General features: G+C 69.1%; 52 protein-coding genes, 2 tRNA genes and 1 pseudogene (2 of these 55 only partly in view). 26 read left to right on the forward strand and 29 right to left on the reverse strand.

Annotated features, from left to right (window positions below):
• The 6 genes from G6N48_RS27310 to G6N48_RS27335 all read right to left on the reverse strand — a co-directional run.
• Positions 1-184: the start of a 50S ribosomal protein L25/general stress protein Ctc gene (locus G6N48_RS27310; RefSeq protein ID WP_085269770.1), read on the reverse strand. The gene continues 470 nt to the left of window position 1, outside the view; the window shows 184 of its 654 coding nt (coding positions 1-184); the start codon lies at positions 182-184; its stop codon lies beyond the left edge, outside the window.
• A 158-nt stretch (positions 185-342) separates the two neighbouring features.
• Positions 343-1,251: an oxidoreductase gene (locus tag G6N48_RS27315; RefSeq protein ID WP_085269769.1), complete on the reverse strand. Its 909-nt coding sequence runs from the start codon at positions 1,249-1,251 to the stop codon at positions 343-345.
• Positions 1,252-1,346: 95 nt separating this feature from the next.
• Positions 1,347-2,000 carry an LpqN/LpqT family lipoprotein gene (locus G6N48_RS27320; protein WP_139825827.1) on the reverse strand — a complete coding sequence of 218 codons (654 nt, stop codon included), beginning with the start codon at positions 1,998-2,000 and terminating at the stop codon, positions 1,347-1,349.
• Positions 2,001-2,086: 86 nt separating this feature from the next.
• Positions 2,087-3,067: a ribose-phosphate diphosphokinase gene (locus tag G6N48_RS27325; protein WP_085270103.1), complete on the reverse strand. Its 981-nt coding sequence runs from the start codon at positions 3,065-3,067 to the stop codon at positions 2,087-2,089.
• A 91-nt stretch (positions 3,068-3,158) separates the two neighbouring features.
• A complete protein-coding gene (gene glmU, locus G6N48_RS27330; protein WP_085269768.1) occupies positions 3,159-4,646 on the reverse strand; it encodes a bifunctional UDP-N-acetylglucosamine diphosphorylase/glucosamine-1-phosphate N-acetyltransferase GlmU in 1,488 nt (495 codons plus the stop codon).
• A 118-nt stretch (positions 4,647-4,764) separates the two neighbouring features.
• Positions 4,765-4,836: transfer RNA gene (locus tag G6N48_RS27335), tRNA-Gln, on the reverse strand.
• A gap of 160 nt (positions 4,837-4,996) precedes the next feature.
• On the opposite strand from G6N48_RS27335, the gene G6N48_RS27340 reads away from it, so the two are divergent.
• The 8 genes from G6N48_RS27340 (at position 4,997) to G6N48_RS27375 (ending at position 14,631) form a co-directional block, all read left to right on the forward strand.
• Positions 4,997-5,590 (forward strand): TetR/AcrR family transcriptional regulator, encoded by a 594-nt coding sequence (locus tag G6N48_RS27340; RefSeq protein WP_139825850.1) that lies wholly within the window; start codon positions 4,997-4,999, stop codon positions 5,588-5,590.
• Positions 5,591-5,688: 98 nt separating this feature from the next.
• Positions 5,689-9,357, forward strand: a complete 3,669-nt coding sequence (gene mfd, locus G6N48_RS27345; protein ID WP_085269766.1) for a transcription-repair coupling factor — start codon at positions 5,689-5,691, stop codon at positions 9,355-9,357.
• Positions 9,354-10,331, forward strand: a complete 978-nt coding sequence (locus tag G6N48_RS27350; protein ID WP_085269765.1) for a nucleoside triphosphate pyrophosphohydrolase — start codon at positions 9,354-9,356, stop codon at positions 10,329-10,331. Before mfd ends, G6N48_RS27350 begins: the two co-directional genes overlap by 4 nt.
• 127 nt (positions 10,332-10,458) lie before the next feature.
• Positions 10,459-11,193 carry a lytic transglycosylase domain-containing protein gene (locus tag G6N48_RS27355; protein ID WP_085269764.1) on the forward strand — a complete coding sequence of 245 codons (735 nt, stop codon included), beginning with the start codon at positions 10,459-10,461 and terminating at the stop codon, positions 11,191-11,193.
• A 62-nt stretch (positions 11,194-11,255) separates the two neighbouring features.
• Positions 11,256-12,545 (forward strand): phosphopyruvate hydratase, encoded by a 1,290-nt coding sequence (gene eno, locus G6N48_RS27360; RefSeq protein ID WP_085269763.1) that lies wholly within the window; start codon positions 11,256-11,258, stop codon positions 12,543-12,545.
• A gap of 1 nt (position 12,546) precedes the next feature.
• A complete protein-coding gene (locus G6N48_RS27365) occupies positions 12,547-13,212 on the forward strand; it encodes an FtsB family cell division protein (RefSeq protein ID WP_085269762.1) in 666 nt (221 codons plus the stop codon).
• Positions 13,205-13,693, forward strand: a complete 489-nt coding sequence (locus tag G6N48_RS27370; RefSeq protein WP_085269761.1) for a DUF501 domain-containing protein — start codon at positions 13,205-13,207, stop codon at positions 13,691-13,693. Before G6N48_RS27365 ends, G6N48_RS27370 begins: the two co-directional genes overlap by 8 nt.
• Positions 13,687-14,631 (forward strand): Ppx/GppA phosphatase family protein, encoded by a 945-nt coding sequence (locus G6N48_RS27375; protein ID WP_085269760.1) that lies wholly within the window; start codon positions 13,687-13,689, stop codon positions 14,629-14,631. The genes G6N48_RS27370 and G6N48_RS27375 overlap by 7 nt, the downstream gene beginning before the upstream one ends.
• Positions 14,632-14,693: 62 nt before the next feature.
• On the opposite strand, the gene G6N48_RS27380 is transcribed toward G6N48_RS27375, so the two are convergent.
• The 6 genes from G6N48_RS27380 to G6N48_RS28550 are packed head-to-tail and all read right to left on the reverse strand — an operon-like array spanning position 14,694 to position 22,791.
• A complete protein-coding gene (locus tag G6N48_RS27380; protein ID WP_085269759.1) occupies positions 14,694-15,377 on the reverse strand; it encodes a response regulator in 684 nt (227 codons plus the stop codon).
• A complete protein-coding gene (locus G6N48_RS27385) occupies positions 15,374-17,935 on the reverse strand; it encodes a sensor histidine kinase (RefSeq protein WP_085269758.1) in 2,562 nt (853 codons plus the stop codon). The genes G6N48_RS27380 and G6N48_RS27385 overlap by 4 nt, the downstream gene beginning before the upstream one ends.
• A 12-nt stretch (positions 17,936-17,947) precedes the next feature.
• The gene (locus G6N48_RS27390) at positions 17,948-18,880 is read right to left on the reverse strand and encodes a potassium-transporting ATPase subunit C (protein ID WP_085269757.1); all 933 of its coding nucleotides are present in this window, start codon (positions 18,878-18,880) and stop codon (positions 17,948-17,950) included.
• Between the two features lies 1 nt (position 18,881).
• Positions 18,882-21,032, reverse strand: coding sequence for a potassium-transporting ATPase subunit KdpB (gene kdpB / locus G6N48_RS27395; protein ID WP_085269756.1), 2,151 nt, complete (start codon positions 21,030-21,032; stop codon positions 18,882-18,884).
• Positions 21,032-22,702, reverse strand: a complete 1,671-nt coding sequence (gene kdpA / locus G6N48_RS27400; RefSeq protein ID WP_085269755.1) for a potassium-transporting ATPase subunit KdpA — start codon at positions 22,700-22,702, stop codon at positions 21,032-21,034. Before kdpA ends, kdpB begins: the two co-directional genes overlap by 1 nt.
• Positions 22,702-22,791, reverse strand: a complete 90-nt coding sequence (locus G6N48_RS28550) for a potassium-transporting ATPase subunit F (RefSeq protein WP_139825826.1) — start codon at positions 22,789-22,791, stop codon at positions 22,702-22,704. The genes kdpA and G6N48_RS28550 overlap by 1 nt, the downstream gene beginning before the upstream one ends.
• A 348-nt stretch (positions 22,792-23,139) precedes the next feature.
• Between G6N48_RS28550 and G6N48_RS27415 the strand changes: the two genes are divergently transcribed.
• Entirely contained in the window at positions 23,140-23,709 is a 570-nt protein-coding gene (locus G6N48_RS27415; protein WP_139825825.1) for a DUF6611 family protein, read from the forward strand.
• A 122-nt stretch (positions 23,710-23,831) separates the two neighbouring features.
• On the opposite strand, the gene G6N48_RS27420 is transcribed toward G6N48_RS27415, so the two are convergent.
• Together G6N48_RS27420 and G6N48_RS27425 are read right to left on the reverse strand one after the other, a co-directional pair.
• A complete protein-coding gene (locus tag G6N48_RS27420; protein ID WP_085269752.1) occupies positions 23,832-25,358 on the reverse strand; it encodes a sensor histidine kinase in 1,527 nt (508 codons plus the stop codon).
• Entirely contained in the window at positions 25,355-26,128 is a 774-nt protein-coding gene (locus G6N48_RS27425) for a response regulator transcription factor (protein ID WP_085269751.1), read from the reverse strand. Before G6N48_RS27425 ends, G6N48_RS27420 begins: the two co-directional genes overlap by 4 nt.
• 403 nt (positions 26,129-26,531) lie before the next feature.
• Between G6N48_RS27425 and G6N48_RS27430 the strand changes: the two genes are divergently transcribed.
• Positions 26,532-27,863 (forward strand): PPE family protein, encoded by a 1,332-nt coding sequence (locus G6N48_RS27430; protein ID WP_085269750.1) that lies wholly within the window; start codon positions 26,532-26,534, stop codon positions 27,861-27,863.
• Positions 27,864-27,942: 79 nt separating this feature from the next.
• Here the strand turns inward: G6N48_RS27430 and G6N48_RS27435 are convergent, their stop codons facing one another.
• The 4 genes from G6N48_RS27435 to G6N48_RS27450 form a co-directional block, all read right to left on the reverse strand.
• Entirely contained in the window at positions 27,943-28,227 is a 285-nt protein-coding gene (locus G6N48_RS27435) for a WXG100 family type VII secretion target (RefSeq protein WP_163670778.1), read from the reverse strand.
• 35 nt (positions 28,228-28,262) lie between these two features.
• The gene (locus G6N48_RS27440) at positions 28,263-28,559 is read right to left on the reverse strand and encodes a WXG100 family type VII secretion target (RefSeq protein WP_163670775.1); all 297 of its coding nucleotides are present in this window, start codon (positions 28,557-28,559) and stop codon (positions 28,263-28,265) included.
• Positions 28,560-28,650: 91 nt separating this feature from the next.
• Complete coding sequence (locus tag G6N48_RS27445) at positions 28,651-29,859, reverse strand: PPE family protein (RefSeq protein WP_085269441.1); 1,209 nt, start codon at positions 29,857-29,859, stop codon at positions 28,651-28,653.
• Positions 29,860-29,916: 57 nt separating this feature from the next.
• A complete protein-coding gene (locus G6N48_RS27450; RefSeq protein WP_085269440.1) occupies positions 29,917-30,774 on the reverse strand; it encodes a PPE family protein, SVP subgroup in 858 nt (285 codons plus the stop codon).
• A gap of 356 nt (positions 30,775-31,130) precedes the next feature.
• Here G6N48_RS27450 and G6N48_RS27455 point away from each other — a divergent pair.
• Positions 31,131-31,204: transfer RNA gene (locus G6N48_RS27455), tRNA-Leu, on the forward strand.
• A 538-nt stretch (positions 31,205-31,742) separates the two neighbouring features.
• Here G6N48_RS27455 and G6N48_RS27460 read toward each other — a convergent pair.
• The gene (locus G6N48_RS27460; RefSeq protein ID WP_232066733.1) at positions 31,743-32,357 is read right to left on the reverse strand and encodes a chemotaxis protein CheB; all 615 of its coding nucleotides are present in this window, start codon (positions 32,355-32,357) and stop codon (positions 31,743-31,745) included.
• A gap of 288 nt (positions 32,358-32,645) precedes the next feature.
• Here G6N48_RS27460 and G6N48_RS27465 point away from each other — a divergent pair, with 288 nt between their 5' ends.
• The 8 genes from G6N48_RS27465 to G6N48_RS27500 all read left to right on the forward strand — a co-directional run bounded on the left by G6N48_RS27465 (position 32,646) and on the right by G6N48_RS27500 (position 40,499).
• The gene (locus G6N48_RS27465; RefSeq protein WP_085269438.1) at positions 32,646-33,437 is read left to right on the forward strand and encodes a hypothetical protein; all 792 of its coding nucleotides are present in this window, start codon (positions 32,646-32,648) and stop codon (positions 33,435-33,437) included.
• 121 nt (positions 33,438-33,558) lie between these two features.
• Positions 33,559-34,314: a dienelactone hydrolase family protein gene (locus G6N48_RS27470; RefSeq protein ID WP_085269437.1), complete on the forward strand. Its 756-nt coding sequence runs from the start codon at positions 33,559-33,561 to the stop codon at positions 34,312-34,314.
• A 9-nt stretch (positions 34,315-34,323) separates the two neighbouring features.
• Positions 34,324-34,608: a DUF6295 family protein gene (locus G6N48_RS27475; RefSeq protein ID WP_085269436.1), complete on the forward strand. Its 285-nt coding sequence runs from the start codon at positions 34,324-34,326 to the stop codon at positions 34,606-34,608.
• Entirely contained in the window at positions 34,598-35,389 is a 792-nt protein-coding gene (locus G6N48_RS27480; RefSeq protein ID WP_085269435.1) for a DUF427 domain-containing protein, read from the forward strand. The genes G6N48_RS27475 and G6N48_RS27480 overlap by 11 nt, the downstream gene beginning before the upstream one ends.
• Before the next feature lie 157 nt (positions 35,390-35,546).
• On the forward strand, positions 35,547-36,962 hold the full coding sequence (locus G6N48_RS27485; protein WP_085269434.1) for an ammonium transporter: 1,416 nt from the start codon (positions 35,547-35,549) through the stop codon (positions 36,960-36,962).
• A gap of 2 nt (positions 36,963-36,964) precedes the next feature.
• Positions 36,965-37,303, forward strand: coding sequence for a P-II family nitrogen regulator (locus G6N48_RS27490; protein WP_085269433.1), 339 nt, complete (start codon positions 36,965-36,967; stop codon positions 37,301-37,303).
• 416 nt (positions 37,304-37,719) lie between these two features.
• Positions 37,720-38,751 (forward strand): YncE family protein, encoded by a 1,032-nt coding sequence (locus G6N48_RS27495; protein ID WP_085269432.1) that lies wholly within the window; start codon positions 37,720-37,722, stop codon positions 38,749-38,751.
• 116 nt (positions 38,752-38,867) lie between these two features.
• On the forward strand, positions 38,868-40,499 hold the full coding sequence (locus tag G6N48_RS27500; RefSeq protein ID WP_085269431.1) for a fatty acid--CoA ligase: 1,632 nt from the start codon (positions 38,868-38,870) through the stop codon (positions 40,497-40,499).
• Between the two features lie 65 nt (positions 40,500-40,564).
• Here G6N48_RS27500 and G6N48_RS27505 read toward each other — a convergent pair whose 3' ends face one another.
• The 3 genes from G6N48_RS27505 to G6N48_RS27515 form a co-directional block, all read right to left on the reverse strand.
• Entirely contained in the window at positions 40,565-42,628 is a 2,064-nt protein-coding gene (locus G6N48_RS27505; RefSeq protein WP_085269430.1) for a PE domain-containing protein, read from the reverse strand.
• Positions 42,629-42,824: 196 nt separating this feature from the next.
• A complete protein-coding gene (locus tag G6N48_RS27510; protein WP_085269429.1) occupies positions 42,825-43,490 on the reverse strand; it encodes a S1 family peptidase in 666 nt (221 codons plus the stop codon).
• A gap of 22 nt (positions 43,491-43,512) precedes the next feature.
• Positions 43,513-43,740 carry a hypothetical protein gene (locus G6N48_RS27515; protein WP_085269428.1) on the reverse strand — a complete coding sequence of 76 codons (228 nt, stop codon included), beginning with the start codon at positions 43,738-43,740 and terminating at the stop codon, positions 43,513-43,515.
• A gap of 440 nt (positions 43,741-44,180) precedes the next feature.
• On the opposite strand from G6N48_RS27515, the gene G6N48_RS27520 reads away from it, so the two are divergent.
• The 3 genes from G6N48_RS27520 to G6N48_RS27530 all read left to right on the forward strand — a co-directional run bounded on the left by G6N48_RS27520 (position 44,181) and on the right by G6N48_RS27530 (position 46,471).
• Complete coding sequence (locus tag G6N48_RS27520) at positions 44,181-44,609, forward strand: hypothetical protein (protein WP_139825788.1); 429 nt, start codon at positions 44,181-44,183, stop codon at positions 44,607-44,609.
• A gap of 61 nt (positions 44,610-44,670) precedes the next feature.
• Complete coding sequence (locus tag G6N48_RS27525; RefSeq protein WP_085269426.1) at positions 44,671-45,549, forward strand: class II glutamine amidotransferase; 879 nt, start codon at positions 44,671-44,673, stop codon at positions 45,547-45,549.
• A 46-nt stretch (positions 45,550-45,595) separates the two neighbouring features.
• Positions 45,596-46,471, forward strand: coding sequence for a patatin-like phospholipase family protein (locus tag G6N48_RS27530; protein WP_085269425.1), 876 nt, complete (start codon positions 45,596-45,598; stop codon positions 46,469-46,471).
• Positions 46,472-46,481: 10 nt separating this feature from the next.
• Here G6N48_RS27530 and G6N48_RS27535 read toward each other — a convergent pair whose 3' ends face one another.
• Together G6N48_RS27535 and G6N48_RS27540 are read right to left on the reverse strand one after the other, a co-directional pair.
• Positions 46,482-47,570, reverse strand: coding sequence for a patatin-like phospholipase family protein (locus G6N48_RS27535; RefSeq protein ID WP_139825787.1), 1,089 nt, complete (start codon positions 47,568-47,570; stop codon positions 46,482-46,484).
• A 71-nt stretch (positions 47,571-47,641) separates the two neighbouring features.
• Complete coding sequence (locus tag G6N48_RS27540) at positions 47,642-48,085, reverse strand: lipoprotein LpqV (RefSeq protein ID WP_169718435.1); 444 nt, start codon at positions 48,083-48,085, stop codon at positions 47,642-47,644.
• A 116-nt stretch (positions 48,086-48,201) separates the two neighbouring features.
• Between G6N48_RS27540 and G6N48_RS27545 the strand changes: the two genes are divergently transcribed.
• Both G6N48_RS27545 and G6N48_RS27550 read left to right on the forward strand, forming a co-directional pair.
• The gene (locus G6N48_RS27545; protein WP_085269422.1) at positions 48,202-48,780 is read left to right on the forward strand and encodes a cysteine dioxygenase; all 579 of its coding nucleotides are present in this window, start codon (positions 48,202-48,204) and stop codon (positions 48,778-48,780) included.
• Positions 48,780-49,226: a rhodanese-like domain-containing protein gene (locus G6N48_RS27550; protein ID WP_085269421.1), complete on the forward strand. Its 447-nt coding sequence runs from the start codon at positions 48,780-48,782 to the stop codon at positions 49,224-49,226. The genes G6N48_RS27545 and G6N48_RS27550 overlap by 1 nt, the downstream gene beginning before the upstream one ends.
• Here the strand turns inward: G6N48_RS27550 and G6N48_RS27555 are convergent.
• The 3 genes from G6N48_RS27555 to G6N48_RS27565 are packed head-to-tail and all read right to left on the reverse strand — an operon-like array spanning position 49,223 to position 52,824.
• On the reverse strand, positions 49,223-50,980 hold the full coding sequence (locus tag G6N48_RS27555) for an alpha/beta hydrolase (RefSeq protein WP_085269420.1): 1,758 nt from the start codon (positions 50,978-50,980) through the stop codon (positions 49,223-49,225). The genes G6N48_RS27550 and G6N48_RS27555 overlap by 4 nt on opposite strands.
• A gap of 10 nt (positions 50,981-50,990) precedes the next feature.
• On the reverse strand, positions 50,991-51,773 hold the full coding sequence (locus tag G6N48_RS27560) for an enoyl-CoA hydratase (protein WP_085269419.1): 783 nt from the start codon (positions 51,771-51,773) through the stop codon (positions 50,991-50,993).
• Between the two features lie 13 nt (positions 51,774-51,786).
• Positions 51,787-52,824 carry an enoyl-CoA hydratase/isomerase family protein gene (locus G6N48_RS27565; RefSeq protein ID WP_085269418.1) on the reverse strand — a complete coding sequence of 346 codons (1,038 nt, stop codon included), beginning with the start codon at positions 52,822-52,824 and terminating at the stop codon, positions 51,787-51,789.
• A gap of 226 nt (positions 52,825-53,050) precedes the next feature.
• On the opposite strand from G6N48_RS27565, the gene G6N48_RS27570 reads away from it, so the two are divergent.
• Entirely contained in the window at positions 53,051-53,911 is an 861-nt protein-coding gene (locus G6N48_RS27570) for a Bax inhibitor-1/YccA family protein (RefSeq protein WP_085269417.1), read from the forward strand.
• Between the two features lie 65 nt (positions 53,912-53,976).
• Here G6N48_RS27570 and G6N48_RS27575 read toward each other — a convergent pair whose 3' ends face one another.
• Both G6N48_RS27575 and G6N48_RS27580 read right to left on the reverse strand, forming a co-directional pair.
• A complete protein-coding gene (locus G6N48_RS27575; RefSeq protein WP_085269416.1) occupies positions 53,977-55,194 on the reverse strand; it encodes an acetyl-CoA C-acetyltransferase in 1,218 nt (405 codons plus the stop codon).
• Between the two features lie 77 nt (positions 55,195-55,271).
• Complete coding sequence (locus G6N48_RS27580) at positions 55,272-56,237, reverse strand: SGNH/GDSL hydrolase family protein (RefSeq protein WP_139825791.1); 966 nt, start codon at positions 56,235-56,237, stop codon at positions 55,272-55,274.
• A 245-nt stretch (positions 56,238-56,482) separates the two neighbouring features.
• Here G6N48_RS27580 and G6N48_RS27585 point away from each other — a divergent pair.
• A pseudogene (locus G6N48_RS27585) lies at positions 56,483-56,838 on the forward strand (alpha/beta hydrolase); it runs 712 nt beyond the window's last position.

A 56,838-nucleotide genomic window follows, 5' to 3' on the forward strand; every position in this document is an offset into this window, starting at 1 on the left:
TGGTGCCCGCGTACCGCAGCACGGCCGCGAAGTCGTGGCCGGGCAGTTCCAGGTGCTGCGGGTCGGTGCCGTGACCGTAGAGGACGGCGGGAATCTTGCCATCGCGGCGGGCGCGCCGGGAGGCGCCCTTGCCCGTCTCGGTTCGCACCGAGACCTTCAATTGGTTGACTGCTGACTTGGCCATCGTGTCGCTCCTGTGTGCGGGTTCTTCCGGGCACGGCCAGGGTCGCGACGATACGTCGGTCTCCGTCGATAACGGTGCCGGACTGGCCGGACACCCTCGCCGTGACGCCCGGTCAGGTTAGCGCATCCGCACCTCGGAGGAGAAATCCGGACTTTGCGTCAGGCGTGCCCGATGGGCTTGTCGCCCTCGGCGAAGCGCAGGGAGAACTCGATGCCGGTGAGCCGTTCCGACAGCCGCCACAGCGCGGCCGCCAGCTGCGGGTCCCGTGCCCGCCTGCTGCGCCCGACCGGCTGCGTCCGGCCGGTCTGGCCGAACCGGGGACCGACGAACGTGTCGCCCGGCAGGTCCTGCGACACCGCGTACAGCGTCTGCCGGGCGCCGAAGTCGGCGTCGGTGGCCACCACCTTGGTGACCGCCGACATCAGCGCGTCGCCCAGTTTGCGGCCGGTGGCCCCCTGCAGGTTGGTGTGCGAGTAACCGGGGTGGGCAGCCAGCGCGCGAAGCGGTGAGCCGACCGCGTCCAGGCGGCGTTGCAGTTCGCTGGTGAACAACAGGTTGGCCAGCTTCGACTGGCTGTAGGCCAGCCAGGGCGAATACCTGCGTCGCTGCCAGTTCAGGTCGTCGAGGTCGATCCTGCCGGCCCAGTGCGCCATCGACGACACCGTTACCACCCGATCCGTGAGCTTGGGCAGCAGCAGATTGGTCAGCGCGAAATGGCCGAGGTGGTTGGTGCCGATCTGGCTCTCGAAGCCGTCGACGGTCAGGGCGTACGGGGAGGCCATGATGCCGGCGTTGTTGACCAGCAGGTCGAACTTGTCGCCCACCCCGTCGGCGAATCGCCGCACGGACGACAGGTCCTGCAGGTCGAGTTCCCGCACCTCGAGGTCGCCGCTCATCTGCCGCGCCGCGGCCTGGCCCCGGCCGGTGTCGCGGACGGCCAGGATCACCTTGGCGCCCCGGCGCGCCAGCTCGCGGGCCGTCACCGCGCCCAGCCCGCTGTTGGCGCCGGTGATGACGGCGGTGCGCCCGGCGAACGACGGCAGATCGGCGGCGGTCCAACTGGTCATGCCCCAACACTAGGGCCAGGACGTCGCGAGACTGCACCCACCGACGCCCCGTCTCGACAAATGCGTTGCCGGTTGCACGTTCGCGAACGGGCGACTTACTTCGCGGCGACGACGAATCCGTGGATGATCGCCTCGATGTCGGTCGATTGCGCGACCGCCTGCGTCGCCAGGCTGGTGACCGTGAGCTGAACGAGGTAGCGCTGCCCGGCAGGGGGCGAGCCGGTGGCGATGACGATGCGGTTCCAGCTGTGCAGCCGGGTGCCGTCGAGGTCGTAGCTGCCCTGGATCATCGACGACGGGAAGCCGTTGAAGTCCGCCGTCGAGGCGTCGAGCTGTTTGAAGTTCTCGAACAGCTGGGCGTCGTCGTTGCCGTGCTTGATCACCTGGGCCGGGTCGAAGTTGCCCATCAGCTTGAACACCACGAGCCGGGCGGTCGGGTACTTGGCGCCCTTGGAGATCATGACCGTCTCCGGTGGGATGTTCGGGTTGGTGAACCGCGTCCAGTCCGGTGGCGTCGGAATCGAGACCGTCAGGTCGGTGAGGTCCTTGGGCGCCACCTGCTGCCCGGTGACCCCGATGCTCTGCAGATACTGCGACAGCGGCACGGGCTTGTCCACCCGGGTGGTGGTGGCGCTGGGCGTGGAGTTTCTCGCCAGGATCGACTGGTAGTCCGGCGATGTCGGGCCGCAGGCGACCGCGGACAGCGTCAGTGCCGCCGTCGCGAGCACCACCACGACGCGTGTGCTCACAGAAACTCGCGGAAGGCGCCCACCGGCCGGCTGCCCGTCGCGGTTCTCAGATGCTCGGCGATTGGCGGCTCGAAACCGGCGGGCATCTACGCGTCCCCGTCGAACAGCCCTGTGACCGAGCCGTTTTCGAAGACGGCGCGAATGGTGCTGGCGACCAGCGGGGCGATCGAGAGCACCGTGAGCTGAGGGAAGCGCTTCTCCTCGCCGATCGGCAGCGTGTTGGTGACGATCACTTCGCGGGCGCCGCACGCGGCCAGGCGTTCGGCGGCCGGGTCGGACAGCACGCCGTGCGTCGCCGCGATGATCACGTCGCCGGCGCCTTCGTCGCGCAGCAGCTTCACCGCGCCGGCGATGGTGCCGCCGGTGTCGATCATGTCGTCGATCAGCACGCAGGTGCGGCCGGTGACCTCACCGACGACGCGGTTGGACACCACCTGGTTGGGCACCCGCGGGTCGCGGGTCTTGTGGATGAAGGCCAGGGGGACGCCACCCAGCGCGTCGGCCCATTTCTCGGCGATGCGCACCCGGCCGGAGTCGGGGGAGACGACCACCATGTTGCCGTCGGGGTAGTTGTCCCGGATGTAGCCGGTCAGCAGGTTCTGCCCGCGCATGTGGTCCACGGGACCGTCGAAGAAACCCTGGATCTGGTCGGTGTGCAGGTCCACCGTGACGATCCGGTCGGCGCCGGCGGTCTTGAGCAGGTCGGCGACCAGTCGCGCGGAGATGGGCTCGCGTCCGCGGTGCTTCTTGTCCTGACGGGCGTAGGGATAGAACGGCATGACGGCGGTGATCCGCTTGGCGCTGCCCCGCTTGAGGGCGTCGATCATGATCAGCTGTTCCATCAGCCAGCTGTTCACCGGCGCGGGGCACGACTGCAGGACGAACGCGTCGCAGCCCCGGACCGACTCGTGGAACCGGACGAAGATCTCGCCGTTGGCGAACTCGCGCGCCGTCTGCGCGGTCACGTGGACGTCGAGTTCCTTGGCTACCTGCTCGGCCAGCTCGGGATGAGCGCGGCCCGAGAAAAGCATCAGGTTCTTGCGGTTATCGGACCAGTCGTGGCTCAACGCGCTGCCCTCGCCGTTCAGAATCAAAATGGAAGCCCAATCGTACGTAGCGAATGGTACGGAATTCCGCCCGGGTTGCCAGCCGCGAAATTCATGGTGTCTGTTCGGGGTCGGACGCCGGGCGCGCGTCCTGGGCGGCCCGTTCGGCCGCTTCCGCCGCCGCGCTGCCCGGCCGCTTGCGCTGCACCCATCCTTCGATGTTGCGCTGGGGTCCGGCCGAAACCGCCAGCGCGCCCGGCGGGACGTCGTCGCGCACCACCGTGCCCGCGCCGGTGTAGGCGCCGTCGCCGACGGTCACCGGGGCGACGAACATGGTGTCGGACCCGGTGCGCACGTGTGAGCCGATGGTGGTGCGCCGCTTGCTGGTGCCGTCGTAGTTGACGAACACGCTGGACGCTCCGATGTTGCTGTGTTCGCCGATGTCGGCGTCCCCGACGTAGGTGAGGTGCGGCACCTTGGTGCCGGTCCCGATGGTGGCGTTCTTCGTCTCGACGAACGCGCCGAGCTTGCCGTCGGCGCCCAACGCCGTGCCGGGCCGCAGGTAGGTGAACGGGCCGACCGTCGCGCCCGCGCCGATCGACGACGACGAGCCGTGCGTGCGCACCACCGACGCGCCGGCACCGACGGTGACATCGGCCAGTGTGGTGTCCGGTCCCACGACGCAGTGAGCGCCGAGTCGGGTTTCGCCCAGCAGCTGCGTGCCGGGGTGCACGACGGTGTCGCGACCGATCGTCACGCCGACGTCGATCCAGGTGGTGGCCGGGTCGATGACGGTGACGCCCGCCATCTGGTGCGCGGCGACGATCCGGCGGTTCAGCTCGGCGCCCAGCTGGGCCAGCTGGACGCGGTTGTTGACGCCGGCCACCAGCGCGCTGTCGTCGACGTGCTGGGCGTGGATGGCCAGGCCGTCGCCGCGCAGGATGGCGATGACGTCGGTGAGGTAGAGCTCCTGCTGGGCGTTGTCGGAACGCAGCCGGCTCAGGGCCGAGCGCAGCGCGGCGATGTCGAAGGCGTAGACGCCGGCGTTGACCTCGCGGATCTCGCGTTGCGAGGGCGTCGCGTCGGCGTGTTCGACGATCGCCATGACCTCGTCGTCCTGCGTGCGCAGGATGCGACCGTAGCCGCTGGGGTCGTCGAGCGTGGTGGTCAGCACGGTCACCGCGGCCCCGCGCTCGAGCCCGGCCGCGCGGTGCGTCGCGATCAGCCCGGCGATCGTGTCGGAGTCCAGGAGCGGGGTGTCGCCCGCGGTGACGACGACGACGCCGGCGTAATCCTCGGGCAGCGCGGACAGACCGCACAGCACCGCGTGACCGGTGCCCAGCGGTCGTCGTTGTTCCGCGACGTCGATCGGGCGTCCGAGGGCGTCGGCCAGTTCGGCGACCACCGGCGCGATGCGGCCCCGTTCGTGGCCGAGGACGACGACGAGGTGCCGGGGCGCGACCGAGTCGACCGCATGCAGCAGGTGCGACAGCATGCTGCGGCCGGCGATCGTGTGCAGCACCTTCGGGGTGTCCGACCGCATCCGGGTGCCGGGCCCGGCCGCCAGCACCAGGACCGCGGTGTCACCACGAAACGACATCGACTCGCCCCATATCTCGCCGGGCCTTTGGCCCCGAGCGCGCGTGTTTGTACACCGACACGCCGTCAAGCGTGTCATTTCATGGGCGCTCGCGGCAAAGAACTCGCCCAAGTTTGGGCTCCGTCGCCAGGACTCGAACCTGAACTATCTGAACCAAAATCAGAGGTGCTGCCGATTACACCACGACGGACCGCGTACCACGGCGAGCCGAGCTTAACCACCGACCGCCCAACCCGAGACTTTAGTCGGCCGGCGATGCCGACCAAACCGATACGCTGATCGGCGTGGCCCTGCCGGACCCCCACCCGCAGAAAGAGCCGGACAAAGAGGCGCGGGCGCCGCGCGCCAGGATGACCGGCACCGAGCGGCGCCGACAACTCATCGGCATCGCACGCTCGCTGTTCGCCGAACGCGGCTATGAGGGCACGTCGATCGAGGAGATCGCCCAGCGCGCCAACGTCTCCAAGCCGGTCGTCTACGAGCATTTCGGCGGCAAGGAGGGCCTGTACGCCGTGGTCGTCGACCGCGAGATGTCGGCGCTGCTGGACGGCATCACATCGTCGCTGACCAACAACAGGTCCCGGGTGCGCGTCGAGCGCGTCGCGCTGGCGTTGCTCACCTACGTCGAAGAGCGCACCGACGGCTTCCGGATCATGATCCGCGACTCGCCGGCCTCGATCAGTTCGGGCACCTATTCCAGCCTGCTCAACGACGCCGTCAACCAGGTCAGTTCGATCCTGGCCGGCGACTTCGCACGCCGCGGGCTGGATCCCGACCTGGCGCCGCTGTACGCGCAGGCGCTGGTGGGATCGGTGTCGATGACGGCGCAGTGGTGGCTGGACACCCGCGAGCCCAAGAAGGAAGTGGTCGCCGCGCACCTGGTCAACCTCATGTGGAACGGGCTGACCCACCTGGAGGCCGACCCGCGGCTGCAGGACGAGTAGCCCGCCGGGGCAGGTCGGCGCGCGAAACCCCGTCGGCGCCCGGGCGCGAATCTCGACGGCGTTCAGTGCTTCTCGCGGCCCCCTAGAATGGATTCATCATGACCGCACCGGGGCCTGCTCTTTCCGAAACCCCGATCGCGGGGCTCGTGGAAACGGCGCTGACGGCGCCGACCTTCCAGCAGCTGACCGATCTCGCGGCCGCCCGGCCCGCCGAGCTGAGCATGGTCGGTCCGGCCAGCGCACGGTTGTTCGTCGCCGCGGCGCTCGCGCGGCTGGGCCCCCTGCTGGTGGTGACCGCGACGGGGCGCGAAGCCGACGACCTGGCCGCCGAGCTGCGCGGCGTCCTCGGCGCAGCCGTGGCTGTGTTCCCCTCGTGGGAGACCCTGCCGCACGAGCGGCTCTCGCCCGGCGTGGACACCGTGGGCGCCCGGCTGATGGTGCTGCGCCGGCTGGCCCATCCCGACGACGCGCGCCTGGGACCGCCGCTGCGGGTGGTGGTGACGACGGTGCGCTCGCTGCTGCAGCCGATGACCCCGCAGCTGGGGCTGGTCGAACCGGTCACCCTCGTCACGGGCGAGGAGGTCGCGTTCGAGGAGGTGGTTTCCCGGCTCGTCGAGCTGGCGTACACCCGCGTGGACATGGTCGGGCGGCGCGGCGAATTCGCCGTGCGCGGCGGGATTCTCGACGTCTTCCCGCCCACCGCGGAGCACCCGGTGCGCGTCGAGTTCTGGGGGGACGAGGTCAGCGAGATGCGAATGTTCGCGGTCGCCGACCAGCGCTCCATCCCGGAGCTCGAGGTGGACGCCGTGGTCGCCGTCGCGTGCCGCGAGCTGCTGCTGACCGACGACGTGCGGGAGCGGGCCGCCCAGCTTTGCGCGCGGCATTCCGGCAGTCAGCCCGCCATCACCGGCAGCGTGTCCGACATGCTGGCCAAGCTCGCCGAAGGCATCCCGGTCGACGGGATGGAGGCGCTGGTCGAGGTGCTGCATCCCGCACAGAACGGGGCTCACGTGCTGCTCACCGACCAGCTGGCCGAGGGCACCCCGGTCCTGCTGTGCGACCCGGAGAAGGTGCGCACCCGCGCCGCGGACCTGATCAAGACGGGCCGGGAGTTTCTCGAGGCGTCGTGGTCGGTCGCCGCGCTGGGCACGGACGCGCCCGTCGACGTCGAGCAGCTCGGTGGGACGGGCTTCGCCGAACTGGACGACGTGCGCGCCGCCGCGTCCGCCGCCGGCCATCCCTGGTGGACCCTGAGCCAGTTGTCCGGCGAGTCGGCGATGGAGCTCGACGTCAGGCCGTCGCCGTCGGCGCGCGGTCACCAGAGCGACATCGACGGCATCTTCGCGATGCTGCGCGCGCACGTGACGACCGGCGGCCACGCGGTGGTGGTGACGCCGGGCACGGGCACCGCCCACCGGGTGGTGGAACGGCTCGCCGATTCCGACACCCCCGCCGCCATGCTCGAACCCGGCGCCGCCCCCAAGGCCGGCCTCGTCGGGGTGCTCAAGGGCCCGCTGCACGACGGGATCGTGATCCCGGGTGCGAACCTGGTGGTGATCACCGAGACGGATCTGACCGGCAGCCGGGCCACGGCGGTCGAGGGCAAGCGGCTTGCGGCCAAGCGGCGCAACACCGTCGACCCGCTTGCCCTGTCCGCGGGCGACCTGGTGGTGCACGACCAGCACGGCATCGGGCGGTTCGTGGAGATGGTCGAGCGCACCGTCGGCGGCGCCCGCCGCGAGTACCTGGTGCTCGAATACGCCTCGTCCAAAAGGGGCAGCGGCGGCCAAAACACGGACAAGCTGTATGTCCCGATGGACTCGCTGGACCAGCTCTCCCGCTACGTGGGCGGGCAGGCGCCGGCGTTGAGCAAGCTGGGCGGCAGCGACTGGGCCAACACCAAGACCAAGGCGCGCCGCGCGGTGCGCGAGATCGCGGGGGAGCTGGTGGCGCTGTACGCCAAGCGGCAGGCCAGCCCCGGGCACGCGTTCGGGCCCGACACCCCGTGGCAGGCCGAGATGGAGGACGCGTTCGGGTTCACCGAGACCGTCGACCAGCTCACCGCGATCACCGAGGTCAAGGCCGACATGGAGAAGTCGATCCCGATGGACCGGGTGATCTGCGGCGACGTCGGCTACGGCAAGACCGAAATCGCCGTGCGGGCGGCGTTCAAGGCGGTCCAGGACGGCAAGCAGGTCGCCGTGCTGGTGCCCACCACGCTGCTGGCCGACCAGCATCTGCAGACGTTCACCGACCGGATGGCGGGCTTCCCGGTGACCGTCAAGGGGCTGTCGCGGTTCACCGACGCCGCCGAGTCCCGCGCCGTGATCGACGGCATGGCCGACGGGTCTGTCGACATCGTGATCGGCACCCACCGCCTGCTGCAGACCGGCGTGCGCTGGAAGGACCTGGGGCTGGTCGTGGTCGACGAGGAGCAGCGGTTCGGTGTCGAGCACAAGGAGCACATCAAGGCGCTGCGCACCCACGTCGACGTGCTGACCATGAGCGCCACCCCGATCCCGCGGACGTTGGAGATGAGCCTGGCCGGCATCCGGGAGATGTCGACGATCCTGACGCCGCCCGAGGAGCGCTACCCGGTGCTGACCTACGTGGGCCCGCAGGACGACAAGCAGGTGGCGGCCGCGCTGCGCAGGGAACTGCTGCGCGACGGGCAGGTTTTCTACGTGCACAACCGGGTCAGCTCGATCGACGGGACCGCGGCGCGGCTGCGCGAGCTGGTGCCCGAGGCGCGCATCGTCGTCGCGCACGGGCAAATGCCCGAGGAGCGGCTGGAACGCACCGTTGCGGGGTTCTGGAACCGTGAATACGACATCCTGGTGTGCACCACGATCGTGGAGACCGGTCTGGACATCTCCAACGCCAACACCCTGATCGTCGAGCGCGCCGACACTTTCGGTCTCTCACAGCTGCATCAGCTGCGCGGCCGGGTCGGTCGCAGCCGCGAACGCGGGTACGCCTACTTCCTGTATCCGCCGCACACGCCGCTGACCGAGACGGCCTACGACCGGCTGGCGACCATCGCGCAGAACAACGAGCTCGGCGCGGGCATGGCCGTCGCGCTCAAGGACCTCGAGATCCGCGGGGCGGGCAACGTGCTGGGCGTCGAGCAGTCCGGGCACGTCGCCGGGGTGGGGTTCGACCTGTACGTGCGGCTGGTGGGCGAGGCGGTCGAGGCGTACCGGGCCGCCGCCGACGGGCTGACGGTGACCACCGCCGAGGAGCCCAAGGACGTGCGCATCGACCTGCCGGTCGACGCCCACCTGCCGCCGGACTACATCGGCAGCGATCGGCTGCGGCTGGAGGCCTACCGGCGGCTGGCCGCGGCGGCCGGCGACGGTGAGATCGAAGCCGTCGTGGAGGAGCTGGTCGACCGCTACGGCGCGCTGCCGGAGCCCGCCGAGCGCCTGGTGGCGGTGGCCCGGCTGCGCCTGCTGTGCCGCGCGGCCGGCATCACCGAGGTGTCGGCACCGTCGGCGGCGACCGTGCGGCTGTCGCCCATCGACCTGCCCGACTCCGCCCAGGTGCGGCTCAAGCGGATGTATCCGGCGGCAAACTACCGCGCCACGACGAACATCGTGCAGGTGCCCATTCCGCGCGCCGGCGGGGTGGGCGCGCCGCGCATCCGTGACGTCGAGCTCGTGCAGATGGTGGCCAACCTGGTGACGGCCTTGCAGGGTAAACCGCAGACGGACATTGGTATAACGAGTGAATCCGCAGCGATGTCCGGTGAGGAGCGGCGCCCGTGATCGTCGTCTTGTTCGACCCCCGTCGCCCGTCGCTGGTTCCCGTCGAAGCCATCGAGTTCCTGACCGGAGAGGTGCAGTACACCGAAGAGATGCCCGTGGCGGTGCCCTGGTCGCTGCCCGCGGCCCGCCCGGTGCACTTCGGCGACGACGCCCCGGTGCTGCTCTCGTCCGATCCCGAGCACCCGGCGGTCACCGCCCGGCTGGCGGCCGGGGCGCGGCTCATCTCGGCGCCGGAGACGCCGCGCGGCGAGCGGCTGGTCGACGCGGTGGCGATGATGGACAAACTGCGCACCGCCGGGCCGTGGGAAAGCGAGCAAACCCACGACTCGTTGCGCCGATTCCTGCTGGAGGAGACCTACGAGCTGTTGGACGCCGTGCGCGGCGGCAACGCCGATCAGGTCCGCGAAGAGCTCGGTGACGTGTTGCTGCAGGTCCTCTTCCACGCCCGCATCGCCGAGGAGGCGCCGCAGTTCCCGTTCACCATTGACGACGTAGCGGCCACGCTGATGCGCAAGCTCGGCAATCGGGTCCCGGGTGTGCTTGCGGGGCAATCGATTTCGCTGGAAGATCAGCTGGCCCAATGGGAGGAGCGCAAGGCGGCCGAAAAGCCGCGGAACTCGGTGATGGACGGTGTGCACACCGGGCAGCCCGCGCTTGCGCTGGCGCAGAAGGTGATTCAGCGCGCCGAGAAGGCGGGCGTGCCCGCCGACCTGATCCCCGCCGACATCGTGTCGATCTCGGTGTCGTCCGACCACGACGCGGAAAGCGCACTGCGCACCTCGGTTCTGGAATTCGTCGACCGGGTGCGCACCGTCGAGCGGGCCATCGCCGCCACCCGCCGCGGGGGCAGTGTTCCCGAGGAGTTCGACCTCGTCCCGCTGGGCGAAGTGACCGAGGAGGAATGGCGCGCGCACTGGCCGCCGGGTGATTCCGCTTCCGGGGCGGGTCAGGAGTGCCCGCTAGCTAACGGGTGACCGGCCGAAACCGATGTCCTGACGGTGTGTTGGAACCGCGCATCAAGCGGTTGGCGCCGAAACTCGTGGGACGATGATTGTGGGCGTGAAGGGCATAGAGGAAGTTTCAGGGGAGCTCTAAAGAGGCATGGTTGTTTCGCCGAGGCGTTGGGTGCGCGCGGTCGCCGTGATCGGCGCGACCGCGATGCTGCTGGCCTCGAGTTGCACCTGGCAGCTCAGCCTGTTCATCCCCGAGGGCGTTCCGCCGCCGGCCGGGGACCCGGTGCCACCGGTGGACACGCATGCCAGCGGCCGTCCCGCGGACCAGTTGCGCGCATGGGCGGAGAAGCGGTCGGCCGCCCTGGAGATCCCCGTGATCGCGCTCGAGGCATATGCCTACGCCGCCCGCGTCGCCGAGGTGGAGAACCCGAAGTGTCATGTCGCCTGGACCACACTGGCCGGAATCGGCCAGGTGGAGAGCCACCACGGCACGTATCGCGGCTCGCGGCTGTCGCCGAACGGAGACGTGAACCCTCCCATCCGCGGTGTCCGTCTGGACGGCAGCGGGGGCAATCTGCGCATCGTCGACAGCGAGGAGTCCGTGACCGACGGCGACGGCGTGACGCGGGCGATGGGGCCGATGCAGTTCATCCCCGAGACGTGGCGGCTCTACGGCGTGGACGCCCACAACGACGGGCGGGTCAGCCCGGACAACATCGACGACGCCGCCCTGGCCGCGGCGGGTTATCTGTGCTGGCGCGGGAAGGATCTCGCGACGCCGCGGGGGTGGATCACCGCCCTGCGGGCCTACAACAACTCCGGCGTCTATGCGCGTGCGGTGCGGGACTGGGCGACCGCTTATGCGGCTGGGCACCCGCTGTAGAAGGATGTATTGCGCAACGCTGCGCGACGTCCACGCATCGGCTACCACGCAAGGAGAATTCAGTGCCGATTATCGAGCAGGTCGGGGCCCGCGAGATCCTCGATTCCCGCGGCAACCCGACGATCGAGGTCGAGATTGCCCTGAGTGACGGCACGTTTTCCCGTGCGGCGGTGCCGTCCGGCGCGTCGACCGGCGAGCACGAGGCCGTCGAGCTGCGCGACGGCGGCAAGCGCTACGGCGGCAAGGGCGTGCGTAAGGCCGTGGAGGCCGTGCTCGACGAGATAGGTCCGGCGGTGATCGGCCTGAACGCCGACGACCAGCGGCTGGTGGACCAGGCGCTGGTGGACCTCGACGGAACCCCCGACAAGTCCCGGCTGGGTGCCAACGCGATCCTGGGTGTCTCGCTGGCGACCGCGAAGGCGGCGGCCGACTCCGCCGAGCTGCCGCTGTTCCGCTACATCGGCGGCCCGAACGCCCACATCATGCCGGTGCCGATGATGAACATCCTCAACGGCGGCGCGCACGCCGACACCTCGGTGGACATCCAGGAGTTCATGGTGGCGCCGATCGGCGCCCCCAGCTTCGGCGAGGCGCTGCGCTGGGGCGCCGAGGTCTACCACGCGCTGAAAGCGGTGCTCAAAAAGCAGGGCCTGAGCACCGGCCTGGGCGACGAGGGCGGCTTCGCCCCGAACGTGGCCGGCACCACCGCCGCGCTGGACCTCATCTCCCAGGCCATCGAGTCGGTGGGCCTCAAGCTCGGCGACGACGTGGCGCTGGCCCTCGACGCCGCGGCCAACGAGTTCCACACCGACGGCACCGAGTATGCGTTCGAGGGCAGCACCCGCACCGCCGAGCAGATGACCGAGTTCTATGCGGGCCTGTTGAAGTCCTACCCCCTGGTGTCCATCGAGGACCCGCTGTACGAGAACGACTGGGACGGGTGGGCGACGCTGACCGCGTCGATCGGCGACAAGGTGCAGATCGTCGGCGATGACATCTTCGTCACCAACCCCGAGCGACTCGAGGAAGGCATCGAGAAGGGTGTGGCAAACGCGTTGCTGGTCAAGGTGAATCAGATCGGTACGTTGACCGAGACGCTGGATGCCGTCGCGCTCGCCCACCACAGCGGGTACCGCACGATGATCAGCCACCGCAGCGGCGAGACCGAGGACACCACCATCGCCGACCTGGCGGTTGCCGTGGGAAGCGGGCAGATCAAGACGGGTGCGCCCGCCCGCAGCGAGCGTGTCGCGAAGTACAACCAGCTGCTGCGCATCGAGGAGGCACTGGGCGACGCCGCCCGCTACGCCGGCGACCTCGCATTCCCGAGGTTCGGCCCGGAGGCGAAATAGCTTGACGCCCAAGCCGGATCCGAAGCGGCGCGCCCCGGCATCGCGCCCGGGGAAGGCCGGCGATACGGTTCGGCGCCGGCGCTCGGCCAAGCCGTCCGCCAAGCCGTCGTCCAAGCCCTCGCAGACGGCGGGCCACACCAGCCGCAACGGCGGGCGGTCGCTGCAGGAGCATGTCGTCGAGCCGATCAAGCGGCAAGCCGCCGAATCCGTCGAGCAGCGGTCCGATCAGCGGCTGGGCTTCACCGCGCGGCGGGCGGCGGTGCTGGCCGCGCTGGTCTGCGTGCTGACCCTGACCATCACCGGCCCGGTCCGCACGTACTTCGCCCAACGCACGGAGATGGAGCAGTTGTCGGCAAGCGAGGCCGCGCTGCGCCGTCAGATCAGCGACCTCGAACAGAAGAAGAGCAAGCTCGACGACCCGGCTTACATCGCGGCCCAGGCCCGGGAGCGCCTCGGCTTCGTGATGCCCGGATCCACTCCGTTCCAGGTTCAGCTCCCGCCGACGGCCGCGGTGCCCGCCCAGCCGGGATCACCGTCGGCCAAGCCCGCCAGCAGCGACCCCTGGTACACGGCGTTGTGGCACACCATCGCCGACAACCCGCACCTGCCGCCGAACGCGCCCGAAACGCCCGGTCCCGCGACCCCTCCCTCGCCTCCCGGTGGTTGACCGCGCCGACGTCGAGGCGGTGGCGCGTCAGCTCGGGCGTGAGCCGCGCGGCGTGCTGGAGATCGCCTACCGCTGCCCCGACGGACAGCCCGGGGTGGTCAAGACTGCACCGAAACTGCCTGACGGCACACCGTTTCCGACGTTGTACTACCTGACGCATCCGGTGCTGACCGCGGCCGCCAGCCGGCTGGAGACGACGGGGCTGATGCGCGAGATGACCGATCGACTGGGCCGGGATGCCCAGCTGGCCGCGGCCTATCGCCGGGCCCACGAGGCCTATCTGGCCGAGCGCGACGCCATCGAGCCGCTGGGAACGACGTTCTCCGGTGGGGGGATGCCGGACCGGGTTAAGTGCCTGCACGTTCTGATCGCCCACTCGCTGGCCAAGGGTCCGGGCTGCAACCCGCTCGGTGACGAGGCGCTGGCGATCCTGGCCAGGGAGCCCGCGATGGCCCACGTTCTGGTGGTCGGGCAGTGGTGAGTCGGATCGCGGGAATCGACTGCGGCACCAACTCTATTCGACTGCTCGTCGCCGAGCGGTCCGGTGCAGGGTTGCGCGACGTGCATCGCGAGACGCGAATCGTGCGGCTGGGTCAGGGTGTCGACGCGACCGGCGAGTTCGCGCCCGAGGCGATCGCGCGGACGCGGGCGGCGCTGTCCGACTACGCGGAAATGCTGGAATGGCACGGCGTCGAGCGCGTGCGGATGGTGGCCACCTCGGCCGCGCGCGACGTCGCCAACCGCGAAGCCTTCTTCGCGATGACGGCCGAGGTGCTGGGCGCCGTGCTCCCGGGGGCGGTGGCCGAGGTGATCACCGGCGCCGAGGAGGCAGAGCTGTCCTTCCGCGGGGCCGTCGCCGAGATGGACCCCGCCGCAGGGCCTTTCGTCGTCGTCGACCTGGGGGGAGGGTCCACCGAGATCGTTTTGGGCGGCGCCGCGGTGGTGGCGAGCTACTCGGCCGACATCGGGTGCGTGCGGCTGACCGAACGCTGCCTGCACTCCGACCCGCCGACGGCGGGGGAGGTGGCGGCCGCACGCCGGGTGGTGCGCGAGCGCCTCGAGGCCGCGCTGGGCGCGGTGCCCGTCGAGGGGGCGCGGACCTGGGTGGGTGTGGCCGGGACCATGACCACCTTGTCGGCGCTGGCGCACAACATGACGACGTATGACTCTGCGGCCATTCATCTTTCGCGCGTCCGCGGTCGCGAACTGTTGGCGGTGTGCGAGCGGTTGATCGCCATGTCGCGGGCCGAGCGCGCGGCGTTGCCGCCGATGCACGAGGGAAGGGCCGACGTGATCGGCGGCGGGGCGATCGTGGTGGAGGAACTGGCGCGCGAATTGCGCGCCCGCGCCGGCATCGACGAGCTGACCGTCAGCGAGCACGACATCCTGGACGGCATCGTGCTCTCGATCTCCGGCTAGGGACGGCTAGACCGCTGCCGTCATGCCAGTCCCTGGAAGAGGCCGGGCCCGGCGACGCCACCTCAGGCCTCGAACCGATAGCCCATGCCCGATTCGGTCAGCAGGTGCTTCGGGTGCGACGGGTCGTCCTCGAGCTTGCGCCGCAGCTGCGCGAGATACACACGCAGATAATGGGTTTCGGTGGCGTATGCCTGCCCCCAGACCTCCTTGAGCAGTTCCTCGCGGCCCACCAGCTTGCCGCGGTTGCGCACCAGCACCTCCAGCATCCCCCATTCGGTCGGGGTCAGGTGGACCTCGCCGCCGTTCTTGGTGACCTTCTTGGCGGCAAGGTCGACGGTGAAGGCGTCGGTCTCGACGACGGGTTCGTCGGTTTCGGAGGCGGCGGCGTTGCGGCGCACGGCCGCGCGCAGCCGGGCCAGGAACTCGTCCATGCCGAAGGGTTTCGTGACGTAGTCGTCGGCGCCGGCGTCCAGCGCCTCGACCTTGTCCGAGGAGTCCGTGCGCGCCGACAACACGATCACCGGCGCCGTGAGCCAGCCTCGCAGACCCTCGAGCACCTCGATGCCCGAGATGTCGGGCAACCCGAGGTCGAGGATCACCACGTCGGGCTTGTGCTCGGCGGCGGCGCGCAGGGCCCCGGCGCCGGACGAGGCGGTGATCACCTCGTAGCCGCGCACCGACAGGTTGATGCGCAGCGCGCGCAGGATGTGCGGCTCGTCGTCTATCACCAGCACCCGGGTGCTCATCGCACCCCCTGCGGTGCAAGCAGATCCACGATCACGGTGAGCCCGCCGCCCGGGGTGTCGCTGGCCTGGATCGTGCCGCCCATCGCCTCGACGAAGCCGCGTGCCACCGACATGCCCAGACCCACCCCGGTGGTGTTGTCGTGATCGCCGAGCCGCTGGAACGCCTCGAAGATCTGGTCTTCGGCCCCGTGCGGAATTCCGGGACCCTCGTCGATCACGTTGATCAGGACGCGGTCGCCCACCCGTCCCGCGTTGACCCGCACCACGCAGTTGGGCGCGTAACGCAGCGCGTTGTCGATCAGGTTGGCGAAGACCCGCTCCAGCAAGCCGGGGTCGGCCAGCACCACGGCGTCGCCGACGTCGACCTTGACGCGGTCGATGGCGGACCGGTAGAAGCCGGTGGCGCCCTTGCCGATGCTGACCAGCGCGCGCTGCACCGTCTCCTCCAGGTACACCCGGCGCAGCTCCGGACGGACCACGCCGGCGGCCAGGCGCGAGGAGTCGAGCAGGTTGCCGACCAGCGCCGTCAGCTGGTCGATCGATTCCTCGATGGTCGCCAGCAACTCCGCGGTGTCCTCGGCGGAAAACGCGACGTCCTCGGCGCGCAGGCTGGACACGGCGACCTTGGCCGCCGCCAGCGGCGTGCGCAGGTCGTGGCTGACCGCCGAAAGCAGCGAGCGGCGCAGCTCGTCGGCCCGCATGACCGCCTCGGCGCGGCTGGCGTCTTCGGCCAGCTCGCGCTGCCGGATCAACCCGGCCGCCTGCTTTGCCACCGCGGTCAGCACCCGGCGGTCCCGCGCGGAGAGCTTCTTGCCGGCCAACAGCATCCAGAACTCTTCGTCGCCGACCTCGATCGCGGTGTCGGCGGAGTCCGTCGTCACGCAGGGGTCTTTGCCCACGCAGGCGACGAGGTAGCCCTTGGCGCCGCCCGCGCGGGCCTCCTCGCCGGGCTCCCGCATCATGCTGACGGCGCGCTGACCGTATGTCTCGCGCACGCGCTCGAGGAGCGTCTCGAGATCGGCACCGCGCAGCACAGATCCGGCGAACAGCGTGAGCAGCTCCGCTTCCTGCGACGCGCGCCGCGCCTCCCGGGTGCGTTTGGCTGCGCCGTCGACCAGCACCGCGACAGCGACCGCGATCATGAGCAGGACCAACTCGGTGATAGCGCTGTTCGGTTCGGCGATGGTGAAGCTGTGCCGCGGGGCGATCAGGAAGTAGTTCAGCAGCAGCCCGGACAGCACCGCCGAAAGCGCCGCGGGCGCAACGCCGCCGAACAGCCCGACCAGCAACACCCCGACGAAGAACAGTGCGCTTTCTCCGCCGTTGTCCAGGTAGCGGTCCAAAAGCTTCACCGTGGTCGCGCAGATGAGCGACGGCACGATGAAGGCCGCCAACCAGGACGTGGCGCGCCGCTCGCGTGGCGAGAGTGTGGCCAGCCGCAGGCCGCGGTTCGACTCCTCGTGGGTGACCAGGTGCACGTCGATCTTCCCGGAACGCTCGACGACCGCCGGTCCGATGCCCTCCTCGAACATGCGCGCCCAGCGGGACCGGCGCGACGTGCCGATCACCAGCTGGGTGGCATTCATCTCGCGGGCGAAATCGAGCAGGGCGCCGGGCACGTCGTCCCCGACCACCGTGTGCAGGGACGCGCCGAGGCTGTTGGACAGCTCACGAATCTTCGCCATCCGGGATGTCGACAGGCCGGCCAACCCGTCGCCGCGCACGACGTGCACCACCATCAGCTCGGCGCTGGACTTCGACGCGATGCGGGATGCCCTGCGCACCAACGTTTCCGACTCCGGGCCGCCTGTCACCGCCACCACGACCCGCTCCCGCGCCTCCCAGGTGTCGGTGATCTTGTTCTCCGCACGGTACTTGGCGAGCGCGGTGTCGACCTGGTCGGCGAGCCAGAGCAGCGCCAATTCCCGCAGCGCGGTGAGGTTGCCGCGGCGAAAGTAGTTGGACAATGCCGCGTCGATCCGCTCCGGTGCATAAACGTTGCCATGGGAAAGCCTGCGGCGCAATGCTTCCGGAGTGATATCGATGAGCTCGACCTGCGCCGCCTGGCGCACGATCGAGTCAGGGATCGTCTCCTGCTGTTCGATGCCGGTGATCTGGGCCACGACGTCGTTGAGGCTCTCCAGGTGCTGCACGTTGACGGTGGAGATCACCGTGATCCCCGCGTCGAGCAGCTCGTCGACGTCCTGCCACCGCTTGGCGTTCTTGCTGCCGGGCGTATTCGTATGTGCCAGTTCGTCGACGAGGACCACCTGCGGGTGGCGCGCCAGCACTGCCGGCACGTCCAGTTCGGCGAATCTGGTGCCCCGGTATTCGATGAAGCGCGGCGGTATGACCTCGATTCCCTCAATCAGCTCAGCGGTTTTCGCCCGTCCGTGTGTTTCCACGACCGCCGCGACCACGTCGGTGCCCCGTTCCAGCCGCCGGTGCGCTTCGCCGAGCATCGCGTACGTCTTTCCAACACCTGGAGCCGCGCCGAGGTAGATGCGCAGCTCCCCGCGCTTGGGATGCTGGTCAACCGGGTTCACGTCAACCATCATCCACCCGCGACGCTAGCTTGTGACCGGGTAGCGGTGGTCAAGTTGCAGGTTCAGTTCCAGCACGTTGACCGTCGGTTCGCCCAGGAAGCCGAGCCCGCGACCGTCGAGGAAAGTCGCCAGCACGGCGCGGATCTGATCGGGGCTGACATGGCGGGCCTTGGCCACCCGGGTGACCTGCAGGTCCGCGTAGGCCGGCGAGATGTGGGGGTCGAGGCCGCTGCCGCTGGTGGTCACGGCGTCGGCGGGCACGGCGGGGTCGGCGGGCGCCGCGCCCCGGATGGGGACGATCTGGCCGAGCGAGTAGTCGTCACCGTATTTCGCGCACTCGACCCGCACGCCCTCGAAGACCGGCAGGAAGGGTGTCTGCGTCGTCTCGCACGGTTCGTTGACGCTGACGACCCGGGTCGGGTGCACCACATTGCCGCGTGCGTCGTGGGGGCCGATCACCGAGAGGACCGCGCCCACACCGCCGCCGGTGCAGAACGGCCGGGACCCCGCCTCGTTGCCCAGCCCCTCGAGTGCCGCCACCGAGGAACTGCGCGAGCACACCTGTGTGAGCAGCCCCGGCTTGAAGCCGGCGTCGGAGGCGGACTTGCCGGCCTTCAGTTGCGCCGGGTCGGCGGGGGTGTCGACGATGTTCTCCGGCCCGAGGTTGCTCGCCCCCGAGGACGTCGGGTCGTAGCCGTTGCCGGCCGCCGACGGGCGGCTCTGGAAGTACTGCGGCAACGGGTTGCCGCTGGAGTCGGTGAACAGCTGCCCGATCAGCTTGCTGCCGACCGGTTTGCCGTTCGCCGTCAGGATCGACCCCTCGGCATTGTCGTGCAGTCCGGGGATCTGCGCGATGAGCCAGACCAACAGCGGGTAGGCCAGGCCGGTGATGACGGTCAGCACCAGCAGCGCGCGCAGCGCCGCCCAGTGCATGCGGACGAATTGAGAGAACTTCATGTCAGGACATCCCCGGGACGAATTGGACGATGAGGTCGATCAGCTTGATCCCGACGAACGGGGCGACGATGCCGCCGAGTCCATAGATATACAGGTTGCGGCTCAACAACTTTGACGCGCTGCTCGGCGTGTAGCGCACGCCGCGCAGCGAAAGCGGGATCAGCGCCACGATCACGATCGCGTTGAATATCACCGCGGACAGGATCGCCGACTGCGGGCTGTGCAGCCGCATGATGTTGATCATGTCCAGCCCCGGGAACAGGGCGACGAACATGGCCGGGATGATCGCGAAGTACTTCGCGATGTCGTTGGCGATCGAGAAGGTGGTCAGCGCACCGCGGGTGATCAGCAACTGCTTGCCGATCTCGACGATCTCGATCAGCTTGGTGGGGTCGGAGTCCAGGTCGACCATGTTGCCGGCCTCTTTGGCCGCCGACGTGCCGGTGTTCATCGCCACTCCGACATCGGCCTGCGCAAGGGCGGGTGCGTCGTTGGTGCCGTCACCGGTCATCGCGACCAGCTTGCCGCCCTCCTGCTCCCGCTTGATCAGCGCGAGCTTGTCCTCGGGGGTGGCCTCGGCGAGGAAGTCGTCGACCCCGGCCTCGTCCGCAATCGCCTTGGCGGTCAACGGGTTGTCGCCGGTGATCATCACCGTGCGGATACCCATCTTGCGCATCTCGTCGAAGCGGTCCCGCATGCCCTGCTTGACGACGTCCTTGAGGTGGATGACGCCGAGCACTGCCGACTCGCCGTCGCGGACCTCGCCCACCACGAGCGGCGTGCCGCCGCCGGCGGAGATGCCGTCGACGATCTCCCCGAGCTGGCTGGAAACCTTGCCGCCCTGCCCGCGCACCCATTCCGCGACGGAGCTGGCCGCGCCCTTGCGCAGCTGGTGCCCGTCGAGGTCGACGCCCGACATGCGGGTGGCCGCGGTGAAGGCCACCCATTGTGCGTGCGCGAGCTCGCCCGGCGTGCGGGCGCGCAACCCGAAGTGCTGCTTGGCGTAGACGACGATCGAACGGCCCTCGGGTGTCTCGTCGGCGAGGCTGGACAGCTGCGCGGCGTCGGCCAGCTGCGCGCTGGTGACTCCGTCCAGGGGCACGAAGGCGGCGGCCTGCCGGTTGCCCAGGGTGATGGTCCCGGTCTTGTCGAGCAGCAGCGTGTTGACGTCGCCGGCGGCTTCCACCGCGCGCCCGGACATCGCGAGGACGTTGCGCTGCACCAGCCGGTCCATGCCGGCGATGCCGATCGCCGAGAGCAGCGCCCCGATGGTGGTGGGAATCAAACACACCAGCAGCGAGACCATCACGATGCCGGTCACACCGTTGCTGTCGAGCGCCAGGCTGTTCGGGACGCCGGGGTTGTTCAGCTTGGAGTAGATCGCCAGCGGCTGCAGGGTGGCGACGGCGAAGACGAAGATGATGGTCAGCGCGGCCAGCAGGATGTTCAGCGCGATCTCGTTGGGGGTCTTCTGCCGGTTGGCGCCCTCGACCAACGCGATCATCCGGTCGATGAAGCTCTCGCCGGGCTTCTGGGTGATCTTGACGACGATCCGGTCGCTCAGCACGGTGGTGCCGCCGGTGACCGCCGAGCGGTCGCCGCCGGACTCGCGGATCACGGGCGCGGACTCACCGGTGATCGCTGATTCGTCCACGGAGGCGATGCCTTCCACGACGTCTCCGTCACCCGGAATTGCCTGGCCGGCTTCGACGACGACGAAGTCACCCTGCTGCAGCAGTGGAGCGGCGACCTCCTCCTCGACCGACGGTCCGCCCGGGGTGTAGTCCCTGAGCCGGCGGGCCAGCGTCTGAGTCTTGGCCCGGCGCAACGTCTCCGCCTGAGCCTTGCCGCGGCCTTCGGCGACCGCCTCGGCGAGGTTGGCGAAGATGACGGTCAGCCACAGCCAGACCACGATCAGCCACGCGAACCACGTCGGGTCGATGACCGCCAGCACGGTGCTCCAGGCGGCCCCGATCTCGACGACGAACATCACCGGGTTGCGCCACAGGGTGCGCGGGTCGAGTTTGCTCAGCGCGTCGGGCGTCGAGCGCCAGAGCATCTTCGGGTCCAGCAGACCGCCCTGCACCCGTTTGGGGTGGGTCGGGTCGGCGGCCCGCGCCTGTTCGACCGAATCGGTTGTGGTGGCGGTCATTAGTGAATTCCTTCGGCGATGGGCCCAAGCGCCAGCATGGGCAGGAAGGTAAGGGCAACGAGGATCACCGTGACGCCGGCAACCATGCCGACGAACTGTGGGCGGTGGGTGGGCAGCGTGCCCGCGGACTCGGGCGTCACACCCTGCCTGGCCAGCGAGCCGGCCAGGGCCAGTGCCAGCACCATCGGCAGGAACCTGCCGACCACCATCGCCAGCCCGAGGGCAGTGTTGTACCAGGTGGTGTTGGCGCTCAGGCCGGCGAACGCCGACCCGTTGTTGTTGGCCGCCGAGGTGAACGCGTACAGGATCTCGGACAGGCCGTGCGGGCCGCTGTTGAGCATGGCGGCGCGTTCGCCGGGCAGCGCCATGGCGATCGAGGTGCCGACCAGGACGATCAGCGGCGTCACCAGGAAATAGCTTGCGGCGAGCTTGATTTCGCGGGGGTTGATCTTCTTGCCGAGGTATTCCGGTGTGCGCCCGACCATCAGCCCGGCGACGAACACCGTGATCACCGCGAGGATGAGCATGCCGTAGAGCCCGGAGCCGGTGCCGCCGGGCGCCACCTCGCCGAGCTGCATGTTGAACATCGCCATCATCCCGCCGAGGCTGGTGTAGGAGTCGTGGAACGAGTCGACGGCACCGGTCGAGGTGAGGGTGGTCGAGTCGGCGAACACCGCCGAGTCCGCGACGCCGAAGCGCTGCTCGACACCCTCCGTCGCCGCGCCGATCGCGGTCGGCACCGTGCCGTGGTGCTGCAGCTGGAACCACATCATGAGCGTCACGCTGACCAGGTACAGGGACGCCATGACCGACGCGATCGCGTACCCCTGTTTGGTGCTGCCGACCATGCGCCCGAATGTGCGCGGCAGCGAGAAGCTGATCACCAGCAGCAGGAAGATCTCCAGCCAGTTGGTCCACGTCGTGGGGTTCTCGAATGGGTGCGCGGAGTTCGCGTTGTAGAAGCCGCCGCCGTTGGTGCCGAGTTCCTTGATGGCCTCCTGGCTGGCGACCGGCCCGCCGGTGATGGTCTGCTGGGCGCCGCCCAGGGTGTTGACGACCTGATCGTTGAGGTGGAAGTTCTGGATCGCGCCACCCGCGACGAGCAGGATCGCGCCGAGAACCGAGATGGGCAGCAGGATGCGCAACGTGCCGCGGACCAGGTCCACCCAGAAGTTGCCGAGGTCGCCGGTGCGCTTACGGGCGAAGCCGCGCACCAGCGCGATCGCCACCCCCATGCCGACCGCGGCCGACACGAAGTTCTGCACCGCCAGCCCGGCCATCTGGACGAGGTGCCCGTCGGTGGACTCCCCGGAGTAGTTCTGCCAGTTGGTGTTCGTGACGAAGCTGACCGCGGTGTTCCACGCCAGCGCGGGTGTCATCTTGGTGGCCGGGTCGTGCAGGTGCAGCGGCAACGCGCCCTGCACGAGCTGCAACGCGAACAGGAACAGGACGCTGATCGACGAGAACGCCAGGACGCTGCGCGCGTAGGCGCCCCAGGTCTGCTCCGAACGCGAGTCGACACCGATGAGCCGGTAGATCACCCGCTCGACGGAGGAATCCCTGTCAGAGCTGTAGACGCGGTACATGTAGTCGCCCAAGGGAACATGCGCCGCCGCCAGCGCCGCCACGAGGACGACGAGAAAGACCACCCCGGCCGCCGCGGTGCTCATCAGAACCGCTCCGGGAAAATCAGGGCGCAGCCCAGGAACACGGCGAGGATGATGGAAAGAGCCAAGCCGACGACGTTTTCGTAGCTCACAGTCGCTCGACCAACTTCTGGGCCAGTCCCAGGACGGCGAACACCGCCACCGTCAGCAGGACGTAGCTCAACACGCCCATTCTTGTCTCCGTTCAGCGCCAGTCAGGCGGCAGGTCACCGTGCATGCCAAAGGCCCCTTCGAGGCCGCAGCGTCGCAGTCCTCTTCGGGCGAGGTCAGCTTGAAGCTAGGCGGGGCCCGGTGGCTAGGGCCTTTGGTTGACGGATTCCTAACGCTGCCGCGCTGCGCCTTTACGGTTCCTTTACGCCCTCCGTAAATCTTGGCGGGGCCGCCGTATGGAAACCGTGTGGATCGATAGTCGGCGCTGCGAATCGGCGTAAACCGAATTCATGCGAAGGACAGCGCAGCAACGTGTCGCGCCGGTCACCGACCGCTCGACTCGGGAGGCGACGGCAGCACCGGCCGGCTGGTCGTGGCCGCTCGACGGGGCTCGTCGGTGGGGATCATTGGACGCCGAGGTCAGCCGGTACGGCGTTCGGCGCTACCGGTTGACCGTCTACCCGCCCGGGACGGCCGCCGCCGACGCGCGGCTGGCCCGGCTGTGGCGGGGGTGGCCGGTGTGTGGCGCCGCGATCGCATTGCTTGCCGTCATGTTCCTGGGCGACGTGGCGGCCTCGCTCGGCACCGTGTTGGTTTACGCCGCGGCCGCCTATGTGGGCATCGGCACGTTACTGTTCCTGCGGGCCGGGCCCCATCGTGTGCGGGTCAAGTCCATGTCGGTCGTTCTGCTGCCCACGGACGCCGACGCGGGTGAGCAACGCAGGCACGCCGAATGGCAGCGGCTGGTCCGGATGCTGACCCGGGCCGACCACATGCTGCGCGTCGGCGCGATTTCGTTGGCGGAGCACGAGGCCGTCTGGTGGGAGGCCTACGACCGTCTGGAGGCGACGAATGTCTGATCCTTCGCAGCTGGCAGCAGCCGTCGAGGCCGTAGCCGCCGCAGCGGCGTTGCTGAGCATCTACTTGCTGGGCCGGCGCGGCCACGGGCGGTCCCGCAGCGCCTATGGCACGGCCTTCGCGGTCAGTCGCCGCCGGCCCGACCGTCGATCACCGGTAGCCTCACCCGGAAAACCGTTCGGCCGTCCGCGGATTCGGCGGTAACCGAGCCGTGGTGGGCCTTGACGATCGACGCGACGATGGCCAGGCCCAGCCCGACTCCCGAGCCGCCGAACCGCGAAGCGTCCGCGCGGACGAATCGCTCGAACAGCCGCGGCAGGAGTTCGGAGTCGATGCCCGGCCCGTCGTCGGCGACCGTCAATTCCGCATAGGGCTCTTTGGTGTCGCCGCGGCGGCAGATAACACTGGTGGTCACCGTGACGCCCGGCGGCGTGTGGAGCCGGGCGTTGGCGAGCAGGTTGCTCACCAGCTGATGCAGCCGGGCGTGGTCCCCGCGGACCCAGACCGGCTCTTGCGGAAGGTCTTTCAACCACTGATGGGTCGGCGCGGCCACGGCGGCGTCGTTCACCGCATTGCCGGCCAGTTCGGCCAGATCGACGTCCTCGGTCTGCAGGTCCTGCCCCTCGCCGAGCCGTGAGAGCAGCAACAGCTCCTCGACCAGCAGCGCCATGCGTCGCGCCTCGGATTCGATGCGGGCCAACGCGTACTCGGTGGTCGGCGGCAGCGCAGAGCTGTCCTGGCGGGTCAGCTCGGCGTAACCCTGGATCGCCGCGAGCGGGGTGCGCAGCTCGTGGCTGGCATCGGTGATGAACTGCCGCATGCGCAAATCGGATTCGGCGCGATGCGCAAGCGCTCCGTCGACGTTGTCCAGCAACCGGTTCAGCGTGTGGCCGACGATCCCCACCTCGTTCTCGGGGTCGGTGTCCTGCGGCCCCGCCCTGATGCTGATCCGCTGGTCGCCGTCGGTGAGCGGCATGGCCGCGACTTCGGCGGCGGTGGCGGCGAGCCGGCGCAGCGGCCGCAGCGCGTAGCCGACCACCCAGGCGGTGAGCCCCGCGGTGATCGCCAGCGCCGCAGCGACCAGCACCACGGTCGTGACCTGCTTGCGCGCGATGATCCGGTCGCCGATGCCCAGGGATACGCCGACGACGAGCAGGTCGGCGCCGTCGGCGCGGCTGTCGACGCGGTAGGCCCCGAGGCTGCCGAGTTTGACGCTCCGCGGTGGGCCACCGGGCCATGCCTGCTTTTCGATGGCGCGCACCACGTCGGCCGGCGCGGGCCTCGGTTGTACCTCGGAGAAGTAGGCCGAGCCGATCACGACGCCGTCGTGCAGCACCGCGATGACATTCCCCGGGGTCTGTCCGGTGAACTCCAGCATCGCCTGGTCGATCGGCTCCGTACCGCGCCGCTCCGAGGTGTGGTCACCATTGCGGTATCGGCTGTATGAATAGCTCAGCGCGGTCAGGGACTCGGCGACGTCGGCGTCGCTCATCGCGGTGACGTATCCGCGCAGGCTCAGCACCGATACCACCCCGACGGCCACGAGCACCACGCTGACCACAGCCAGCACGCCCAGCAGCAGTTGGCGCCGCAACGAGTGGGGAAGCCACCACGGGAGGTCTCTTGGCTCGCTGGGTGGCGGGCGGGTCATTCCGCCGGCCGCAGCATGTATCCGACACCGCGCACGGTGTGGATCATCGGCTCTCTGCCGGAGTCGATCTTCTTCCGCAAGTAGGAAATGTAGAGATCGACAATGCTGGTGCGGCCGGCGAAGTCGTAGTTCCACACGCGGTCGAGGATCTCGGTGCGAGTCAGCGCACGGCGGGGGTTGCGCATCAGGAAGCGCAGCAGCTCGAACTCGGTCGAGGAAAGCGAGATCGGCGTGCCGTCTCGCGTGACCTCGCGGCTGGCGGTGTCGACGCGCAGGTCGCCGACCTTGAGGGCGTCGGCGGACGGCGGGGCCTGCTGGCCGGACCGGCGCAACAACCCGCGCAGCCGGGCCACGAGCTCCTCGAGGCTGAAGGGTTTGGTCATGTAGTCGTCGGCGCCCGCCGTCAGGCCGGTGACCCGGTCCATGACCGAGTCGCGGGCCGTCAGAAACAGCGTGGGGGTGTAGGCCTCGGATTCGCGGACCCGCTCCAGGATCTGCAGCCCGTCCACGTCGGGCAGCATGATGTCGAGGACCAGCACGTCGGGGCCGATCTTCTCGAACTTGGCCATGGCCTCGCGCCCGTTGTGGGCGATGTCGACGACCCAGCCCTCGTAGTGCAGCGCCATCTTCACGAGGTTGGTCAGCGCCGGCTCGTCGTCCACCAGCAAGACCCTGATCGGTGATCCGTCGGGACGGTAGATGCGCGGCAGCTGCCCAAGAATCGCTTGGCGCGGCCGCTGACTTCCGGCGTATCCGGTCATTACGGACATGTTCCTACATTCTGGCAAGCTCACACGCCGCTGTCACGAAGTTCATAGAGTTTTCAAATCTGTTGGCGTTGGCTCGCCCCGGTCAAAAGGCACTCAAATATGAGTTGCATATGTTTCCGGCCGGCCGGCTTGAGATCGGTCGAATTCCGAAAAATACTGGTTTACATAGGTGTTGATCTGAGAGGCCGAGCAGTCCAGTAGGCGGGAGCTTTCAAAGCTGCTGCGCAGGAACGAAATTCACAGTTCAACGAGAGGCTGCGGCGCGGCGGGTGTTTTCGGTGCCGAACCCGCCCGTGTGACGGCTCGGGACGACGACGTCTCGGCTCGCGTTAACTCAAGTTACGTCTAGTTACGAAACGCGTTCGGGAGAACGGTTTCTCGCGGTCGAGAACGAAGGATACCGATGGATTTTGGCGCGTTGCCGCCCGAAGTCAACTCCGGCCGCATGTACACCGGCCCGGGGCCGGCGAGCCTGCTGGCCGCCTCCGCGGGATGGGAGTCGCTGGCCGCCGAGCTGACCGACGCGGCGGCCGGCTACGAGTCGGTGATCACCACTGTGACGCAGGACTGGCAGGGGCCGACGTCGATGTCGATGGCGGCCGCGGTCGCGCCCTATGTGACGTGGATGAGGGCCACCGCCGAGCAATGCGAACAGGCGGCCAACCAGGCCACCGCTGCCGCCGGCGCGTACGAGACGGCGTACGCGATGACGGTTCCCCCGCCGCTCATCGCTGTCAACCGTGCCCAGCTCATGACGTTGGTCGCGACCAACATCTTCGGGCAGAACACGCCGGCGATCATGGCCACCGAGGCGCAGTACAGCGAGATGTGGGCGCAGGACGCCACCGCCATGTACAACTACGCGGCGAGTTCGGCCTCCGCCTCGGCCTTCAGCGTCTTCGCACCGCCGCCGCAGACGACCAACCCGGGCGGGGTGGCCGGCCAGGCCGGCGCGGTCGCCCAGTCGGCCGGTGGCAACGTGCAGTCGGCGACGACTCAGCTGATGTCGACAGTGCCGCAAGCCCTGCAGGGTTTGTCCACCCCCGGATCGTCGTCGGCCTCGGGGCTGTCTTCGGCGGCAATGGGCACCGGGGCCTCGCTGGGCTCTTCCGGCGCATCGGCACCGCTCAGCGCGCTGTCGAGCCTCACCGGCGCGTCTAGCAAGACCGCGACCAAGAGCGCGAGCGCGCTGTCCGGGCTGTCGTCGAGCCTCACATCGGTGTTGAGTGGGAGTGGAGCGACCGGCCTTTTCGATGTCGTCGGCATCGGCTCCGACTTCGCGGGTCTGGGTGGCGACGGCGCGGGCCTGGGTGCCGACGGCGGCGGAATCGGCATGGACCTCTACGGCCTGTCGATCGATTTCCAGGGCGCGGGCACGATCATCGGCGCCGAGGGTGGCGCGCTCCCGGCAGGTCTGGGGGGAGACCTGGGCCTGGCGCCGCTGGGCGGTCTGGGCGAGGGCGCATCCGCGGGGGTCGGCCAGGCGGCATCGCTCGGGACCCTGTCGGTGCCGCCGAGTTGGGCCGACGCGGTTTCGTCCGTGGCGCCGCTGCCCGGCCTGGACGCCAACGTGATGCCCGGCGGATGGGGTGCCGCGCCGACGCCATCGGCGCCGAGCACCGCCGGCATTTCGAAGCTGCCGCTGGGCGGCATGGTCGGCCGCGAATCTGACGGCGCGGTTCAGCGGATCGGGTTCCGCTCGTCGCTGATCCCGCGCTCGCCGGTGGCCGGTTAGGCGAGAACGCGTTCGGCCGCAACGCAAACGACGGGGCCGCACACCGGTCGGTGTGCGGCCCCGCGTGTGAAGAAGTGCGTCAGGCCCAGCTGGAGCCGACGGCCGAGTCGGTGCTCGACATGTTGCTGCCGGCGGTCTGAACCTTCTGGCCGTGGGAGTTGGCCTGCTCGTAGATCACCTGGAAGTTGCGGCCCAGCTGAGTGATGAACTCCTGGCAGGCCACCGAACCGGCGCCACCCCAGAAGTCACCGGCGGCCAGCACATCGCGAACGATGGACTGGTGCTCGGCCTCCAGCGAAGCCGCCTGCGCGCGAATCGTGGCGCCGTGGGCGTCCACATCGCCGAACGAGTAATTGATGGTCATGACATATCTCCTTAGAAGTTTCGAGGGACCGGCGACTAGCTGCCGAGGATCTGCTGAGAAGCCTGCTCTTGCTGCTCGTAGTTGCTGGCGTCGCGGATCAACCCGTCACGCACGCCGTGCAGCATGTTCACGATGTTGCGGAAGGCCTGGTTGACCTGGCCCATGGTGTCATACGACGTCGCCTGAGCCTGGCCGCTCCAGCCGGCACCGGCGATGTTCATCGACGACGCCCACATCTTGCGGGCCTCGTCCTCGACGGTCTGCGCGTGGGTCTCGAAACGCCCCGCCATCGCCCGCATCTCGTGCGGGTCAGTCATAAAGCGTGTTGCCATTTTTCCTTCTCCTTGTCTGATTTGGTTGTCTTACTTGGTTTTTCGAGCCTTCAGTTGGCTGAAGTGTTGGACAGACAGGTCGTCTGTGGAACTAGACGACGACCTGCTTGGGCATGACGATCGGCTTGAAGCCGTAGCGCGGCCCGGCCCCGTAGGCGCCGGCGCCCTTGGCGACACCCGCCATGCCCGGCATGCCGGGCATCGCGGTGACGGGCTCGGCCGCATCGGAGGCGACGGTCCAGCCCGAACCAGCCAGTGGTGCGGTCGACGAGACCTCGACTGCCGGCGTGGCCGCGGACCAGCCGGCCGGCACCGAGAGGCCGCCGATCGAGCCGGCTTCGCCTAGCGCGGCCGACGCGCCGCCGCCAGAAACGCTGTTCACCAGCGCGCCCTCGCCGATGGCGGCGCCACCGGCCAGCGGGGTGACGTCGCTGGCGGCGGCCGCCGGCGCCGCGGCGGCCAGCGTGTGGCCGAGCGACACCGCGGTGGGGATGGTGTTACCGACCCACCACGCCGCCGTAACCCCAACCTGCTGCACGGCGTTGAAGTTCAGCAGAGTACCGCCGAAGCCGTCCAACGAGGTCAGCAGGGACTGCACAGGGGCGGGCAAGGAGTTGAAGAAGCCGGTGCCAAACGTCTGCACGGTGCCGCCGTCGAAGATGGACGTCAGGTTACCGATCAGCCCGCTCAAGCCCGACGCCGCCGGCGAAGCGGTGGCGTTCGCGTATGCCGCCGACACCGCGGTGCCCTGGGTGGCGGCCGCGGCCGGGCTGGAGGTCGGCGACGCGGGAGTCAGGGGCTGTAAGACGCTCGCAGCCGTCGCCGCGGCCTGGTAGGTGATCATCGTGACGGCGTCCTGCACCCACATCTCCGCGTACTGAGCCTCGGTGGCCATGATCGCCGGAGTGTTGATGCCCAAAAAGTTGGTCGCCACCAGCGCCGCCAGCGTGGCCCGGTTCGCGGCGATCATCGGCGGCGGCACGATCGCCGCGAACGCCGCCTCGTAGGCGGCCGCCGACGCCGATGCCTGGGCAGCGGCCTGCTCGGCTGCTGCCGCGGTGGTTGTCAGCCAGCCCACGTAGGGCTGCGAGGCGGCCGCCGCCGCCGTCGATCCCACACCGGTCCACTGCTGGGAGGTCAGGTTCGCGACGATCGAGTCCCACGACGTTGCCGTGGTGCTCAACTCGGCGGCCAGGTTGCTCCAGGCCGACGCGGCGGCCATCAGCGGACCCGAACCCGCGCCCGTGTACATCATCGCGGAGTTGACCTCGGGCGGCAGAGCTGCAAAATCGAAAGCCATCAGAGTTCCGTCCTTTTCGTCGTTTTTGGCTGATCAGTGAGTTCTCGCGCCCGTCGCTCAGACGGCCCTCATCTTCGGCATGACGATCGGTTTGACGCCGTAGCGCGGTGCGCCGAAACCTGCGCTGTTGCGCGCCATCGCGCCCATACCGGGCATTCCGGGCACGACCGTTCCGGGGCCCGCCTGCGGCGCCGCGGCGGTCCACCCGACGGTCTGGACGGCGCTGACAGGAGTTGCCCCCGGAGTAATGGTCCCGGCCCAGCTCGGCGGAACGGACAGCTTGCCGACCATCGTCGCCTGGCCCACATTCGCGACCGGCGCCGCAGCCATGGCGCCCACACCTCCCATACCGGCGCCGGCCGGGGCCGTCACGTTCACCGCGTCAGCCGCGCCGGCAGCCGCGCCGGCGTCGCCTGTGTCAGCAGCCGCAGCCGGGAGCAGGCCACCGCCGGCCATACCGAGGCAGTCCGACATGGCCGAGGCCCAGTTGCCAGTCTCGTAGCTGCCGAAGTTCGCCGCGTTGCCCGAAGGGCTGAACGGGTTGCCGCCGACGCTGGTGGTGGGACCACCAAGGAAGGTGCTCAGGTTGTTGAGGAAGGAGTCGAAGCTGCTGAGGGGGCCGCTCGCCGCGGTGTTTGCGGCCTCGGTGCTGGCGTAGGTGCCCGAGCTCAACCCCAGGGTGCTGGTGAACTGCTGTTGGATGGCCTGCGCCTCACCAGCCAGCTGCTGGTAAAGCGTGCCATAACTCGAGAAGATCCCCGCCTGCAGCTGAGATACCGGGTCCGCAGCGGCCGGAGCAATAGCGGTCGTCGGCGCCGCGGCGCCGGCGTTCTGCGCTGTCAGTGAGTTACCGATCCCTTCCAGCTGCTGCGCCGCCGAAAGCAATTCCTCGGGGATTGCTGTCAAGAATGACATCTATCGCTCCTCGTGTTCAGAAAAATGCCGACCCCCGTGCGGTGGATCGACCTGTGCGTTCAGGTAATGGTCCCTGTGCGTTCGCGTAAGGCTAACTAGCTACGGCTCCACAGTCCTGACCGAAAGGGTTAGGGTGACAGCCGTTTACGGCGTTTTAACGAACAGTCCAGCAGTTTTAACACGTTCCTGGCGGGCGACATCATCGCGTCACGTGGCAACTCCCAGCAACGTAGGCCTCAGGCGCGCGGCGCGCGGATCCTACGCGAAGCCCGGGCGGCCCGCACGTTCGCTGATCGCACGAATTGCACCGGTGCGACACGAGGGGAGCTGACCCGGCGCGCTACATTCGCCGCCGGGCCCCCATAGCCCAATTGGCAGAGGCAGCGGACTTAAAATCCGCCCAGTGTCGGTTCGAGTCCGACTGGGGGCACAGCAACCCGGAGGAGGGGCTGGCGGGGCGCCGTCGTAACCCGGGTAGCTACAGGCGGACCGCCTGCCTGTAGCCAGGGGCGGCTTCGTCGGACCGGTCGGTGGAGTCGATCCTGCCAGTGTCGATACAAGAGGGAATGCAGCTCATCGTCGCCTGTGGCTCCACCCTCACCGCAGCCGAGGCAGATCAGACGAATCACCTTGTAGGCCGGCGCGATTCGCGCCCCGACATCCTGGCCGTGCGGCGGCACGAGAGGAAGAGCGTCCGGTCGGGATGCAGTATTGCGGCCGCGGCGCCATCTTTCGGGCGCACCTCGGGCACGGGTCATCGCCGTGCCAGCAGTTGGTCTGAAGGGCCGTGCCGCCGACGGCATCGGTGAATCCGGCCAGATTGGCGCCGGTCGACAGACTGCCCCTCGTGGTGGCACCCCACTGCAGATGCGGCGGTGCCGGCCCGCGCGCTCGCATACGAGCGCGCTTGCATTCAGGCGCTGCGCGAACTGGTCCGCGAGCTGGTCCCCCAACTGGTCCGCGATAGGTCATTGAAAGCCGCCGCCCGCGCGGCCAGCGCCTGATGCTCGGTCGGACGGGGCCACCCCCCCGACGTCGCGGCCGGCCAGTCGCATCAGCAAACCGCCGATCGCGTCGGCGGCGGCCGAGTGGTCGGCCACACCGGCCCGCATGGCGTTTCGGGGCAGGTCGGGGAACAACGCGTCCGCCGGCTCCTGGACGACGGTGCTGCCGCCCGCGGTCTTGATGGCGGCCAGCCCGGCGACTCCGTCGTCGAGCAGCCCCGACAGCAGGACGCCGATGGCGCGCGGCCCGTAGTCCAGCGCCACGGATCGCAACAGCGCGTTGATCGCGGGCCGCTGGCCGCTTTCGCGCGGCGCGTCCGACAGGGCCACCCGATGCTCGCGCGCGAGCAGGTGGCGGTCGGGCACCGCGGTGTAGATGCGGCCGGCCTGCAGCACGTCGCCGTCGACCGCCGGCACCGCCCGAAGCGGGCCACAGCGGTCGAGGATCTGCGCCAGCACCGACGGTGTCCGGGGGCTCGTGTGGACGACGACCATGACGGCGAACCCGAAGCCCGCGGGCATGCCCGCCGCCCACCCGGTCAGCGCCTGGATCCCGCCGGCGGACGCTCCGATTGCCACGACGCCTGCTGCGGGGCCTGCCGCCGGTACCGCCGTGTTCCGCATCGCCCCGCCTAGCCCCGGCCGTGTCGGCCAACGGCCAGCGGATCCCGCGTCGCCGTCTGAGACCCACGATGGCCGACCCGGGCAGCGGCGCCAAGGGTCTTTGGCCACCACTTCCGGCGACGCTCGTGCGCGAGGATTCAGTGCAACCGGACGAGGTTGTGGCCGAACCGATCACACCGATGATCCCGGCTACGGGCCCGCCGCATGCGCCGCCGCCGACCGCCGCTCCTAGACTGGCCAACCGTGGGCATGCTGTGTGGTCTTGCGCCGTGGATCGTCTATTGGGTGCTCGTCGGTAACGTCCCGTTCGCCGTCGCCGCGCTTGTCGCCCTGGCGATGGCCTTGGTGGCCGCGGCCGTCCCGGCGCTCACCGGCGCCGCAGGCGATTCGGGACGCGTGTTCGAAATGAGTTCGGCAACAGCATTTCTGGTGTTGACCGTACTGAGCTTCACGCTCAGCGAATCGTTGCTGGGGCAGTGGATCCTGCCGCTGGGCAATGCCGGGATGTTGCTGGTGGCTCTCGTCGCCACCGCGACCGGCAAGCCGTTCGTGCGCCCATTCGCGGCCGCGGAACAACCCGACGACGTGGTCGGGACCGACCTGTTCGGCCGGACCGTCGCGGCCCTGAACCGGGTCTGGGTTGCGACGTTCGCCGGCATGACTGTGTCATCGGCGATCCCGCCGCTCACGCTGAGCGGCGCCACCTTGCTGGACCGTGAGACGCCGCCGGCGTTCGTCTGTTATTGGGTCATCCCGTTCGCGCTGCTGGGCCTGGCGGCGCTGGTGTCTCGGGTGCTGCCGGCCCGCATGCTGGCGGGCATCGACGACGTCGCGCGGGAGACGTCGTTTGTCGCCTACGACGAAGCGACCATCGACGAGCTGTACTTCTTGGCCCAGGAACACGCCAACCGCGAGGTCGGCCCCGGCAAGGAGGCCTACAGCGTCAAGGTCGGGGGGATGGGCACTCCGCTGACCGGCGACGAGTCCCGCAAGTCGTGGCCCTCGACATACAAGGTGCGCGACAAGCGGCGCTGAGCGCGGACCGCCTCCACCCCGGGGCCGGCGGCCGGGTTCGGATACGTTGGTTGCGGCGGGGCGGGCCCGGATTCTGCCGCATGCGCCCCGCGTCTTGGTTGCGGCCTAACAGGGAGCAGGCGTGAACGCACACAGCCCGGATGCCATCCGCGCGGAAACCGTCACCATCACCGGCCACGGCGGCGACGAGATCGAGGCCTACCAAGCGGTGCCCCTCGCCGAGGGATCGCGCGGCGGGGTCGTCTGGATCCATCACATGCCCGGCTATGACCGGGAGACCAAGGAGTTCGTCCGGCGACTCGCCGTCAACGGCTTGCACGCCGTGGCCCCGAACCTCTACTCGCGGGAGGCCCCGGGTGCCTCCCCCGACGACGCCGCCGCCGCGGCGCGGGCGGCGGGCGGCGTGCCCGACGAGCGCCTGGTCGGCGATGTCGCGGGCGCGGTCGAGCACCTGCGCTCGTTGCCTGGCACCAACGGGAAGTACGGCGTGATCGGGCACTGCTCGGGCGGGCGGCACACGTTCCTCGCGGCGTGCTCGCTGCCGTTCGACGCGGCGGTGGACTGCTACGGCGGCTTCGTCGTCGAAAGCCCACCGGACGGTGTGCCTCGGGCGATCAAGCCGATCCTGCACCTCGCGCCGAACCTCAGCTGTCCGCTGCTCGGCCTCTTCGGTGCCGACGACCCCTTCCCGTCACCCGAAGCGGTGGCCACGCTGGACGCCGAGCTGACCAGGCTGGGCAAGCCACACGAATTCCATTCCTACGAGGGGGCGGGCCACGCCTTCTTCTCCGTCGACCGGCCGGCCTACCGCGTCGAGGCGGCCGTGGACGGGTGGCGGCGCATCGACGAGTTCTTCGGCACCCACCTGAAAGGCTAGGGCCCGGCCATGTGCACCCACCTCACCGAACACGTCGAGATCGACGGCAGCGGCAAAGGCGCGACCGGCTGGTTCGGTGCCAGCCGCGCGACCGTCTACGTCGACCACCCCGTCCATGCGCCCTACGCCCACACGGTCAACATCGACGTGATCAACCCGCGGATCGGCCCGTCGGCGCGGGTGGCCCTGGAACTCACCGAGGAGAGCGCCCTTGCGTTGGCCGATGCCATCCGCAACGCGATCTCGCACGCGCCCGCCGGTATCGCCTCCAAGAACCCACGCCATGACCGCTGACTTCGCGGGCCGCAACTATCCCGAAATGGCCGTCGCGCGAGGCAGAATCGAGCCCGCCCCGCGGCGCGTCCGCGGCTACCTCGGGCACGAGCTGGTCTTCGACACCTGCGCGGCCCGGTACGTGTGGGAGGTGCCGTATTACCCGCAGTATTACATCCCCCTGGCCGATGTCCGCGCGGGGTTCCTCAGCGACGAAAACCACCCGCAGAAGGTGCAATTCGGCCCCTCGCGGTTGCACTCCCTGCTCGGCGCCGGCAAGACGTACCCATCGGCCGCGCGCGTTTTCGATGCCGGCGGCGACAGCCCGGTGGCCGGCACCGTGCGGTTCGAGTGGGATCCGTTGCGGTGGTTCGAAGAAGACGAGCCGATCTACGGCCATCCGCGCAACCCGTATTCGCGGGTCGACGCCCTGCGGTCGCACCGGCACGTCCGCGTCGAACTCGACGGAGTCGCGCTGGCCGACACCGGGTCTCCCGTGTTGTTGTTCGAAACGGGTTTGCCGACGAGGTATTACATCGAGCCCACCGACGTCGCCTTCGAACATCTGCAACCCAGCCCGACCCAGACGCTTTGCCCGTACAAGGGGACGACGTCGGGCTACTGGTCGGTGCGGACGGGCCCCCCGGGCGAGCAGGTGGTGCATCCGGACCTGGCGTGGACCTACCACTACCCGCTCCCGGCGGTCGCCCAGATCGCGGGTCTGGTGGCTTTCTACAACGAAAAGCTCGACATCGCGGTCGACGGCGCCATGTTGGCGCGCCCGCAAACGCAATTCAGCTAGCCGGCACCCGGGTCCCGCGGCGGGACGAAATAATGATTTAAACTGCCGCACATGCGGTTGAAACATTGCCATTCGAGGCTTTCACCCGTCTACGGCGTCACTGCGCACCGCAGCATAAACCAAAGGCCGTGAGGTCGAATTGGGGTGTGTCTGAACCATGTTGCCTTATCCCGATTGGCTGAATCCCGGAGACAACGCCTGGCAATTGGTGGCAGCCACCCTTGTCGGCCTGATGAGCATCCCGGGCATCGCCGTGCTGTACGGCGGTATCGTCCAGAAGAAGTGGGCCGTCAACACGATGTTGATGGCCTTCACCGGTTTCTCTCTGGTCCTGGTCGTGTGGGTGCTGTGGGGATTCAAGATGGGCTTCGGCGAACCGCTGAAGCTGGGCCCCGGCATCCTGGCGTCGGCGGTCGGAAAACCCAGGACGATCCTGAGCAGCAATAACCAGCAGATCGCCTACATCCCGCTGCTGGACGGAACCATGCCGTCCTTCCGTTTCTCCGAGACCACGCTCGCGTACTTCCAGTTCGTGTTCGCCGGCATCACCCCGCTGCTTTTTCTCGGCAGCGTGATCGGTCGAATGAACTTCAAGGTGTGGCTCATCTTCGTGCCGCTGTGGTCGACATTCGCCTATTCGGTCAACGCGTTCCTGTTGTGGGGCGGCGGCTGGTGGTCGCACGCGGGCGCCCTGGATTACAGCGGCGGCTACGTGATCCACCTGGCTGCCGGGACAAGCGGTTTCGTCGCCGCCGCGGTGATCGGCCCGAGGCTGGCGCGCGACCGCGAACGCGCGGTGCCCAACAACCTCCCGCTTGCCGCGGTCGGGGCCGGCGTGCTGTGGCTGGGCTGGAACGGGTTCAACGGAGGTGACCCGTACTTCTCGGGCGCCGACGCCTCCCTGGCGGTGATCAACACGAACCTCACCACCGCCGTCGCCCTCCTGACCTGGGTGCTCTGGGACATCTTCGCCAGCAAGCAGCGCAAGCCCACGTTCCTCGGCGCCATCAACGGCATGATCACCGGGCTGGTCGCGATCACCCCGGCCGCCGGCTTCGTGAACAGCTTCGGCGCCATCATCATCGGCGTCGTGGCGTCCTCGCTGGTGTGGATGTCGTGGAATTGGCTCGGCACGACGCGGCCGTTCAAGAAGGTCGACGACACCCTGGGCGTGTTCCACACCCACGGGGTGGCGGGGCTGGCGGGCGGGCTGCTCGTCGGGGTGCTCGCCGACCCCCACATCGTCGAGTACCTGGGCGGCAGCACGGGTCAGGACGCGACCTTCGCCGGATGGCTGTACGGCCACCACCCGAAGCAGATACTGATCCAGGCCGGGGCCGCCGGCACCATCATCGTCTGGGATGCGCTGGTCACCTTCGTGATCCTGCGCGTGCTGGGCCTGTTCATGAAGCTGCGGTTGCCCGACGAGGTGCTGGAGACAGGTGACCTCGGCGTGCACGACGAAGAGGCGTACCCGGACGACACGCTCGTCACCGGCCGGCGAATCGACCCCTCGGCGGCGACGCGGTCTGCACCGGCGGGGTCCACGTCCGCCGAGCCGGCGAATGACTAGCCATGAAGCTGATCACCGCCATCGTCCAGCCACACACGCTCGAAGACGTGCGGCATGCGGTTGAGGCGTCCGGCGTGCTGGGTATGACCGTCGTCGCGGTGCAGGGCTACGGCAGGCAGCGGGGGCACACCGAGGTCTATCGCGGGGCCGAGTACGCCGTCGAGTTCGTGCCGAAGGTCCGTGTCGAGGTGCTGGTCGACGACGAGTTCGTCGAGCGCGTGTCGACCGCCATCATCGGAGCAGCGCGCACCGGGAAGATCGGCGACGGCAAGGTGTGGGTCTCGCCGATCGACACGGTGGTCCGGATCCGGACCGGTGAGCGCGACCAGCAGGCGCTCTGACGCCAGCGCCGCCGCGGGGCCACCTCTCGCCGGGCGGGTGTGACATTTGCCTCGATGGCCGCCGATTTCAGAGAAGTATGAGAACCCGCGCGGTCGCACAGGTGCCACGTGCATCGGTGGCGACACCGAGAAACGGCTGGAAAAAGCGGTGTTCAGCCTTCGCTGCGCGAAAAATGTTGACACACCCGGAAATTAAGAAGAATAAGCGAATTCTAAGAGAACTTCGTGATGCAGGTAACTCTGGGTGCGCAGTGACGTCCCTGCGCCCGGCAACGAGCCGGTAAACTCTGGAAAACGCAATCGCATCAGCACTTCTCGATGCGCTAATCCGGTGACGGCCAGGCTTTCTCTGTCGCGCTCCGCAGCGGCGACCCGCACGCCCGCGTCGACCGAATCACAGCAAAGGCGGTGCCAGCATGAGCGATGTGGGGATGCTTGATACCTCGTCGGTAGTCCGGATCCCGGTGGGGAACGGCCCGATCACCGACATCGACGTCAGCCCCGACGGCGCCAGGTTGTACGTGACCAACTACGGGCACGACAGCGCGTCGGTCGTCGATACCCGCACCGGACGCGTCGTGGAGACCATCCGCGGCCTCAGTGAACCGTCCGCCATTGCCCTCAGCGGTGAAGGGCCGGCCCGTGCGTACGTCCTCACCGCGCGCGCCGCCTACGACGCGATCGACGTCATCGACGCCGCGACCAACCGCGTCGTCGCCACGCACCGGCTCGCGCTCAGCGTGAGCGACATGGCGGTCAGTGCCGACGGACAATCCCTCTTCGTCTGCCGCAACGGCGCGCCCGGCGCCGATGTCGCGGTGCTCGACTCCGCCGGGGCGACGCGCGCTGTGGTCGAGCTCGCGACCGTGCCGGGCACCACCGCGGAGTTCGTCCGCATCAGCGCCGACGGGACTCGCCTGTACGTCGGCACCAACGGGCCCTGCGGCGGCCGGATCGTGGTCATCGACCCCCGGGCCCGGCCGGCCCGCGGTGGCCCGCGCGTGGTCGACGTCGTCGACTTGGGCCTTCCCGTCCGCGACCTCGCGCTGAGCGCCGACGGCGGCACCGCCTACGTGGCCAGCTACGGCCCGGTCGTCGGCGCGGTGCTCGACGTCATCGACACCGGCAACCGCAAGATCGTCACCACCCGGAAGATCGGGGAGATCACCGGCGTGCTCACGCGGCTGGCACTCAGCCGGGACGGCAACCGCGCCTATCTCCTCAGCGAGGACGCGATCACCGTGGTGTCCTCGCGCACGCAGGACGTGATCGATGACGTCCGGGTAACCGCGCACCCGTCGGCCGTGGTGGAAAGCCCCGACGGCAGGAGCCTGTACATCGCGGACCATGGCGGCATGGTCACCGTGGCGTCATCGGTCCCGGCGCCGGGCCGCGAGCCGAGCCTGGCGCGGCGCGAACCCGCGCCCCACGAGGCGGCGCTCGTCTGACCGTTTGCGCGTGTCTTCCGGCCCGGGCGCGCGAACAGGTTTCCTCGCGCTGCGTGCGGCGATAGCATTCGCCCGATCGCATAACAGCTGCGCCGGAATCCGAAGGCGGTACATCAATGGACAGCACGATGCAGGACTTTCCGTTGACGATCGCCGCGATCATGCGGCACGGCTGCGGCGTGCATCGCGAACGCACGGTCACGACCTCGACCGGAGACGGCTACCGGATGAGCACCTACGGGGAGGTGGGCGACCAGGCCGCCCGGCTGGCGAACGGCCTGCGCCGCCTCGGGGTCAGCGGTGACCAGCGGGTGGGAACGTTCATGTGGAACAACGCCGAGCATCTGGCCGCCTACCTGGCGATCCCGTCGATGGGCGCCGTGCTGCACACCCTCAACATCCGGCTCTTCCCCGAACAGCTCGCCTACGTCGCCAACGAAGCGCAAGACCGCGTGGTGCTGGTCGACGCGTCGCTGGCCGAGGTGCTCGCGCCCGTGCTGGGCGAGCTGGAGACCGTCCACACCGTGATCATGGTGGGGGAGGGCGATGCCGCGCGGCTCGAGCGGTCGGGCAAGAAGGTGGTGCGATACGCCGACGTGATCGACGGCGAGTCGGCCGAATTCGACTGGCCGGAGATCGACGAAAGATCCGCCGCCGCAATGTGCTACACCAGTGGCACCACCGGCAACCCCAAAGGCGTTGTCTACAGCCATCGTTCGAGCTTCCTACACAGCATGGCGGCGTGCACCACCAATGGCATCGGCATCGGGTCCAGCGACATCGTGCTGCCGGTCGTGCCGATGTTCCACGCCAACGCATGGGGCCTGCCCTACGCGGCGCTGATGGCGGGCGCCGACATCGTCATGCCGGACCGCCACCTCGACGCGCGCTCGGTGATCGACATGATCGAGACGCAGCGGCCGACCGTGGCGGGTGCGGTCCCGACGATCTGGAACGACGTCAGGCACCGGCTGGAGGACGATCCCGATCACGACCTCTCCTCGCTGCGCCTGGTGGCATGCGGTGGCTCGGCCGTGCCGCTTTCGCTGATGCAGACCTTCGAGGACAAGCACGGCGTCCGGATCCGGCAGCTGTGGGGCATGACGGAGACCTCTCCGATGGCCACCACCGCGTGGCCACCTCCGGGAGTGCCGGAGGAGCACCGGTGGGCCTACCGCGCGACCCAGGGCCAGCCCCTGTGCGGGGTGGAGGTCCGCATCGTCGACGACGACGGCACGGTGTTGCCCAACGACGGCGTCGCGGTGGGCGAGGTGGAGGTCCGCGGGCCGTGGATCGCGGGCTCGTACTATCTGGGCCGCGACGAATCCAAGTTCGACTCCGGCTGGTTGCGCACGGGCGACGTCGGCCGCCTGGACGAGCGAAGCTTCATCACCCTGACCGACCGAGCCAAGGACGTCATCAAGTCCGGTGGGGAGTGGATCTCCTCGGTCGAGCTGGAGAACGCCCTGATCGGCCACCCGCACGTCATGGACGCCGCGGTTGTCGGGGTTCCCGACGAGCGCTGGCAGGAACGGCCACTCGCGGTCGTCGTCGCCAAGCCCGGCACGTCGGTCAGCGCGGAGCATCTACGAATGTTCTTGGCGGACAAGGTCGCCCGTTGGTGGCTGCCCGAGCGGTGGACCTTCGTCGAGGAGATCCCGCGCACCAGCGTGGGCAAATACGACAAGAAGGCCATGCGGTCGCGCTACGCCGACCACGGCTACTGGGTGGTCGAGGCCCGCGACTGAAGGATGAGAGTCCGCCGCTCAACCGTCGCGAAAACGGTTGAGCGACAGATCTACTCGACGAGTTTCTAGCTGGACGGCACGTCGAAGTACGTCGTGCCGCCGATCAGCGTGCCGCCCGTGGCCGGGGGAGTGTAGGACATGTAGATCGGCATCTGCGAGAAGATGTAGTTGCCGGTGTTGAAGACGCCGCTGGGATTCGGTGAGCCGGGCGGGATCGTCGATTGAGGCACTTCCACCAGTGTTTGGGGATAGAGGTTGGGGTCCACGCTGACCGTCTGCGTGTACAGCGGCGCGTAACCACCAGTGCTGCTGTTGTAGGCCTGCACGGAGAACGTTGTCCCGTCCGGCAGCGGCGCCCCCGGCAGAATGCCGGACAGATTGTTGGGCAGCAGGTTCTGCGGGATGTCACCGCCCACCCCGCCGGTGTCGATGGTCGCGAAGTTGACCGCCTGATAACCCGTGGTGACGCCGTCGTAGCTGACCGATATCTCCAGCTGGCCGGTCTCGGGCGCTCCCGAGACCGAGGCGAAGGGCGTCAACGGGTTGTCGCCGAACTGGAAATAGTGCTGCGGCTGATTGATCAGCACACCGTTGGCGAGATCACCGGGCAACTGCGGGACGAAGCTGTTGGGCAGGTTCTGATTGCTCAGTTGGTCGGTCGAGACCGTGTTGACTCCGGTGCCGAGGACGCCTTCCCACTCGCTCATGGGTTTGGCAATCCCGTTGCCGTCGGTTTCGCTGGTGACGACGCCGATCGTCATCGGCTTGGTCATGATCCCGTTGCCCAGGTTCATCTCGGCCGTGTAGGTGTCGTAGTGGGTGATGGTTTGGAGGGACGGGTCCGAACTCGGGCCGAAGGTGTACTCGAGACCCTCTTGAATCGGCTGTCCGAGGGATTGCACATTGACGTTCTGCTCGGGGATCAACGTCGTGGTGGAGCCGGTGTCGATGAACGCCTTCGACACCGGGCCGCCGTTGATGGAGATGTCGAGCTCGGGGCGGGTCTGGTCCATCGTCAGCGTGACGCTGGCCGCACCGCCCGCGCCGCCGGCCGATCCGGCATGGCCCGCCAGCGCGCCGCCCGGGGCGCCGGTGCCGCCGGCGGTCGCGGCGCCGTCGGTCACGCCGCCGGTACCACCCCCGCCGCCGTTGCCGATCAACTGCCCGCCGTGGCCGCCGGTACCGCCGTTCGCGAACGCCCCGCCCTCGCCGCCCGCACCGCCGTTGCCGAACCAGTGCGCGGTGCCGCCGGCGCCTCCGGTGGCGAAGGGTCCGCCGATCCCGCCGGCACCGCCGTTGCCCCACAGCAGGCCCCCGGTGCCCCCGGTGCCCCCGACTCCGCCGTCGACGACTTCGCTTGCGGCGTCGAGGGTAAACGTGCCGCCCTGGCCGCCGGCACCACCGGCGCCGAACAACACCGCGTTGCCGCCGGCACCGCCGATTCCGTTCGTGCCGCCGAGCCCGCCGGTTCCGCCGGTGCCCCACAGCAGGCCCCCGGTTCCCCCGGCGCCGCCGGCCGCCCCGGCACCGCCCATACCGCCCATGCCGCCGGTCCCCAGCAGGCCGGCCGGACCGCCGGCGCCGCCGGCCACACCGGTGGCCGTGCTCGCGCCGCCGCTGCCGCCGTTGCCCCACAAGATGCCGCCGGCCCCGCCGGCTGTCCCGACCCCCTCGGCGTTGGTGGAACCGTTGACGCCGTTACCGATCAACGGACGGCTTAGCAGCGCTTCGGTCGGCGCATTGATCACACCCAGCACGTTCTGCTCGAGGTTTTGCACCGGCGCCGAGCTGAGCAAACCCGATGCGTTGTCCTGCAGCGCCTGCAGCGGACTCGCCAGCGGCAACGCGTTGGCGGCCTCGGCCGTCGCGTAGGCGCCCGCGCCGGCATTCAGGGTCGCCACCAACTGCGTGTGAAATGCCGCCGCCCGCGCGCTGAGCGCCTGAAAGGCCGACGCGTGGTTGGAGAACAAGGCGGCAACCGCCGCGGACACCTCGTCGTCGGCGGCGACGAGCAGCCCGATCGTGGGTCCCGCCGCGGCCGTGTGGGCTTCGCTGATTGTGGAGCCGAGGCTGGCCAGATTTCTTGCTGCGTCGGTCACCAATTCCGGCGCCGCGACCACGAACGACATCTACCCTCCGGGTGTGATCACAAGTGATTGAGCGGTCGCTCCCGAATCGCGACGAACGGATGTTAACCCGATCGCGCTATCAGTCAGGCATTTTCGCGGAAGTACCCGAAACGCATTTTCGGACCACCTGAATTTGCGCAGCAGAAGTCGTTGCGCGCCAATTGTTCTGGCAACGCAACGTCCGAGTAGTCAGCGATCAGGGCAGGATGTGCAGACCCCACTTGCTGAGCAGCGGCTCGACCAGCACGAAATAGGTGGTGTGGTCATCCCCCTCGGGCGACGACGTCAGAATGCCGACCGCGCTGACCGTGCCGTCCGCGTTCTTGACGAAGCCCGGGCTGCCGCTGTCTCCGGGCAGGCTGTAGACGTTGGTCTCGACCGCGTAATTGCCTTCGGTGCCCGTCACCGCACCACAGGTTTCGCCGGTGACCGCGCCGACCTTGCAGAACGGCATGCCAACCTGAATCTGGCTGAAACCGAGCGCATTACGGACCGGGTAGCGCCCGGCGACGTCACCGACCGGCACGCCGACCGCCTGGTCGAGGCGGATGATCGCGGCATCCTTGCGCTGCGTCCCGGTATCGCCGTTCTCTTCGTACTCCTGGGCACTGACCCTGCCCAGCGGGACGTTGTCATCGCCATAAGTCCACACCGAGCCATCGTGCGAGTCGCAGTGCCCACTGGTCATCAGGTAGTAGGCGTCGTCGTTGCCCCTGGCGGCGAAAGCCGCGGTGCACGCAGAGTTGTCATCCTCGATCTTGGCGCCGGGAGCCGGCGGATTCCCTTCGGCCAGAACGGGACCGGCCGACGATCCCGCGCCGATCACCGCGGTGGCGATCACGGCCAGAGCGCGTGACCACATCCGAGGAACTTGGTCCCCGTCGTCAGTTGCTCAGCCACACGTGCCAGAAGCCGTCCGGGCCCGGGCGGCAGTCCCAGTGGGTGTAGAGGTTGTCGTTGTGGGTGATCTCGACGTTGGGAGCGTCGGCCTGACACCCTGCGGCGCTCGAATAGTTGCCCTCCACCTCTATCTCGTCGGCGTTGGCAACGCCCAACCCGACGGTCAGAAGGCCGGCCGACGCCAGCATCGTTGCAGCAATCAAGGTTCTCATGGAACACCCTCCGGGTATGTCGTTGGCGATCACAGCAAAATGAATTTAACGACCGGCTCAGCGGCGTCGTTCTGAAAACAGCCAAACTCGATTCCGACAGTTCCGTTGCGGCGCAAGGATCCTGACTACCGCGGAACTACGAAAAGTCAGCCGGTCCGAATTGCGGGCGATGCGAGACCGTGAGTTTGTCGGCCTGAGCCGTTGGATACGCTCGGACTGCCGAAGGCGTCGGGGATTCGACGGCGAAAAAGACACCGACGTCAAGTAGCCGGGGCGGCCGGCGCCCGATTTTCGAGTAACCCACTACGCAGGACGTGAGCTCCGGATTCCCGCAGGCTGGTGTGCGCCGGCGCGTGGTGCGCCGCTGCGCGATGCCGCCGCATCCGCCCCACCCTCGAGGAGGAGTCCTGATGGCGACACCCCAACCGTCCGTCGGTCCGTTGCCCGAAGACGGCCCCGAAGATGGTGAGGACATCGGTGTGCCCAATCAGTATCAGCTGCGTGGTAACGGCGTGCGGATCACTTACTTTCCCACCGGCGCCGGCCCGCTAACCCACGACGGCCGAATCATTCTGATTTATCAGGACTCTCACCGTTCACTCGTGTTCCGGGGCGCTCAGGTGCAAACGGTCGTCGTCGCGGATTTCGGCACGTGCGTCACCGCGACTCTGGAGAGAACTCTCGAGATCGAATCCGTCGCCGTCACACTGTTGATACCGACCGTGTTCTTGGCCGACGGAGGATCGACCAGCATTCGCACCGTGCTGGTCACGACGGTGCACACGCCGGGCGTCATCGGCCGGCAGCGCGAAAACCACACCGTGGTAGCACTGGCCGGCAAAGCATGGAGCGGTCCGCTGCCGTTGTGACGCGGGTGGTGAATCTCGACCGGACATCGACCGCCCGCGCCGCTTGGGTACCGTCGGGACCATGTGCCGCCTCTTTGGACTACACGCCGGGACCGACGTCTGCACCGCGACCTTCTGGCTGCTCGACGCGCCCGACAGCCTCTCCGAGCAGAGCAGGAGGAACCCCGACGGCACGGGCCTGGGCGTCTTCGACGAGCACGGGCGACCGGTCGTGTGCAAGCAGCCGATGGCCGCCTGGGACGACGCCGCCTTCGCCACCGAGGCGCACGAGCTCAGTGGCACCACGTTCGTCGCCCACGTCCGTTATGCGACAACCGGATCGCTCGACGCGCGCAACACCCACCCGTTCCTGCAGGACGGCCGGATATTCGCGCACAACGGCGTCGTCGAGGGGCTCGACATCATCGAGCGGCGCCTGCGTGAGGTGGGCACCGACAACCTCGTCGAGGGCAAGACCGATTCCGAGCGGGTCTTCGCCCTGATCACCGCGGGCGTCCGCGCGCACGACGGCGACGTGACGGCCGGACTCCTCGACGCCGTGGGATGGCTTGCGGCGAACGTACCGATCTTCGGGGTCAACCTGCTGCTGAGCACGGCCACCGACATGTGGGCGCTGCGCTACCCCGAAGGCAACCAGCTCTACCTGCTCGACCGGCGCCACGACTCGCGATCATCGGCGCCGGACCGCAAATTCCATATGCGCACCGAGCGGATACGCGCGCTCTCCGACCACCTGTGCACGCGCTCGTCGGTGGTCTTCGCCAGCGAACCGATGGACGACGACCCGCGCTGGAGCCTGCTCGAGTCGGGAGAGCTGGTGCACGTCGACGGCGCGCTGAACCTCTCGCGCCGCATAGCGCTGCCGGACCCGCCCCGGCATCTGCTCCGCACCGCCGATCTGAGCAAGCCGGCGCAGCAGGCACAGGCGGTGTCACCCTGAACCCTGCCCTGTCGGCCGGGGGTGGGGGCTGGCAGAGTGGGCGGGCGTGAGGACCAGACGTGCGCTTGTGCTGGCCGGTGGCGGAATCGCCGGGATTGCCTGGGAGATAGGGGTTCTGCGCGGGATCGCCGACGAGTCGCCGGCGGCGGCACGGTTGTTGACGGATTCCGACGTGCTGGTGGGAACCTCGGCCGGTGCGGCCGTCGCCGCGCAACTCGGCAGCGCCAGCACCCTCGACGCGCTGTTCGGCCGGCAGGTCGGCCAGGCGTCGGCCGAAATCGACTCCGGTGTCGACGTCGACACCATCACCGAGCTCTTCCTGGCGGCCTTGGCGGAACCCTGTGAGGGCGAAAACGAACCGGACCACATGCGGCAGCGGCTGCGGCGCATCGGAGCGGTCGCGCTGGCGACCCCCACGGTCCCCGCGCCGGTGCGCCGCGAGGTCATCGCGGCGCGCCTGCCCTCGCTCGACTGGCCCGCGCGGCCGCTGCGGCTCACCGCGATCGACGTCGACACCGGCGAGCTGGTCGTCTTCGACCGGGATTCGGGTGTCGACCTCGTCGACGCGGTGGCCGCGAGTTGCGCGGTGCCGGGGGCCTGGCCGCCGGTGGCCATCGGGGGCCGGCGCTACATGGACGGAGGGGTCGGCAGCAGCGTGAACCTGGGCGTGGCCGGTGACTGCGACGTCGCGGTGGTGCTCGTGCCCTCGGGCGTGGACGCGCCGGCGCCCTTCGGCGACGGGCCGGCCGCCGAGATTGCGGCGTTCGGCGGCTCGGCGTTCGCCGTGTTCGCCGACGGCGCCTCGCTGACGGCGTTCGGGGCCAACCCGCTCGACCCGCGCTGCCGCATCGCCTCGGCGACGGCCGGGCGCGAGCAGGGCCGGCGCGAAGCCGCGGCCGTCGCCCGGTTCCTCGGGGTCTGACCGGCCTCGCTCAGCCCTCGATGGTGGGAGGGGCGGGCCGATCGGGCGCCCCGTCCAACGTGGCGCCCGCCTCGCCGCCCGCTTCGCCGCCCACCTCAAAGGCGTCCAGGGCCCGGTTTGCCAGAGCCCGGCCCACGTCGATCACCTCGAGCGCCCGGTGAAAATCCAGGCTCCTGCAGACCGAGCGCGGCACCTCGATGAGCAGGTCCGGCGGGTAGACCGCCAGCGTGTGGCGCGCCAGCGCCGCCTGGGCGATGTCGATGGTCCGGTTCATCACCTCGAAGCTGCCCAGTTTCGGGATTTCCGTTGCGGCGCGCGCCAATTCGTCTTCGATCCGGTCGGGCGTAGCGGGTTCGGCGTCCGGATCGTCCGAGAGGCTTTCGGGTGTCGCGCCGAACCTGCTCAGCACGGCCCGCGCGGTGGGCCGGTCCAACAGCGCCGAGGTGCTGCGCACCACGCGGTTGAGCCACTCGACGCCGGCACCGGGCTCGTCTTCGCGAGCGCCGATGGTCTCGCTGCCGCTCAGGCTCACGGCGATGGTCAGGTCGGCGTTCACCGCCGAAAGGGGGGCCATCGGGAGCGGGTCGAGGATGCCGCCGTCGGCGAGCAGGCGCCCGTCGATCTCGTGCGGGGCGATCACCCCCGGTATCGCGATGGACGCGCGGATCGCCTCGTCGACGGGGCCGCGCTGGAACCACACCGACTTCCCCGCCAACAGGTCGGTCGCCACCGCCGTGTAGGGGATGGGCAGTTCCTCGATCGTGACCGGACCGAGGATGTCGCGGACCGCGTCCAGGATCTTTTCGGCCCGCATCACGCCGGCCGCGCTGATGGACAGGTCGAGCAGCCGCAGCACGGCGCGCTGCGTGAGGGACTTCGCCCAGTCGGCGAACTCGTCGAGACGGCCCGCGGCCTCCAAGCCACCGACCACCGCGCCCATCGACGAGCCGGAGATTCCCGCGATGCTGTAGTCGCGTTCCCGCAGCGCCTCGATGACCCCGATGTGGGCGTAGCCGCGGGCGCCGCCGCTGCCGAGCGCCAAGGCCACCCGGGGCGGCGCCGATCGGCGCGCCGCTGGTGACCCAGGTCCGCCGGCCATGCCATCATTCTGCGCGGCGAATCAGCCCGGCGTCTGGCGAGCCGACGTTTGAGTAGCCGTGATCCGAATTACTAACCGCACTCGTCGGCGGCGGCCGCGCGCGCGGCCGTGATCACGGCGGCCTGGCGGGCCGGGGTCAGGTCCGCCCACCGGTGGTTCCACGTGCCCGGGGTGCCCGACGGCGCGGCCTGGACCATCGCCAGGTACGGCTCCAGCTGCGCCTGACCGGTCTTCGGCTGGGCATCCATCCACACCTTGGCGGCGTGACACGCCTGGTAGTACTGCTCTTCCGTCGAATCCGCGGGCACGTCGACCCGGGTGGTCACCCCTCCGGGGGAAAGCCCGACGGCGCCCGGCGGCGCCGAGCCCGGTCCGCCGCGGGCGGCCGTCGACGGCGCCGGCGAGGGCGCCGTCCCGGCGTTCTGGGGGGCATGCGAGCAGCCCACGACCGGCCACAGACCTGCCACGAGAACAACCCCGCCCCAAAGCAGGGGCCGATGAGAGCGCGGACGCACGTTCTCAATGTATGCAACACTGGCTGCCGTGATGGAGCGCTTCGGATTTTGCGAGTGTTGTCGGCCCTGACCCGCCGCCGCTTGCCCGACCCTTCCCATCCTGGAGCCCTCGTCAAATGTCTCTGCCCGTCACCCATGACGCTGCCCTGCGCCCACGTTCCTTCGCGACGCCTTCCTCCGGTCCGACCCGGCTGCGGGTGCCCGACCTGCTGCACGCCACCGACCAAGCCGCCGACGACGTCCTCAGCGGACGCTGCGACCACCTGCTGCCCGAGGGTGGCGTACCGCGATCGCGGCGCTGGTTCACCCGCATCCACGGCGACGACGAGCTTGACGTCTGGCTGATCAGCTGGGTTCCCGGCCACGCCACTGAGCTGCACGACCACGGCGGCTCGCTGGGCGCGTTGACCGTCGTGTCCGGGTCGTTGGCCGAATTCCGCTGGGACGGAACGACTTTACGACGACGAAGGCTCGACGCGGGCGATCAGGCCGGGTTCCCGCTGGGCTGGGTGCACGACGTGGTGTGGTCGCCCCGGCCCGTGGCCGAGTCCGCCGCCGCGGCGACGGCGCCGGCGACGCTGAGTGTGCACGCCTACTCGCCGCCGCTGACCGCGATGTCGTACTACGAGATCACCGAGCGCAACAGGCTGCGCCGCCGGCGCACCGAACTGACCGACCAACCGGAAGGACCGTGATGAGCCGCATCGACCTGGTGCTCAGAGCCGCCCGGCGCCGCTACCGCCGGCTTCCCGCCGCCGAGGTGCCCGACGCGCTGCGGCGCGGCGCGGTCCTCGTCGACATCCGGCCGCAGGCGCAGCGCTTCCGCGAGGGCGAGGTGCCCGGCGCCCTGGTGATCGAACGCAACGTCCTGGAATGGCGCTGCGACCCGACCAGCGACGCCCGCCTGCCCGAAGCCGTCGGCGACGACGTCGAGTGGGTGATCCTGTGCTCGGAGGGCTATACCTCCAGCCTGGCGGCGGCCGCGCTGCTGGACATCGGACTGGTCCGCGCCACCGACGTCATCGGCGGCTACCACGCGCTGGCCGGAGCCGGGGTGCTCGAGCAGCTCGGCGGCGGCTCCGTCGACCGGGGCCCGGGAGCACCGGCGCACGCCGGCGCTCCCGGCCGCCGCTGGATCTAGCCGCTGTTGGCGTGCAGCAGCGGCCGTAGCCTGTCGGTTTTCTCCTGCGTCCACCCCGGCGGGGACAGTACCGCCGCCCACCCGTCGGCGACGTCACCGACGTAGTGATGTCCGTGCCCGTCGGGCACGTCCACCGCGACGGCCATGTCGGCCGACACCTGCAGGAAGGTGACCACCGGGATCCAGCGGGTCTGCGGCAGCACGTCGTAGCCCCGCTTCTCCTTGAGCCAGTCCGGCTCCTTGAACAGCAGGTTGGGGGTCCACCAGGCGATCGGATCGGAAGCGTGCTGCAGGTACACCACCCGCGGGTGGTCCCATGGAGAGTTCGGACGGGTCAAATCGCTTGCGCGAGCGACGAACCGGACCGCCCTGCCGTCCTGGTAGATCGGCAGCCACTCCGGTGACCCGGCGTCGCGGGTGGCGGTCAGGTCGGTCCAGATGGTGTTGTTGAAGGTCGGACCGCTGAACAGCGCGCCGTCGGTGCGGGCGAGGACATTGTTGAGGCTCATGAAGGGCGCCTCGCCGCCGAAGGACCCGAGGCTCTCGCCGAAGACGACGAGCTTGGGACGCCGGTTCTCGGGCATCTGCCGGATCAGCCTGTCGACCGCTTCGAAGAGGGCCTGCCCCGCGTGCCGGGCGTTCTCCTTGTCCACCAGGAACGACAGCCAGCTCGGCAGGAACGAGTACTGCATGCTCACGATGGCGGTGTCGCCGTTGTACATGTACTCCAGCGCCGAGGCCTCGGCCTCGTTGATCCAGCCGGTGCCGGTGGTGGTGCCCACCGCGACGACGGCCCGCTGCAGCCCGCCCTCGCGCTGCAGCTCCCGCGCCGCCAGTTCCGCGGTCTCGGTGATGCCGTGCGCGGAGTTCAGCCCGGCGTAGGCGCGGATCGGCTCGGTGGCAGGCGTCCCGTTGAAGGCGCTGAGCTGCGCGACGCTGGGACCCCCTTCGATGAAGATGCGGCCCTCCCGCCCCAGCGAGTCCCACGACGCCAGCGACTGCGGGCCACCCGAGCGCAGGGGCGTCAGGGGGGCCGCCGTTGCGGGGCTCATCTCGTCGTTCGCCGAGGCGAAGGTGTTGTTCATGATGCGCATCGCGAACTTGAGCACGACACCGTTGAGCACCGTGATGGTGAGCGTGATCAGCACGACCACCACGATGGTCGCCGAGAGGCGAATCGGTGCGACCCGGTCGAGCTCACCGACCAGGAAGCGCACCAGCCAACGGATGAACTGGCCGATCTCGACCAGGGTGAACAGGATGACGAGCGACAAGACCCCGGCCAGCGGATAGTCGTACCACTTCAGGTGGGCGACGCCCATCAGGTCGCGCACGTCGTCCTGCCACACGTGGAATCGGATCGCCATCACGACCATGCCGACCGCGCCGACGGGTATCAGCACCTTCCAGGCCCAGCGCGGGGCCGGCGGACTGGAGCTCCAACCCAGCATGTACCGGACCAGCCAGACCGAGAAGACGCCGATCCCGTAACCGATGGCGCCAGAGATGCCGCTGACCAGGCCCTGGAACAACGCGGCGCGGGGCAGCAACGAGGGCGTCATCGAAAACCACACGAACACAAGGCCGCCCGCAGTGCCGGTGAAGGTGTAGTGACGAACCCACCAGGGCTTGGCGGTCGCCGGTGGCCCGGCGCCTTCGGGAGCGTTCGCGGCCTGCGGCGCGGTCGCCGGCTCGGCCGTCCGGCCGGCGTGCGGTTCGGCGTCGGTGTCTGTCGCAGAACCCGGCTCGTCCATGCCAGGCGTCCTACCGGTGGGTGAAGTTGGGAGCGCGCTTCTCGACGAACGCCGCCATGCCCTCGGATTGGTCCGCGGTCGCAAAAGCCGAGTGGAACAGCCGGCGCTCGTACAGCAGCCCTTCCGCCAGAGTGGATTCGAATGCCCGGTTGACGGCCTCCTTGGCCATCCGGGCCGCCGAACGCGACATCTGCGAAATGGTGGTGGCCACCGCCATCGCCTCGCTGATCAAATCGTCGGCCGGCACCACCCGCGAGACCAGCCCGCTGCGCTCGGCCTCGGCGGCGTCGATGGTGCGGCCGGTCAGGATGAGGTCCATGGCCTTGGCCTTGCCGATGGCCCGGGTCAGCCGCTGCGAGCCGCCCATGCCCGGCAGCACACCGAGTTTGATCTCCGGCTGACCGAACTTCGCGGTGTCGGCAGCGATCAACAGGTCGCACATCATCGCGAGCTCGCAGCCCCCGCCCAGCGCGTGTCCGGCCACGGCGGCGATCGTGGGGGTGCGCACGGCCGCCAGCTTCGCCCAGGGGGCAAAGAAGTCGGCGCCGAACGCGTCGGCGAAGCTGAGGCCGGCCATCTCCTTGATGTCGGCCCCGGCGGCGAACGCCTTGGCCGAGCCGGTGATCACGATTGCTCCGATGTCGGATTCGTTGTCCAATTCGGTTGCGGCACAGGTGACTTCGTTCATCATCTGACTGTTGAGCGCGTTGAGCGCGTTGGGCCGGTTCAACGTGATGATGCCGACCCGGTGGTCGCGCTCGACGATGATCGTTTCGTAAGTCGCGTCTGTCATACAAACCGCCTTTCTAGAAACTCAAGTCGTCGTCGACCGGGGCGAAATACGCTTCCACGTCGGCCGCGCTGACCTCTGCCAGCTCCGCCGGCGACCACTTCGGATTGCGGTCCTTGTCAACCAGCTGCGCGCGGATGCCCTCCACCAGGTCGTGCGAGCGCAGCGACGCCGACGACACCCGATAGTCCTGCACCAGAACGTCTTCCAGCGTCTGCGCCTTGCCCGCGCGGCGCACCGCTTCCAGGGTGACCGACAGCGCGATGGGGGATCGGGTCGCGATCAGGTCGGCGGCGTCGTTCGCCGGACGCGCGTCATGCCCGCGCAGCGCCGCGACGATGTCCTCGACGCTGTCGCCCGCGTAGCATTCGTCGATCCAGTCCCGTTGCGCGGCAAGCTCACTCGGCGGCGGTTCGACCGCGTGGCGGGCCAGTGCGGCGTCCACGCCGTCGGCGACCACCGCCGCGGTGAACGCCTCGAGGTCGCCGTGCGGCACATAGTGGTCGGCGAACCCGAGCGCGATCGCGTCGGCGCCGGAGAACGGCGCCCCGGTCAGCGCGGCATGCAGCCCCAGCGCGCCGGGCGCCCGCGACAGCAGATAAGCTCCGCCGACGTCGGGGATGAACCCGATGCCCACCTCGGGCATCGCGACCTTCGAGGTGTCGGTCACCACCCGGGTGTTGCCGTGCGCGCTGACCCCGACGCCGCCGCCCATCACGATGCCGTCCATGAGGGCCACGTAAGGTTTCGCGAACCGGCCGATCTGGCCGTTCATCAGGTACTCGTCGCGCCAGAATCGCCGCGCCTCGGCCCCGTCCTTGCGGGCGCTGTGGTAGACCGCCACGACGTCGCCGCCCGCGCACAGCCCGCGCTCGCCGGCTCCGGAGACAACCACCGCGCGCACCGCGTCGTCGTCCGCCCAGCGGGCCAGCACGTCACGCAGGAGGTCGACCATGTTCTGGTTGAGCGAGTTGATCGCCCTGGGGCGGTTGAGCGTGATCAGGCCGACGTCGCCCTCGACGCGGGTCACGACTTCATCGGATTGGTCGCTCACGCCTTTACCCTCCCATCGCCGGCCCGTTCCCGACCTGCAATCTAGATCCTCTCTGGCGCAGCGGCGCCCGCGGGTAAGGTTTATGTTTGACCCGACGACGGCAGCAGAGATCCCGAACGGCCGGAAACGCCCGCAACCAGCGGCTGGGAACCCGGGCCGGCCGCCAATCGTTGAGCAGATGTTCGCGCAGCTAGAGCCAACAGTTTCAGCAAGAGAGGATCCGACGGTGCGGGAGACAAGCAACCCGGTATTTCGTTCACTGCCTAAGCAGCGGGGCGGATACGCGCAGTTCGGCACTGGCGCGCCCCCCGTGCAGGGGTACCAGACCAACCCCTATTCGGCGCCCTATCAGGCCCCCTACCAGGAGGCCCGCGAGGTCAGGGCCTCCCGGCCTCTCACCATCGACGACGTCGTCACCAAGACCGGCATCACGCTGGCCGTGCTGACGGCGACCGCCGCCGTCTCCTACTTCCTGGTGAAGTCGGACCTGGCGCTGGCCATGCCGCTGAGCCTGGTCGGGGCGCTCGGCGGCCTGGGCCTGGTGCTGATCGCGACCCTGGGCCGCAAGCAGGACAACCCGGGGATCGTGCTGAGCTACGCCGTCCTCGAGGGGATGTTCCTCGGCGCCATCTCGTTCGTGATGGCGAATTTCAGCGTGTCGTCGGCCAACGCCGGCATGTTGGTCGGCGAGGCCATCATGGGCACCATGGGCGTGTTCTTCGGCATGCTCGTCGTCTACAAGACCGGCGCCATCCGTGTCACACCCAAGTTCACCCGAATGCTGGTCGCTGCCATGTTCGGCGTGCTGGCCCTGATGCTCGGCAACTTCGTGCTCGCGATGTTCGGTGTCGGCGGCGGAACCGGCCTCGGACTGCGCAGCGGCGGACCGCTGGCCATCATCTTCTCGCTGGTGTGCATCGGCATCGCGGCGTTCAGCTTCCTGATCGACTTCGACGCCGCCGATCAGATGATCCGCGCCGGGGCGCCGGAGAGGGCGGCCTGGGGCATCGCGCTGGGGCTGACCGTGACCCTGGTATGGCTGTACATCGAGATCCTGCGTCTGCTGAGTTATCTGCAGAACGACTAGTCAGCCACGACGAAAAAGGCCGGCACTTCGGTGCCGGCCTTTTTCGTGGGCGTCGGCCGGGGGCGTCAGCTCAGCCGCTCGATCACCATCGCCATGCCCTGGCCGCCGCCGACACACATGGTCTCGAGGCCGAAGGTCTTGTCGTGGGTCTGCAGGTTGTTGATCAGCGTGGTGGCGATGCGCGCGCCGGTCATGCCGAACGGGTGGCCCAGCGCGATCGCCCCACCGGACACGTTCAGCTTCTCCTCGTCCATGCCCAGCTCTCGGGCCGAACCGAGCACCTGGACGGCGAAGGCCTCGTTGATCTCGTACAGGTCGATGTCGTTGATCGACATGCCGGCCCGCGCCAGCGCCTTCTTGGACGCCTCGATCGGGCCCAGGCCCATGATCTCCGGCGACAGGCCGCTGACTCCGGTGGACACGATGCGCGCCAGCGGGGTCAGGCCGAGTTCCCTGGCCTTGGTGTCGCTGGTGATCACCAGCGCGGCGGCGCCGTCGTTGAGCGGGCAGGCGTTGCCCGCGGTGACGGTCCCGTTCGGCCGGAAGACGGGCTTGAGCTCGCTGACCTTCTCGTAGGTGGTTCCGGGCCGGGGGCCGTCGTCGGTGCTGACCGTGGTGCCGTCGGGCAGGGTCACCGGAACGATCTCGCGCTCGAAGAAGCCGCTCTTGATGGCCTCCTCGGCGCGGTTCTGGCTGCGCACGCCCCAGTGGTCCTGGTCCTCGCGGCTGATGCCGGTCATGATCGCGACGTTCTCGGCGGTCTGGCCCATCGCGATGTAGACGTCGGGCAGGTTCCCGTCGGCGCGCGGGTCGTGCCACTCGTCGGCGCCCTGGGCCGCCGCGGCCGAACGCTCCTGAGCCGGGTCGAACAGCGGGTTCTTGGTGTCCGGCCACGAATCGGAGTTGCCCTTGCCGAACCGCGACACCGTCTCCACCCCGGCGGAGATGAAGGCGTCGCCCTCGCCGGCCTTGATCGCGTGGAAGGCCATCCGGGTGGTCTGCAGCGACGACGAGCAATACCGGTTGACGGTGGTCCCGGGCAGGAAGTCGTACCCGAGCTCGACGGCGACCACGCGGGCCATGTTGAATCCGGATTCACCGCCGGGCAGTCCGCAGCCCAGGATCAGGTCGTCGATCTGATGCGGGTTGAGCGCGGGCACCTTGTCGAGCGCGGCGCGCACCATCTGGGCCGCCAGGTCGTCGGGCCGCATCGAGACCAGCGACCCCTTCATGGCGCGGCCGATCGGCGAGCGCGCGGTTGCGACGATGACGGCTTCGGGCATGGCGATTACCTCCAGTGGATGTGGGCTCGCGTCACCGGCGGGTGCTGCGCACGCCGCCGCGACGAGACGCGTCAAATCTAGTCGCTGCCCGGCGGCGAGCACGACGACGGGGCGGTCGCCTCGGGGGCGGGGCGCCGCCGCACCCCGGTCATCACGCCGGTTCGCGCCTGCCCGGGCCCCGGCGCGGGGTCGTCCGCGGCCGCCACCACCTCCGGCGTCGCGGACTCGACCTGCTCGCCCAGCGCGTCGCAGATTGCCGGCAGCAGGGCGTTGGCCGCCAACGCGTACGCGACGGCCGAGGGGTGATAGTTGTCGGCGGAGAACATCTGCTCGGGTGTGGCGCGAAACTGGTGCGCCAGCAACTGCGCCAGCGGCACCGGGATGCCGCCGGCCGCCCTGACCGCCGCGGCCTGCGCGCGGGCGAGCTGGCTTCCGCGGGCGTGCGCCAGCGAGCGCAGCGGCTGCGGGATGACGCTGATGACGCCGAGGTCCGGGCACGTGCCGACGACCACCAACGCGCCGCGGGCGCGCAGCTTGCGAACGCTCAACCCGAGACGTTGGGCCGACTGGCTGACGCCGTTGAGGGCCGTCACGTCGTTGGCGCCCACCATGATCACCGCGATGTCGGGCGGCGGACCGGCCACGAACATCGCGTCGACCTGCCCGCAGACGCCCCTCGAGGTGGCGCCGACGATGGCCTTGGTGCTCAGCCGCACGAGCCCGCCGGTCTGCTCGGCGAGGCCGCGGGCGATCAACACGCCCGGCACCTCCTCGGCGCTGGTGCAGCCGTATCCGGTGGCCGTCGAGTCGCCGAAGATCATCAGGTGCAAGTCGTAAGCCATGCCGCGCCGCCACCGCTGCACGGGCCCGCCGCCGCTGGTGTAGACACCGTCGGCGCGCGGCGGGGTCTCCCAGGACTTCGGGATCACGGTGCGCGCGTGCGTCGCCTGGCCCACAAGCAGATTGCGCGCCCCGAGATAGGCCGTACCTGTCGAGGCGAGTGCGCCCGCTGTGGCCAGGGCGATCGTCGAACGACGCGGCAGCCGGATGGTCACGAGAGACATTTTAGAACGGCCGAAAGCCGTGCGAGGGCGGCTCGTCAACAATGTGGTTACGTTGAGAATCAAAAGTGGTATCGAATCAGCTTCTTCAAATGTTCCACCAAGAAACGCCTGTCAAGCTAATTTCATGAGGTCGGCTCAACGCTTGGGGAACCGGGCATAACCAGACGTTGGCCGCCTCGTGTCACATGCTGTTTCGCACTACAAAGGCGTAGGAAGTGTTGAGCATGACCGCACCAGACAAGGTATCCGGCTCGCCCCGGAATGCCCTTCGGCCACATGACATCCTGAGGAAGCGCAAGGCACAGGCGCGCAAATTCGCCATCAGCGACGGCGCTCCCGTCGAGGTTCTCGAGTCCGGGCCCAGCGTCGCCGCACGAGTCGCCACCGTGACCTCCCGGCTGACGATCCGGCCCGTCCTGTCCGTCGGCAGCCACGTCCCCAACCTGCCCTGGCCGTGGGGGCTCATCGACCTGGCCGCCCGGGTCCTGCTCCCGGTGTCCGCCACCGTCCGCGAGACGATCGCGCTGCCGCACGCGTCGGCGCAACTGGTGCGGGCGCCCGGGGGTGCTGCCCGCCGACG

Origin of the sequence: Mycobacterium parmense (assembly GCF_010730575.1) — a bacterium.
Taxonomy (GTDB): Bacteria; Actinomycetota; Actinomycetes; order Mycobacteriales; family Mycobacteriaceae; genus Mycobacterium; species Mycobacterium parmense.

What these genes read in the sequence shown, in the direction of transcription:
- G6N48_RS27450 (WP_085269440.1), bottom strand. Translation starts at nt 30,774, where the DNA reads ATGTCATTCTTGACAGCAATCCCCGAGGAATTGCTTTCGGCGGCGCAG.
- glmU (WP_085269768.1), bottom strand. Translation starts at nt 4,646, where the DNA reads ATGTCGTTTCGTGGTGACACCGCGGTCCTGGTGCTGGCGGCCGGGCCC.
- G6N48_RS27385 (WP_085269758.1), bottom strand. Translation starts at nt 17,935, where the DNA reads ATGATGGTTGACGTGAACCCGGTTGACCAGCATCCCAAGCGCGGGGAG.
- G6N48_RS27480 (WP_085269435.1), top strand. Translation starts at nt 34,598, where the DNA reads ATGACCGCTGACTTCGCGGGCCGCAACTATCCCGAAATGGCCGTCGCG.
- G6N48_RS27420 (WP_085269752.1), bottom strand. Translation starts at nt 25,358, where the DNA reads ATGACCCGCCCGCCACCCAGCGAGCCAAGAGACCTCCCGTGGTGGCTT.
- G6N48_RS27535 (WP_139825787.1), bottom strand. Translation starts at nt 47,570, where the DNA reads ATGGCCGGCGGACCTGGGTCACCAGCGGCGCGCCGATCGGCGCCGCCC.
- G6N48_RS27525 (WP_085269426.1), top strand. Translation starts at nt 44,671, where the DNA reads ATGTGCCGCCTCTTTGGACTACACGCCGGGACCGACGTCTGCACCGCG.
- G6N48_RS27515 (WP_085269428.1), bottom strand. Translation starts at nt 43,740, where the DNA reads ATGAGAACCTTGATTGCTGCAACGATGCTGGCGTCGGCCGGCCTTCTG.
- G6N48_RS27485 (WP_085269434.1), top strand. Translation starts at nt 35,547, where the DNA reads ATGTTGCCTTATCCCGATTGGCTGAATCCCGGAGACAACGCCTGGCAA.
- G6N48_RS27445 (WP_085269441.1), bottom strand. Translation starts at nt 29,859, where the DNA reads ATGGCTTTCGATTTTGCAGCTCTGCCGCCCGAGGTCAACTCCGCGATG.
- G6N48_RS27500 (WP_085269431.1), top strand. Translation starts at nt 38,868, where the DNA reads ATGGACAGCACGATGCAGGACTTTCCGTTGACGATCGCCGCGATCATG.
- G6N48_RS27505 (WP_085269430.1), bottom strand. Translation starts at nt 42,628, where the DNA reads ATGTCGTTCGTGGTCGCGGCGCCGGAATTGGTGACCGACGCAGCAAGA.
- mfd (WP_085269766.1), top strand. Translation starts at nt 5,689, where the DNA reads ATGACCGCACCGGGGCCTGCTCTTTCCGAAACCCCGATCGCGGGGCTC.
- G6N48_RS27340 (WP_139825850.1), top strand. Translation starts at nt 4,997, where the DNA reads ATGACCGGCACCGAGCGGCGCCGACAACTCATCGGCATCGCACGCTCG.
- G6N48_RS27550 (WP_085269421.1), top strand. Translation starts at nt 48,780, where the DNA reads ATGAGCCGCATCGACCTGGTGCTCAGAGCCGCCCGGCGCCGCTACCGC.
- G6N48_RS27435 (WP_163670778.1), bottom strand. Translation starts at nt 28,227, where the DNA reads ATGACCATCAATTACTCGTTCGGCGATGTGGACGCCCACGGCGCCACG.
- G6N48_RS27440 (WP_163670775.1), bottom strand. Translation starts at nt 28,559, where the DNA reads ATGGCAACACGCTTTATGACTGACCCGCACGAGATGCGGGCGATGGCG.
- kdpB (WP_085269756.1), bottom strand. Translation starts at nt 21,032, where the DNA reads ATGACCGCCACCACAACCGATTCGGTCGAACAGGCGCGGGCCGCCGAC.
- G6N48_RS27355 (WP_085269764.1), top strand. Translation starts at nt 10,459, where the DNA reads ATGGTTGTTTCGCCGAGGCGTTGGGTGCGCGCGGTCGCCGTGATCGGC.
- G6N48_RS27475 (WP_085269436.1), top strand. Translation starts at nt 34,324, where the DNA reads ATGTGCACCCACCTCACCGAACACGTCGAGATCGACGGCAGCGGCAAA.
- G6N48_RS27425 (WP_085269751.1), bottom strand. Translation starts at nt 26,128, where the DNA reads ATGTCCGTAATGACCGGATACGCCGGAAGTCAGCGGCCGCGCCAAGCG.
- G6N48_RS27315 (WP_085269769.1), bottom strand. Translation starts at nt 1,251, where the DNA reads ATGACCAGTTGGACCGCCGCCGATCTGCCGTCGTTCGCCGGGCGCACC.
- G6N48_RS27560 (WP_085269419.1), bottom strand. Translation starts at nt 51,773, where the DNA reads ATGACAGACGCGACTTACGAAACGATCATCGTCGAGCGCGACCACCGG.
- G6N48_RS27430 (WP_085269750.1), top strand. Translation starts at nt 26,532, where the DNA reads ATGGATTTTGGCGCGTTGCCGCCCGAAGTCAACTCCGGCCGCATGTAC.
- G6N48_RS27555 (WP_085269420.1), bottom strand. Translation starts at nt 50,980, where the DNA reads ATGGACGAGCCGGGTTCTGCGACAGACACCGACGCCGAACCGCACGCC.
- G6N48_RS27510 (WP_085269429.1), bottom strand. Translation starts at nt 43,490, where the DNA reads ATGTGGTCACGCGCTCTGGCCGTGATCGCCACCGCGGTGATCGGCGCG.
- G6N48_RS27415 (WP_139825825.1), top strand. Translation starts at nt 23,140, where the DNA reads ATGCGAAGGACAGCGCAGCAACGTGTCGCGCCGGTCACCGACCGCTCG.
- G6N48_RS27490 (WP_085269433.1), top strand. Translation starts at nt 36,965, where the DNA reads ATGAAGCTGATCACCGCCATCGTCCAGCCACACACGCTCGAAGACGTG.
- G6N48_RS27495 (WP_085269432.1), top strand. Translation starts at nt 37,720, where the DNA reads ATGAGCGATGTGGGGATGCTTGATACCTCGTCGGTAGTCCGGATCCCG.
- G6N48_RS27575 (WP_085269416.1), bottom strand. Translation starts at nt 55,194, where the DNA reads ATGCCCGAAGCCGTCATCGTCGCAACCGCGCGCTCGCCGATCGGCCGC.
- G6N48_RS27545 (WP_085269422.1), top strand. Translation starts at nt 48,202, where the DNA reads ATGTCTCTGCCCGTCACCCATGACGCTGCCCTGCGCCCACGTTCCTTC.
- kdpA (WP_085269755.1), bottom strand. Translation starts at nt 22,702, where the DNA reads ATGAGCACCGCGGCGGCCGGGGTGGTCTTTCTCGTCGTCCTCGTGGCG.
- G6N48_RS27380 (WP_085269759.1), bottom strand. Translation starts at nt 15,377, where the DNA reads ATGAGCACCCGGGTGCTGGTGATAGACGACGAGCCGCACATCCTGCGC.
- G6N48_RS27390 (WP_085269757.1), bottom strand. Translation starts at nt 18,880, where the DNA reads ATGAAGTTCTCTCAATTCGTCCGCATGCACTGGGCGGCGCTGCGCGCG.